Source organism: Paenibacillus terrisolis, assembly GCF_056171975.1.
Window position 1 is genome coordinate 1 of sequence record NZ_JBKFGG010000002.1, and the last position, 57,671, is coordinate 57,671.

Consider the following 57,671-nt stretch of genomic DNA (forward strand, 5'->3'; position numbering starts at 1 on the left):
GCCCCACCCACGGCTCTGCCGTAGGGGCGGGACGCGTGCCCAGCGAAGGCCCGACGGGCCCTTCGCCCTGCGCCGCAGCTGCGGCGGCAGGTTCGCCCGCCAGCGTACCGCTGCCGGCGGCGCCGGCCGGACTTGGTGAGGGCGAGCTTTGCCCCGTCCGCATGGCCGCCGCCTGCGCCTGCTCCTTTGCCCCAACCGCTGTTCCCGAATTCACCGTGAACAAGCTCGCATCGTCCTGCTGCAAAACCGCTCTCAGCTCTCCTAGCAGCGTTTGCAGCTTGGACACCAATCCGTTTGCTTCCAATTTCCCGGACGCAATATTTGCCTGAGGCAGATGATCGGCTGCTTGTTTAATCAAACCTTCGGCCTGCGAGCGGGAAAGATCAGGTTGTACGGGAGCGGTCGGCCCCCCGTTTGATGCGGAAGACGCTCCCGGGCCGGCAGTTGGTTGACCTGCCGCTTCCCCGTTCTCCATAGTTTCGGCAATCATCCCGGCCATCTTCGCGGCTTGAGCCGAGGCAGCCGGATTTCCTCCGTTCCCCTGAACGGAAACGGGAAAGCCTCCTTCATCAAACGTTCCGCCTGCTGACTGCAACCACTCACCGATCTGCACCTCCAATGAAGACAACAGTTGATGCAGCGGAGGACCAAATACCGCCTGGTGAATTCCGCCTACGACCTCAGCCGTGATCGGAAGCCCCCGGCTAAAAGCAATTCCCGCCGATTGAATCCATTCCGACAACGGAACCTCAGGGGACTTTAACGCCGAAGCCTGTAAAATCAAATTGACGTTTTCCTTGGTCAATGGAATGCCGTTACTCTGCATCAACTGAACCATTTGCCGATTCGTCGGCGTATTGTCAAGTCCCAACGTCTCCAAAGCTTTGGCTAAAGTGCCTGCTGTCAGCGGATCCGCGGGGGCTGAATTCATCGGCTTCAGAACCGTCAACCCTTCTTTGGAATCCGGCTGCACCTGGAGCAGCGTTGTTTCACCCGCACGAAGCGGGGTTTCCAAAGCTGCATGCAGCTTGACCCCCTGAACCTGAATTACGGCCTCTTGTCCGTCGTCTGAGACCGATAGCACCGTTCCCCTTACCACCTGTCCCGTTTTTAATTCCAACGATTTGGGCTCTCCAGGGCGGGAGTTTCCCATCATGGTGCGCAGCAGAGGCCCGATATTCATGAATCTCCCTCCTTTCTTCTTTTGGGTATGATATGGAAAACCCGCCGGCCGTCGGCGGCGGGTTGATCAAAACAAGGTCTGCTCCTCTACAAACAAATTACGCATAAAACTTTTGCGGTGCATGGGCGTCGGCCCCAATGCCTGAATCTGCTCGCGATGCAGCTTCGTTGCATATCCTTTATGTACCGCGATTCCATATTCAGGATATAGCGCATCCCATTCTCCCTGACAGAGACGATCCCGCGTGACCTTGGCAATAATCGACGCCGCGGCGATCGATTGGCTTGTCGCATCCCCCTTGATCACGGACAACTGAGGAATCGGTATATCCACCTTCTCCGCATCGATGAGCAGAAAATCCGGGCTATCCCGCAGTCCCTCAACAGCCTGTTTCATGGCGAGGCGGGTTGCCTGCTTGATATTTATCCGATCTATCGTGTCCGCATCAATCCTGCCGATGCCCACAGCAACAGCTTGCTCCATAATAATATCGAACAGCCGTTCACGTTTCTTGGGACTGAGCTTCTTGGAATCATCCACTTCCTCCAAAATTAACCCTTGCGGCAAAATTACCGCTGCGGCCACAACGTCTCCAAACAGGCAACCTCGGCCAACCTCGTCGATTCCAGCAATATTTTGATAGGCCAGCTGCCAATATTCTCTTTCGTATTTCAGTAAATCAACCATAACTTCTCCTTTTCCAAACAAGAGCCTAACCGTTTCAGAACTTACTATACTACGTTCGGGACGCTTTTTTAAGCATCTCTTTATCTATTATCGGTTTTTATGCCTGTTTTCTTCAGTCCCAAAACTTAACAAAAAAAACCGCCGGCCCCTTTGCCGACGGTCATTTCAATATGGGGCTTCCATGGAATACCTTCCCAGCTTTCCGGCCCGAAGCTCGCGAAGCAAAATGCCGGAAGCTTTCTCCAGATCGACGCGCCCTCCGCTCATCAGGCATCCCCGCTTACGGCCAACCGCTTCCATCACGGCGACGATCTCATCGGTGTTTTCGAAGTCAATTGGAGATTCATTCAAATCAAAACGCTCCCGGAACGAATCCCAGTAATATCGGGTTAGATATTTTACCGCAAAAAAGGCAATGTCCTCGACATTCAAGATCTCTTCCTTTATCGCTCCGGTTACGGCCAGACGATACCCGACATTCTGATCTTCAAACTTAGGCCACAAAATCCCCGGAGTGTCCAGCAGTTCCATATCCGTACCCACTTTGATCCATTGCTGTCCCTTGGTTACGCCGGGGCGGTCGCCCGTTGCGGCGATGTTCCGTCCGGCAAGACGATTGATCAGCGTGGATTTGCCCACGTTTGGAATGCCTACGATCAATGCCCGAACTGCGCGCGGATTGATGCCTTTTGCAATCTGCTTATCGATTTTTTCTTTGAGCAGCTCCTTGGCCAAAAGCGGAATTTCCTTTATCCCCTGGCCGCTGGAAGCATCCGCCTCCACGGCGATGTGCCCCTCTTCCTTAAAATAAGCGATCCACTGTCTGGTTGCTGAAGGATCCGCGAGATCCGACTTATTAAGGACGATTAAACGGGGTTTTCCTTGCAAAATCTCGTCAATCATCGGATTTCTGCTTGATAACGGAAGGCGGGCATCGAGCAGCTCTATCACCACGTCAATTAGTTTCAGCTTCTCCTGAATTTGACGACGCGCTTTGGTCATATGTCCAGGAAACCATTGTATTGTCATATTCTTTTCACCTCAAGTTCCCGACATCGTTGTGTTTCATCATTAATGCTTAATGAGCTCCAAATCCGGCAGCGGCCAAAAGACCAGATCAGCCCGGCCCACAATATCTTTATAAGGCACAAACCCAATACGGCGGCTGTCCGTACTGTTCGAGCGGTTGTCGCCCAGGACGAAGACATAACCTTCCGGAACCTTATCTTCGGTAACTTCTTCATTTGGAAAATCGGCTTCCGTGTTATAGAGCTGATTACTGTTATGCTTCACATCCACGGCGTCTTTGATGTAAGGTTCGTCCACGACTTTTCCGTTTACGGTTACCGTATCCCCTTTTACGTTTACGGTTTCCCCCGGAACGCCGATCACCCGTTTAATAAAGTCTCGGCCTTCGGAAGGAACATGGAACACGATGACTTCCCCATGCTGAGGCGGGCGGATGTCGAACAAGATCTTATTGACTATGATTCGTTCCCCGGTATGGAAATTAGGCTGCATCGAAGGTCCATCCACGATAAACGGAGCGAAGAAAAGCCAGCGAATCAGGAGAACCAGTACGACGGCAATCGCAATGGCCTTTAACCATTCGAGCGCCTCGTTTTTTTCCTTCTTGCCGGATGTCGAATTCTGCTCAGTTCCCGAATGGCCCGGTTGTTCCGGTTGCAAATGATTCTCCATGGTCGTGACCTCTCTTTATGGTTTTAATATGTAACAAACGTTACCATATATTAGTATGCAAAAATAGTAAAGGGGCTTGAATGAATACAAGCCCCTGATCGTTAATGAAATTAACGACGCACTTCTTTAATTCTCGCTGCTTTACCGCGAAGTTCACGAAGATAATACAGCTTCGCACGACGCACTTTACCACGGCGAGCCACTTCGACTTTATCGATTTTCGGGGAATGAAGCGGGAAAGTTCTTTCCACGCCTACACCGTTGGAAATTTTACGAACCGTAAAAGTTTCGCTGATTCCGCCGCCACGACGCTTAATTACAACACCTTCGAACAATTGGACACGTTCACGAGATCCCTCGATAACCTTAACGAACACTTTTAAAGTGTCACCAGGACGAAAGCTCGGAATATCTTTGCGAAGTTGTTCTTGCGTAATCGCTTGTACGATATTCATCTAGGACTCCCTCCTTCCACTCAGGTGTTCATGCCTCTTCCGGAGAAATCCCATTTGTTCTCCTTCATCATCCGCAGCGGACCACCGAATTCACAACAAACTGAATTGTACCATATTTCCCTAGGCATAGCAAGGTATATATTGATTTTTAAACCCAAGCCGATAAAATGAAACCTTTTCCAAAACGAAGCGTTAAATGGGCGAGTATGTATTCGTTCAGGACATCGCAACGAAAGACTGGAATCTTTATATGTCGGGAGGAACGGTCATAGCTGCAAATCATACCGGGCTTCGGTTTCCGTCCAAATTTCTGAACTTCAATCCGGAGAAACATACGGCTTACTTCTTCCAGCCCGGAAAAAAACAAAGGAAACGTCCTTACCGCTTTAACGATCAAATGAAGAGATAAAAAAGCCACTAATGATGATTTAGCGGCTCTTTTAACCTATGTACGCCAATGAGTCGGTTGCTCATTTCTCCGCATGATAGTTCCCGGTCGGCTGCGCCAACACCCACTCCAGCATTTCGATTTGGCTGAGTAAAATCTCGTCGTTCCGGCGCTCCAGTAATTTCTGAAGCTCGTACAGCTTGCGCTTGATTTGATCTTCCGTCCGCAATAGCATTCACCTCAAATGGTCAAAATTTTTTTGCTTATATCTTTTCTTGATAGTTTATATTATAGACTACCCGTACCCGCATCACCGCAAAAAAATTCCCCATCGCCACAGGCGCGGGGAAATAAACCCTTCATTTTGTTAAATCAAGGCGATGGCAAGCAGAGTAAACAGGCTGAGCGTCAAGATATCGCTCCCGTATCCATACGGACCATAAAAAGCCGATGTTGTCACTTCTCCGCGCGCCGATCTTCTTAAATACACGTTATTCCGGTCTACATTGACGATTGTGCCTTCATGTACCTGACCGTCTCTGGTCAAAATGCGAACTTTCCTGTTCATGCATTGCATACAATTATAATAAGCCTCCGGCATGACCGTTGTTCCCCTTCCTTTGCGTGCTACTGCATTCTATGAGAGTAGGAAACACGCGGTGTAGGCGATAGTTAGTATAAGGCAGACATCTTACACCCATTTATTCAGAAAAATCAAAGACCGCTTTCTAATGGATCGGTCCATCGGAAAGCGGTCTAAATGTAGGGTGTTTTATGGAATTCATTGCCTGAATTTTTTATAAGCTATTTTCTGTCTCCCTATTATGTAGTGAAATGCCGCAATTAATGTCAAATGGGGCAATCAGCAGTTTTTGAATATCTTTCAAATAGGTTTCAAAAAACCATTTTGTTGCTTTGCCATAATTCTCTTTGTTATCGAACTCCCAGAAAGAATAATACTTAACGCATTTTATAATCTTAGTTAATTCTCTTGGCGCTTCGCCGAGTTCGATACCATCAATAGTATAGAAACGTTTCATATACTTGATTGCCATGCATCCTTGTTGTTTCATTTGTTCTTTCGCTATCGTGTCTGCAATGGCTTCAAACTGCTCCAGTTTCTCAGGCTTTACTTGAAAAAGTTTAACTTCAGAAAATGTTTTCTGCACAAGCTTCCCTCCTCGCAAAAATAAATAATCCGCACATCAAATTCCTATTTATCTTTTTAAGAACGATTGAATTTTAGTCCATGATACCACGCTTTTCAGCATAAAAAAAAAGACATACCTTTCCCATGGCGGGAGTTATGTCTTTTCTGATCGGAGTAGCGGGATTCGAACCCACGGCCTCACCCACCCCAAGGGTGCGCGCTACCAGACTGCGCCATACCCCGACATCACCAACGACGCTTAATTGTAATAGCACAATTATAAAGTATGGACATGCTTCTCTGCAATCTTTTGCTGTAAACCGCTTCGTTAGAATTAGACTGCGGAATCGTCGTTTTTACATTGCTCTGGGCGTTAGTTACAAAAAAAAGAACGAAAAAGCTTCGTTCTTCTTTCGAATTCTATTCTACTTATCTTATTCCCGGGAAGGCTTCTTCTCTTCGTCTTTCAGCTGCTCCAGCCACTTTTGGTCCTGCGGAGTAAGCTTAAGCCCTTCCAGCAGATCCGGACGCCGCTGCCAGGTGCGGCGGAGCGCTTCTTTGCGCCGCCAATCGGCAACATTGGCATGGTGGCCGCTCAGCAAAATATCGGGCACGGTCCAGCCGCGAAAATCTACCGGCCGGGTATAATGCGGGTATTCCAACAGCCCGGTGCTAAAAGAGTCCGTCACCGCGCTGGTTTCGTTGCCAAGCACTCCCGGCAGCAGACGCGTAACGCTATCAATCACGACCATCGCCGGCAGTTCGCCGCCGGTCAGCACATAATCCCCGATGGAAATCTCATCGGTCACCAGATGCTCGCGAATCCGCTCGTCGTAACCTTCGTAATGACCGCAAATGAACACCAGATGTTCTTCTTTGGCTAATTCCTCGGCTTTTTGCTGAGTGAAGGTCTCCCCTTGCGGGCACATCAGAATCACACGCGGGCGGTTCGATGACGGAGCATGGTCTTTTTCTGCAGAGGGATGCTCCAGCGGGATTAGCCCCTCCGCTCCGCCAACTTCAAAACCAAGAAGATCCTCCACCGCGCGAAAAATCGGCTCGGGTTTAAGCACCATCCCTCCGCCTCCGCCATAAGGGGTATCATCGACGCTGCCGTGTTTATTCCCCGCATACTCCCGAAAATTAATCGCGTTCAGGGAAACAATCCCCTTTTCCTGCGCTTTTCCAAGAATGCTGCTGCCAAACACTCCAGCGAACATTTCCGGAAACAGCGTCAGCACATCCACCCGCATCTTACAACAATCCTTCCATCAGACGCACTTTAATAAGTTTAGCTTTTACGTCGACATCCAGCACGACATCGTCGATTACGGGCAGCAGCAGCTCCTTGCCGGAGGGAAGCTTAACCACCCATACATCGTTGGCGCCCGGTCGCAATATTTCTTCAACAACTCCAAGATCTTCGCCTTCGTCGCTGATCACCCGGCATCCGATGATTTCATGGAAATAGTATTCGTTTTCCGGCAACTCCACCGAATCGGCTTTGGTCACTTTCAAATCGCGGCCCTTAAACTGCTCCACTTCATTGATATTGGAGAATTCCGCAAACTTCACGATATACATCTGCTTGTAGGGCCGCGCCGCTTGTACGGTTACCTTGAGCTGCTCTCCGGTCTCCGGATGGATGATTAAAAGCTGGCTTTCCGGGGCAAACCGCACCTCCGGGAAATCCGTTTGCAACAGCACCTTCAGTTCTCCGCGAATTCCGTGCGTGTTCACGATTTTTCCTACGGACAATAAAGAATCAGACATAACAACCTCCTAGTTCTGCTCGAACGGCTTTGCTAATACAACGTCATTAGGCGCATCAAAACAGTGCATGGCAGTGCAATCAAACGTTACATTTGGCATTGCCGTTAAAATCAATAAGCTGCGCGTATAATCGATGCAATGCATCCGCTTTGGCCCATCTGCCAACGGGCACTCATCGCCAAAGACACTCACCTGATCACGGGCACTCCCCGTTCATATACACACGTAGATATTTTGCATTATGTACAACAATTTCACCTTATGAAGGTTAATTTATCCGAGAAAGTTGTAAAAAGTACAACATTTTAACCTTTTTAGCATTCGACTGGCCCATTTCAGTCCTAAATGCTGCATTTCATACAACATTTCCAGCCTTTCGAAACGGAATCGGGGCAAATTGTTGTAGGAAATGCAACAAACAATAACTCAACAGAAATTCAGCAGAAACTATGTTTCGCCAAATCTATCAAACTCCCGCTATGGGCTATGGTCGAACCAGCAACTCGAGTTAAACCGCTTCCTTCTGGCTTCAGCATGTACGAAAGCGGGTTAGGACAAACATCCTAACCCGCTTTCGTATATCTTTAAGATACGATATCCACGGTTACCCGCTTATCCATCTTAACGGCTGCCGATGTTACAACCGTGCGGAGCGCCTTGGCGATTCTGCCCTGCTTGCCGATGACTTTGCCGACATCGTCGGGATGTACGGTCAGTTCATACACAATCAGGTGATCTTTCTCCACGACCTCCACACGGACATCGTCCGGATGATCAACAAGAGCCTTCGCAATAACGCCGACTAATTGTTCCATATAAGACCCTCCGAATCAGCAATTATTTCTGCTGCTTAAGCTCATGGAATCTTTTCATAACGCCTGCTTTGCTGAGCAAATTGCGAACGGTATCGGATGCTTGCGCGCCGTCTTGAAGCCATTTCAATGCTTTTTCTTCATCGATGTTGACTACAGCAGGCTGAGCAACCGGGTTGTAAAAACCGATTTCCTCGATAAAACGACCGTCACGCGGGGAACGGGAATTCGATACCACGATGCGGTAGAAAGGAGCTTTATGAGCACCAATGCGTTTCAAACGAATACGAACTGCCACGAAATTCACCTCCTTCAAAGAATGAACCTTTCAATATTTTTTCATTCCGCCAAACGAAAACAACTCGATCAACGGAATGGAAATCTCATGCCTTTTCCGGCTTTGCCCATTTGCTTAAGCATTTTATTGCCTTTGCCTTTAGGCCCCATCATATCGGAGAACTGCTTCATCATCCGGCGCATTTCATCGAACTGCTTGATCAGCCGGTTCACATCGGCAAGCGTAGTTCCGCTGCCGGCCGCGATCCGCTTGCGGCGGTTATGGTTGATCATGTCCGGATTTTGCTTCTCCTGTTTGGTCATCGAATGCACGATCGCCTCAACCCGGCCCATCTGCTTCTCGTCGACCTTGACATCCTTCATTTGTTTCATCTTGCCCATACCGGGGATCATGTCCATGATCTGATCGATTGGACCCAGTTTCTTGACTTGATCCATCTGCTCCAGGAAATCGTCGAACGTAAATTCCGCGTTGCGCATTTTCCGTTCCATTTCCTTCGCTTTTTCCGCGTCGATGTTCGACTGGGCTTTTTCGATCAGCGACAACACGTCGCCCATGCCGAGAATCCGCGAAGCCATCCGTTCCGGATGAAACGGCTCCAGCGCGTCGATCTTCTCGCCGAGGGCCGCGAACTTAATCGGGCAGCCCGTTACGGCCTTGACCGACAAAGCCGCGCCGCCGCGGGTATCACCGTCAAGCTTGGTCAGCACCACGCCTGTCAGGGTAAGCTGCTGATTGAAGCTCTCCGCTACGTTGACGGCATCCTGACCGGTCATCGCGTCGACGACAAGCAGAACTTCATCCGGACTGGTCACTTCATGGATTTGCCGGAGCTCCTCCATCAATTCCTCGTCCACATGCAGCCGGCCCGCGGTATCGATCAGCAGATAGTCGTTGCCGTTATCCTTGGCATGCTGCAGCGCCTGCCGTGCGATCTCTACCGGGCTGTTGCCTTCCGGAAGCGTAAATACCGGCACCTTGATCTGCTCTCCGAGCACTTGCAGCTGCTTGATGGCTGCCGGACGATAAATATCCGCCGCGACCATCAGCGGACGATGGTTGCCCTTCAGCAGCAGCTTGGCCAGCTTGGCCGAAGTCGTCGTCTTACCGGCCCCTTGCAAACCCGCCATCATGACGACGGTCGGCGGCCGGTTGCTTCTCGCCAGCTTGGCTTGGCTTCCTCCCATCAACTCGGTCAGCTCTTTGTTCACGATATCGATGATGACCATGCCCGGCGTGAAGCTTTCCATCACTTCCTTGCCCACGGCCTTTTCTTTCACCTTGGCGATGAATTCCTTGACGACTTTGAAGTTAACGTCCGCTTCCAGCAGAGCGAGCCGTACCTCGCGCATCGCTTCGTTAACGTCGTCCTCGGATACCTTGCCTTTGCCGCGCAGCTTGCTGAACACGCCCTGCAGCCGGCTGGTTAATCCTTCAAATGCCATATTCCGGTCACCTCCGTTCTTGATCCTACTCTATCTATACCACACATTTTCGCAATATCATAATTGCTCCGCCTGCCGGAGCAAATCCTTAGCTGTTTCTTTATGCTTAAGCGACAGTCCGCTGTCCTCCAGGAGTTCTCCCAGCCGGGCCAGCACATCGCTCCGCTCTTCATACCGGCGCAGCAGTCCAAGCTTCTCTTCGTAAGCCTCGAGCGTGCTTTCGGCGCGTTTGATATGTTCATATACCGCCTGGCGGCTGATCTCGAATTCCGCAGCGATCTCGCCGAGCGAAAAATCATCGAGAAAGTAATATTTCAAAAACGTCTGCTGCTTTTCCGTCAGCAACGTCTCGTAGAAGTCGAATAAAAGGTTGATCCGATTCGTTTTTTCAAGCCTATTCTCCTGACTCATTTGGGCACTCCCTCCGTCAAGGAAAAACACTTTACAGCGCATCAACGTTCCTTATCATACCGAATGCGAAGTAGGATGTCAAGTTCTTTTCCTTAACATCCATGAGCCTTTGGCGGACAAGCCTCGCGAGCAAACAAAGCCGCTGGAACGGACAGTCGTCCGGCAGCGGCCTTAGGTCTGAATTTGCTTGGAAAGCATGGTTTTCTATCCGCAGCAAGTCACCAATTCGGAAGCAGGTACAGCAAAATCGCAAAGAAATGAGTCACGCTCCCGGCCAGCACGAACAGATGCCAAATCGCATGGTGGAACGGAAACCCCCGCCAAACATAAAATACCGTTCCCAGTGTATACAACAGGCCTCCGACGACGAGCAGCACAATGCCCTGGAAAGGAACGGCCGCCGTCAGCGGTCCCCAGGCGATCACGATCAGCCAGCCCATGATCAGATAGAAAAACGTCGACATAAACAGGAACCGTTTGACGAAAAACGCCTTAAACACGACACCTAGAAGGGCGATGCCCCACACCGTTCCGAACAAGCTCCAGCCGAGCGGACCGCGGATCGCCACCAGCATAAAGGGCGTATAGGTTCCCGCGATGTAAATGTAGATGGAGGAATGGTCGAAAAACTCGAACAAATCCTTGATTTTGCCCTCTCGGAAGCTGTGAACCAAAGTCGAGCACATATACAGGAGCAGCATGCTGGCTCCGTAAATGGTGAAGCTGACCACATGCCAGGCTGTGCCTTTGATGCTGGAAAAAACAATCAGCAAAACCAGTCCGGCCAAGCTCAGCAGCGCGCCGATCCCATGAGTAACCGCATTGGCTATTTCCTCTCTGCGCGGATAAGTATGTGTGTTTGCCATGCCATCGCCTCCTGAAATGTTGATCTTACCTATATCAATACGCAAACGCCGCTAGACATGTGCCTATCTTTATTCGGCAGCCGTTTCCTCGTCCTCGCGAATCAATCCGGCAAATAAGCCGTGTACGAACTGCTCGGAGTCGAACTTCTGCAAATCGTCCATTTTTTCGCCAAGCCCGACAAATTTGACCGGGAGGCTCAGCTCCTGACGGATCGCGATGACGATGCCGCCTTTGGCCGTTCCGTCAAGCTTCGTCAGCACAAGGCCGGTAACACCGCTTTTCTCTTCGAACAGCTTCGCCTGGCTGAGCGCGTTCTGACCGGTCGTGGCGTCCAGCACCATCAATACCTCATGCGGCGCGCCGGGAATTTCCCGCTGAATCACGCGGTAAATTTTGTTCAGCTCTTCCATGAGGTTCGATTTGTTCTGCAGGCGTCCCGCCGTATCGCACAGCAAAATGTCGGCGCCCCGCTGCTTGGCGGCTTGCACCGCATCGAACATCACGGCCGCCGGATCGGACCCGGCCTGCTGCTTGATCACATCGACGCCGACGCGTTTGCCCCACACCTCAAGCTGCTCGATCGCTCCCGCACGGAACGTATCCCCCGCGGCCATCAGCACCTTCTTGCCCTGCTGCTTGTAATGGTGGGCGAGCTTGCCGATCGTCGTCGTTTTGCCGACGCCATTAACACCCACGAACAAAATGACGCTGATGCCGTCCGGGTTCAGGTGCATGTCGTTGTCCTCGTCCCCGCGCAGCAGACCGGTCAACTTCTCCGAGAGGATCGGCTGCAAATCCGCCGGGTCTTCGATGCGGCGCTGTTTGACCTCCGAACGCAGATCGTCAATCAAGTTCAGCACCGTGTTAACGCCAACATCGGCTCCGATCAGGATCTCTTCCAGTTCCTCGAAGAATTCCTCGTCTATTTTCTTGCGCCGGGTAACCAGCTCCGTAACCTTTTCCACAAAGCCTTTGCGGCTTTTCTCCAATCCATCCCTAAACTGCTTGGTCACCGATTCCGTTTTGGATGCAATGCTCTCTCTCAGTTTCTTGAAGAAACTCATTTGGGGATTAACCTCCTTAAAATACTCCTACCGCACGCTGGCATAAAATAATTCAATCTCAAGCACAAATAGCGGACATTTAAGGCGCTAATTAACCGGACATGGCTGATCTTTCAATAAATCACGCCATATCTTTAAAAATAGCGCCCCTAAATATCGTTATTTACGTATATTAAAGCTGTTATTCTCATTATCGCATGACAATCCGGGACAAGCAATTTTCTGAGGGTCCGCCTGTCTCTGAAGTGGAATGTTCCGAGTTATCCCCGATAACAAGCTGCAAATGAAACAGCAGATGCTCCGGCTGGAGCGTTATGCGATTTCGACGGTATCCTCATCTTCCAGCTTGACCGATACCAGCTTGGAGACGCCGCCTTCCTCCATGGTTACGCCGTACAGCACGTCGGCTTCTTCCATCGTGCCCTTGCGGTGCGTCACCACGATAAACTGCGTTTGCTCCGAGAACTCGCGCAAGTACTGTGCAAACCGGGATACATTCGCTTCGTCCAGGGCAGCTTCGACTTCGTCAAGCACGCAGAAGGGCACCGGTTTCACCTGCAAAATCGCAAACAGCAGCGCCATAGCGGTCAACGCTCGCTCGCCGCCCGAGAGCAGCTGCAGGTTTTGCAGCTTTTTGCCCGGAGGCTGGGCGACCACGTCAATGCCGGTCTCCAAGAGGTTCTCCGGATCGATCAGAACCAGATCGGCCCGGCCCCCGCCGAACAGCTTCGTAAACACGATGACGAATTCCCGGCGGATCGCGTCGAAGGTCGTTTTGAAGCGTTTGGACATCTCTTCGTCCATTTCCCGGATAACTTGATACAACGTCGTTTTGGCTTCGACCAAATCGTCCTTTTGCTCGCTGAGGAATTGATAGCGCTCCGAGACGCGGTTGTATTCCTCGATCGCCCCGAGGTTGACCTCGCCGAGCACCGTGATCTGGCGCTTCAGCTCTCTGACGTCGGCCTGGGTTTGAGGCACATCCTCCGGCACCGCGTAGCGCTGTTTGGCCAGCTCGTAACTCAGCTCGTAGTCGTCCGAGAGCTTGCGCAAAATATTGTCCAGCTCCACGTCCAGGCGATTGGCCTGAATTTCCGTCTGCCGGAGCTGCTCTTCAACGGCTTTGAGTCCAAGCCGCTGCTCCTTGGTTTCGCTCTCGCCTTCCTCGAGCTTTTTGACAAGCACCGCACGCGAAGCGCGTTCCATTTCCAACTGCTCGCCGGTCCGCTCCTTTTTCAGCTTGAAGTCGTTCAGCTCTTCCCGCTGTTTGACGCTTTGCTGCTCATTCTGGAGCAGATCGGCTTCGATCGACTGCAAAATCTTGCGGTTTTGCTCAAGCTCCCGCTGCTGAACGCCGCTTTCCTCCTCCGAACGGCGCAGCTGCTCGCGGAGAGAGAAGCATTCCTGATCCAGCTTGCCCTCTCGGACCTTCAGCCCGGTCAGCAAGTCTTGAAGTTCTTCCTTGGCCGATTCGTTCGCCTTGCGCGCAAATTCGGCAGCGCGAATCGATTGCTGCACGGTTTGCTCGTCTTGTTCGAGCTGAACCAGACGGACTTCCGCCTCCGTTTTCGCCTTGGCCAGATCTTCCAGTTCTTTGACGTAATGGCCTTTTTCCTGTCCATAGAGTTCAAACTGCTCGGAAACATGCCGCCATTCGTGCTCGACCTGCTTCATATCTCCGGCATACGACTGTTCCTCGATTCGCTTGCCATCCCCGGATTCGCGGAGCTTGGAAAGCTCCTGCTCCGATGCGGACAGCTGCGAACGAACATCGCCCAGCCCTTTGCGGAGCTTGTCCAGCATTTCATCGCTGTCCTTGATATCCGCCGCCAGTTGATCCAGTTGGCGCTTGCGGCCCAGCAGGTTGCTGTTCTTGCGGTGTTGGCTCCCCCCGGTCATCGATCCGCCGGCATTCACCACGTCGCCTTCCAGCGTGACGATCCGGAAACGATACTGACAGCGGGCGGCCATTTTGTTCGCCCGTTCCAGGTCGCTCGCAAACACGACGTTCCCGAGCAAGCTGCCTACGATGTCGGCGTACCGTTGCTCGTATCCCACCAACTCGGCGCCGATTCCCACAAAACCTTCGGCATCCTCCATCAATCTTTTGTCGGAGGCCGAAATCTGGCGCGGGCGGATGACGTCGAGCGGCAGGAAGGTGGCGCGGCCAAGTTGCCGCTGCTTCAGAAAAGCGATGGCCTGACGGGACACGGACTCGTTTTCCATGACGATATGCTGCATAGCCGCGCCGAGCGCCGTCTCGACGGCGACTTCCAGCTTCTCCGGTACCCGGATCAGCTCGGCGACCGCGCCATGAACGCCTGCGAGGACGGATTTGCGGGCCGCTTTCAGCACTTCCTTGACGCCCAGCACAAAACCGTCAAAGTCGTCTTCCATCTCCTTCATCGTATCGCGCCGGGAAACAAGGGCTTCGCGTTTTTGCTCCCACTTGCGGATGCCGCTTTGGCTCTCTTCGACCAGCTTTTGCAAAGACTGAACCTTTTCGCTCTCCGAGATGTATTTGCCGCGCAGCTCGGCGATTTCCTTCCCAAGCTTCTCCAAAACGGCCTCGAGCTCGGTCTTCTTCCCCTTTAGGCGCTCCAGCTCTTCGCTCCACTTCACGCCCTCTTCCTCGGCGCGGGACATCCGGCGCTCCACGCCTTCTTTCTGCTGCTCGGAATAGTGGATTTCGTTGCGTGCCTGCGCCATCTGGTTAATGACGTCGAGCAGTTGGCCTTTAAGGCCCTCCTCCTGCTCCTGGCTGATGCCTCCGGTCACGCCGACGAGCTTGGCTTCCTCCGCCGACAGCTCGGTGCGCAGCTCGCTCAGCTGCTTCTCGGCCATGGCGAATTTCTCCGCCAGCTCGTTCTGCTCCCGCATGCGCTGGTCATAGCGTTCCTCGTTTACGGTCAACGACTGCTGCAGCTGATCGCGGTTTTGCGCAAGGTTTTTGGCGCGTTCCTTCAAAACCTCGCCGAAGCCTTCGGTTTTCTCGAAATTTTCGCTGTATTCGAGCAGTTGCCCTTGCAGCAGCTCGATTTGATCTTCGACCTGGCGCAGCGCCAATCGATCGGTTTCCAGCTTGGCATCATGCGCGGACACCACGGTCGACAAAGCTAGCTGCTCTTCCTGCAGCTTCAGCAGCTTCGCGTTCGCTTCGCTCCATGATTCGTGAATTTGCTCGATTTGGTGCACGTATAATGAAATCTCTTTATTTTTCAACTGCTCGCGCAGCTCTTTGTATTTGAGTGCTTTTTCCGACTGCTCCTTGAGCGGCTCGATTTGATCCTCCAGCTCGCTGACAAGGTCGTGAATCCGCAGCAGGTTTTGTTCCGTTTCGTCCAGCTTGCGTCGCGCGTCGCGTTTGCGGCTTTTGTATTTTACGATTCCTGAAGCTTCTTCGAAAATCCCGCGCCGATCTTCCGAACGCGTACTCAAAATTTCCTCGATCCGGCCCTGCCCGATGATAGAGTAAGCTTCTTTGCCGATGCCGGTGTCCATGAACAACTCGGTAATATCCTTCAGGCGGCAGGACTGTTTGTTGATCAGGTATTCGCTGTCCCCGCTGCGATGCACCCGGCGGGTTACCGTGACCTCGCTGAAATCAAGCGGAAGCGCCTGATCGCTGTTGTCCAGCGTCAGTGAGACTTCGCCGTAATTGACCGCTTTGCGCGCGTCGCTGCCGGCAAAAATGATATCCTCCATTTTGCCGCCCCGCAGGGATTTGGCGCTCTGCTCCCCCAGCACCCAGCGGATGCCGTCGGAGATATTGCTCTTGCCGCTGCCGTTAGGGCCTACCACAGCCGTAATGCCACGGACGAATTCCATTTCCGTCTTATCGGCGAAAGATTTAAATCCCGCCAGCTCTATCCGTTTCAAAAACATACGTTCAAAATCACCTCTAACGACTATTGTAACACACGGAAAGCCTTGGAGGACAGGCACGCTGCCCCTGTTCGTCCTCTCTTCAAATTCGCCGGGAGCAAGGCGTTTCCCTCCTCTATCTATTGATCGGCATCCGGGGCTCAGGAATAAAGCCGGCCGGCGTATCCGTGAAATAAAAAACGGCACTCCAACGATTGTTCGTTCGAGTGCCGTTTCGCGCTTATGAATGATACGATGCCTTCAGCAGGTTTAGAGCGACGGCAGCGGCTTGCTGCTCCGCTTCCTTCTTGGAACGGCCGGTGCCTTGCCCAAGAGAGCGTCCTTCCATCCACACTTCCGAGACGAATTCCCGTTCATGGGCCGGCCCGCGCTCTTCGACAATCCGGTACTCCAGAGTTCCCATGCCGTGATGCTGGGTCAACTCCTGGAGCTCGGTTTTATAATCGGTTGTCTGCATTTTCCCGTCTAACGTCAATTGGGAGAATACATATTGGCGAAGGAATGAAATAACGGCGTCCAGGCCTTGATCCAGGTATAACGCCCCCACAAAGGATTCAAACACGTCAGCCAGCAGCGCCGGCCGAGTTCGCCCTCCCGTTAATTCTTCACCTTTGCCCAACAGTACATACTGACCAAACTCCAGGCTTTCGGCGAATTTAACCAGTGACGGCTCACAGACGATGGCGGCGCGCAGCTTGGTCAACTCTCCTTCGGGACGGTCGGGGAACAATCGGTACAAATGCTCCGAAACCGTCAGTTCAAGAACCGCGTCGCCAAGAAATTCCAAACGTTCATTATCCTCATGCTGACTGAACCGGTGCTCGTTCACGTAGGACGCATGGGTAAAGGCCTGCTTTAAAAGCTGCTTATTTTGAAATTCCAACTGAAGCTTGTGCTGTAACTGTTTCAGATCTCCACTCAACAGACTAACCCCTTATGCCTCGAATTTCTTCAAAATGATCGTAGCGTTGTGCCCGCCAAAACCAAAGGAATTGGACATCGCCACGTTTACGTTCGCATGTCTCGCTTCATTTGGAACATAGTCCAGATCGCATTCCGGATCCGGGTGTTCCAGATTGATGGTCGGTGCAATGAGCCCGTTTTGGATCGTAAGCCCGCAGATAACCCCTTCAACGCCGCCGGCTGCGCCAAGCAGGTGACCCGTCATCGACTTCGTCGAGCTGATGGCCACCTTATAGGCGTGATCTCCAAGCGCGCGTTTGATGGCAATCGTCTCCGAACGGTCGCCGACCGGAGTGGAAGTGCCATGCGCATTAATGTAATCGATTTGATCCGGATCGATTCCGGCGCTGCGGATCGCCATTTTCATACAACGCTCCGGTCCGTTCGGATCCGGCTCGGTCATATGGTGCGCGTCGGCGCTAAGTCCGTAGCCGATCACTTCGGCGTAGATTTTAGCTCCGCGTTTTTGAGCATGCTCCAAAGATTCCAAGATCATGATTCCCGCGCCTTCCCCCATGACGAACCCGTCCCGTTCGCTATCGAAAGGACGGCTCGCCTTTTCCGGTTCGTCGTTGCGGGTCGACATCGCCCGCATTGAACAGAACCCGGCCAGGCCGGTCGGGCGGATCGTTGCTTCCGCGCCTCCGCAAATCATCACATCGGCATCGCCATGCTTAATCATCTTGAACGAATCGCCGATGGAATGAGTTCCGGTCGCGCACGCAGTCACCGTAGTCGTGTTTGGCCCTTTGGCGCCAAACAAAATCGAAACATGTCCGGAAGCCATATTCGCAATCATCATCGGGATGAAAAACGGGCTCACGCGTTTCGGACCTTTTTCAAGCAGGATGTTATGCTGATCTTCCCAGGTTCCGAGACCGCCGATCCCCGAGCCGATCATGACGCCCACGCGCTCCGGATCCGCCTGTTCGGCGATATTGGTCAAGCCGCTGTCGGCCAGCGCGTTTTTGGCGGCTGCGGCCGCGAACTGAACGAACCTGTCCATTTTACGCGCTTCCTTGCGGTCAATATAATCTTCGGGATTGAAATCCTTCACCGAAGAAGCAATTCGGGTCGGATACTCGCTGACGTCAAAAGATTCGATAACGGATACGCCGGATTTTCCCTGAACCAAGTTGTTCCAAAACGTATCCAAATCTTGACCCAGCGACGTTACGACACCCATGCCCGTTATCACTACTCTATGTTCCAAACACACTCACCTCGTATGGACTTCATGCGTTGCAATGGTGCAAACAAATTTAGTGTTCATTTGAAAAACAAGCGATAGATGAGGAGAAGTCCCGCCTGCTATAAGGAGGTACGGGACTTTGGGATGACTTTAGGTATGAGATTGTATGTAGTTTACAACTTCACCTACGGTCGTAATCTTCTCTGCATCTTCATCAGAAATTTCCAGATCGAATTCATCTTCGAGTTCCATGACCAATTCAACCACATCGAGCGAATCAGCACCAAGGTCATCTTTGAAAGAAGCCTCAAGTGTCACTTCGGCCTCATCAGCGCCGAGGCGATCCACAACAATGCGCTTTACGCGATCCAATACATCGGACATCCGGTTCACCTCCTCTTTGGTATTATACGAGAATTAAAGTCAAAATGCCATAGAAGCCGCAGGCATGAATCACATATACATGCCGCCGTCCACGTGCAGCGTTTGTCCCGTCATGTAAGACGCACCATCCGATGCCAGGAATACCGCGACTTTGGCAATCTCTTCAGGCTGTCCAAGACGGGCCAAAGGAATATCGCCAAGCAGACCCTGCCGCAGTTCTTCAGGCAATTGATCGGTCATGTCGGTCTCTATAAAACCCGGCGCGATGCAATTCACGGTGATATTCCGGGAAGCGAGCTCGCGGGCCGAAGCTTTGGTGAGACCGATAACGCCGGCTTTTGCCGCCACATAATTAGCCTGGCCGGCATTGCCAAGGACGCCGACAACCGAAGAGATATTGATAATCGAACCCGAGCGCTGCTTCATCATCGGGCGGGTGACCGCCTTGATGCCGTTAAATACGCCTTTTAGGTTCGTCTCAATGACAGCGTCGAACTCTTCTTCTTTCATGCGCATAATTAAATTATCTCTAGTAATTCCTGCGTTATTCACCAGAATATCGATCCGACCCCAAGCGTCGAGCACCGATTTAACCATGCCGTCAAATTGTTCGCTGCTGCCGACATGAGCCTTAACGGCATAAGCCTTGACGCCAAGCGCTTCAATTTCGGACACAACGCGCGCCGCGGCTTCTTCGTTGCCCGCATAATTCACGGCGACGTCGGCGCCGGCTTCGGCGAACGTAATCGCGATGGCACGGCCGATTCCGCGCGAAGCACCGGTTACTAAAGCGGTTTTACCCTCAAGCGGTTTTGCCATTGGTTCATCTCCTTTCCTAGAATAAACGGAAACGGCGGTTTATTGAAGGGCCGCGGCCGTTTGTTCCAAGCTTTCCAATCCGCTGACATTAAAAATCCGTACGGATTTGTCGATTTTCTTGATCAACCCGGCCAGCACGCTTCCGGGACCGATCTCGACAAACGTATCCACGCCCTGTGAAATCAGCCAGGATACACTGTCTTCCCAAAGCACGGGAGAATATACCTGCTCCACTAGCAGACGGGCGATGTCGGATGCGTTTTGGACCGGACGCGCCGTAACGTTGGCTACAACCGGAACGGCCGCGTCCCGAAAAGAAATACCAGCCAATTTGCCCTCAAGGCGCTCCGCCGCCGATTTCATTAGCGAGGAGTGAAACGGACCGCTGACCTCGAGCGGAATCGCCCGTTTGGCACCGATTTCCTTCACCCGGTCAACGACCTGGCTTACGCCTTCCCGGCTGCCGGAGACAACAATCTGTCCCGGACAATTCACGTTGGCCAATTCCACGAGAGCTCCGCCGGACGAAATGTCCGCGCACAACTTCGCCAGCGCTTCGCGTTCGCCGCCAAGCACGGCCGCCATCGCGCCTTGCCCGCCGGGAACGGCTTGCTCCATAAATTCGCCGCGTGCCCGCACCGTAGCCACCGCATCCTCAAACGAAAGGACACCGGCCGCGGTCAAAGCGCTGTATTCCCCAAGACTATGCCCGGCAACGAAATCCGGATAGAAACCTTTGGAGCCCAAAGCTTCAAACAGCGCGATGCTTGTCGTCAGCAGCGCCGGCTGCGTATTAGCGGTTTGCTTAAGTTCGGTGTCCGGCCCTTCGAAAATCAGCCGGGTCAGCGAGAAGCCCAGCTTCTCGTCGGCAAGATCGAACAACTTGCGCGATTCGGGCAGGGCATCATATATATCCTTACCCATTCCCACGCTTTGGGAACCCTGTCCCGGAAAAACGAACGCCAATTTACCCATCGTGTGCACTCCCTATCCTTGAAACTGTATGCCTCTATCGCTTACCAGACAAGCACGGACGCGCCCCAGGTCAGCCCTCCGCCGAAGCCGACCAAAAGGACGGTGTCGCCTTCTTTGATTCGGCCTTCCTCCGCAGCTTCAACGAGCGCAAGCGGAATGGATGCGGCGGACGTATTCGCGTATTTGTCTACGTTAATGACGCACTTCTCTTCCGGCAAATCCAGCCGCTGCATAGCGGATTGAATGATGCGGATATTGGCTTGATGCGGCACGAACAGATCGATATCTTCTTTGCCTTTGCCTGCTTTGCGCAGTACCTCTTCGGTAGCCGTGCCCATCACCCGGACGGCAAATTTAAACACTTCGCGGCCGTTCATGTAAATGTAATGTTTGCGGCCTTGGACGGTTTCTTCCGAAGCAGGCAGGCGAGAACCGCCCGCTTCCAGCTTGAGCAGACTGCCTCCCGAGCCCTCCGCGCCAAGATCGAACGACAGGAAGCCGCGGCCTTCGCCTACTTCGCCGAGCACAACAGCTCCGGCGCCGTCGCCAAACAGCACGCAGGTGTTGCGGTCCGTATAATCCGTAATGCGGGACAGGGTATCCGCACCGATGACTAAAGCGTTTTTGTACATCCCCGTTTGCAAAAAGCCGTTCGCCGCAGCCATGCTGTAAACAAAACCCGAGCAGGCGGCGGACAAATCGAAGGCAGCCGCTTTTTTGGCGCCAAGCTTATCCTGTAAAATGCAGGCCGTGGACGGGAAAGCCGTATCCGGCGTAATTGTGGCCACGATAATCAGCTCAAGCTCCTCCACGGTGATTCCGGCGGATGCAAGCGCCCGCACGGCGGCCTCATACGCCAAATCGGAGGTTGCTTGCTCAGGCGCCGCGATATGCCGCTCCCGAATGCCTGTCCGCGAAACGATCCATTCATCGTTAGTCTCCACTATCTTTTCCAAATCGGCATTCGTCAACACTTTCTCCGGAACGTATTTGCCTGTACCAATGATCCCTATCGAACGAAATTTCTCCACTCTAGTCACTCACTTCCCGCTGATTTCCTGTGATATGCTCTCCGTCAAACGGCTTTGCAGAGCGGTTCGGGCTTGCCGCACCGCATTTTTGATCGCTCCTCCGTCGGAAGAGCCATGTCCTTTGACTACAAGGCCGCCAAGCCCCAGCAGCGGAGCTCCGCCGTGCTCCTTGTAGTCCAGCGTATTTTTCAAGCTGCGCAGCGAAGGCATAAGTACAGCGGCTGCCAGCTTGTTTTTCCATGATTTCGTAAATTCTTGCTTCAGCATCGAAAACATCGTGCCGGCCGTACCTTCCAGCGCTTTCAGCAAAATATTGCCGGCAAAGCCGTCGCAAACCAGCACGTCGCAGGCTCCGCTTAAAACATCGCGGGCTTCGACGTTGCCCACAAAGGAAATCGGAAGCTGCTCCAGCAGAGGATAAGCGGCTTTCGTCAATTCGTTGCCCTTCATCGCTTCCGTCCCGACATTCAAAAGACCAACTCGAGGCTTGGCCACGCCATGCACTTTCTCCCGGTATATGCTGCCCATCAGCGCATATTGGGCCAGATGTTCGGGTTTGGCGTCCATGTTCGCCCCAAGATCAAGCGCCAATACCCCGCGGCCGTCCACGGTCGGAATCATCGGCGCCAGCGCCGGCCGCTCGATGCCCGGCATCCGCCCGACGACCAGCAGTCCGGTTGTCATCAAGGCCCCGGTGTTGCCCGCGGAAATCATCGCTTGAGCTTCCCCGTCATGCACAAGGCGTCCCGCCACCACCATGGAGGCGTCTTTCTTGCGGCGTACGGCCCTCACCGGCTCGTCCTCGGCATCAATGATTTCTCCGGCATGATGAATCTGCAGATTGGCCGGAGCGCCTTCCAGCATCGGCTTCAGTACATCCTGATTGCCGACCAGAATGATCTCGGTATCGCTCCACTCCTTGGCCGCGGCCAGGGCGCCTTCCACCGTGCTCTTGGGTGCAAAATCCCCGCCCATCGCATCAATGGCGATTCTCATGATGACTTCCCCCTTCATGGTTCTCATCCCCCGTAGACCGGTAGATGACAAAGTTTCCTTGGAACACCATTTCCTCACCGACATACGTAAAAACTTCCACTTTCGCTTTGCCTTTGCCGGAAGTCGGACGGACGTACGCTTTCGCGATGCATTTTTCACCTAAGTGAACCGACCGGATAAAACGGATGTCCGCGGAAAAGGTCAAGGCGATTTCGTCATTGATCACGGCAACGGCCAGAGAGTTCGCCTGGGCAAACACATGATGCCCCCGGGCAATGCCGGTACGGGAGAAGACATGTTCTTCCCGGATTTCAAAAATCGAGATCCCGCTTTTGTCGAGCTGCAGATCGACGACCTCACCGATCACCTCATGCAGCGGCAAAGAGCGTACCTGGTCGTAGGAACGTTCCGCCATCAGCTTCATCCGTTCCCGAAGCTCGGGAATGCCCAGCTCCATCCGGTCGAGACGGATCGTCTGAATGCTGACCTTAAGCTGCCGGGTCAATTCCTGGTCGGTAACGAACGGATTTTCTTCAATCATTTTGACGAGCTGCTGTTGCCTCGCCCGTTTGGGCAATCGTTCGATGGGTCTCACCCCCTGGAGAGCAAATGGTATAGTCCGATGTATCGTCTGATAAGCTTTAAGCTATACAAATTGGACCAAAGACTGAATACGTATAACGGCAGCCGTGTGAAATATTCTTTCGATCGCTGTTGTTCCCGGATTTCTTTGATTTATTAAATTCAAACGGAGTAGAAATCCGGTCACAAAGGCGAACGCTTCGCTTCTGCCAGAACATTTCACACTTTTGCCAAGTTACTTTTTCAACGGTTCAATTTATATATTTATGTAATTCGATCGGCCCTTCAGCTTCTCGAACCCGGTTGGTTTGTCAAACAACGCCTCTTTTTTAGAACCTGGTACTAAAACAGTATAAAGCATCGCGCCTTAAAAAGAAAGAAAAAAAGCTGTCATAAGTCCGTAAAACCCGCTGCAGACGGAGATGTTGTTCACATTTAAGGACTTCGGAACCAGCGTGAAGGCAGCACTTCCCTGTATCCGGGCAAAAAAAATAGCACCCCACCGAAATGAAGTACTACTTTGAGTTTCGAGTTTCAGCCATTCAAGCTTATTGGTTGATGATTTCTCTTGATTTGTATGTTCCGCAAACTTTGCATACGTGGTGAGCAAGCTTCAATTCTCCGCATTGTTCACATTTTACCATGCCCGGCACAGCCAATTTGAAATGCGTGCGGCGTTTGTCGCGGCGCGTTTTGGACGTTCTCCGTTGAGGTACTGCCATGGTTCCCACCTCCTTATTCGAGTCAACCCTACCAAGCGGTATTTTTGTTTACTTCATCAATCTTGCTTTTTGAAAAAATCACCGAGCGCTGCGAGACGCGGATCGATCGCTTCCGTATTGCAGCCGCATTCCCGTTCGTTCAGATCGGTTCCGCACACGGGGCAAAGCCCTTTGCAGGAATCCTGGCACACGACGGCAAAAGGCAGATTCAGCAGCAGCGTTTCTTCGACATAAGGGATCAAATCCACCCGGTCTTCGGAAACAACATGCAACTCCTCATCTTCATCCTGCGCTAACAGCTCCGACTCAGGATCGTCGCTTTGTTTGAAGCTTTCTGCAAATTCGGCCGAAACCATGTGTTTCAGCGGCTTAAGACATCTGGAGCAAGACATGTCCAGCTCTACCGTAAGTTTCCCGCTTACATCCACAACGCCGCCTTCGGCTGAAGCAGCCTGGAGGTCGACCTGAAGCGGTCCGATTCCGGTAATGTCCTTCCGTCCTTTAACGACATGACTCACATCCAGAGCTTGGGAAATCTCCAGCGGCCCTTCGGATGAGGCTATCTGACGAAAATTAAAAAACATCCACATCACTCCAAACAAACAAAAATTATTATACCGATTTTAAGTAAGTTTTGTCAACATCAAAGCCTTGACTTCACACTCAAAGTTCTCAAGCAAATTTAGCTTCTTCCAAGGCTTCATGATATATTCTTTATTAAACCCTGTTTTCACCCATTGAAAAAGGAGAATGATCGGAATTGAACATTGTTGGACTCGTCGTCGAATACAATCCGCTGCATAACGGACATGCCTACCATTTCGCCGAGGCAAAGCGGCTATCTGGCGCGGACGCGGCCGTCGCCGTCATGAGCGGCAATTTCCTGCAGCGCGGCGAGCCGGCGCTGGTCGACAAATGGGCCCGTGCGGAAATGGCGCTGCGCCTCGGCGTAGACCTCGTGCTGGAGCTGCCGGTCGCCTATGCGGTGCAGCCCGCCGAGTGGTTCGCGCGCGGCGCGGTGGCTCTGCTCGAAGCGACAGGTGTAGTCACGCACCTGTGCTTCGGCAGCGAAGCGGGCTCGCTCGCGGAGCTCGCGCCGCTGGCCGGGCGGCTCGCCGATGAGTCCGGCGAGCTGAAAGCCGCGATCGCCGCGGAGCTTGCGACCGGCGCGAGCTACCCGGCCGCGTACGCCGCCGCGGCCGCACGCACGCTGGCCGCCCGCAATGGCGGCGCGGGCGAAGCAGAAGCCGCCGCAGCGCGCGCGATTCTGGAGCAGCCCAACAACAGTTTGGGGCTGCATTACCTCATCGCGCTGCGGCGGCTTCACAGCGGCATCCGGCCGCTCACGGTGCGGCGGCGGGCCGCCGGGTACCGCGACGCGCAGCCGCGGGACGCGCGGATCGCCAGCGCGACCGCGGTGCGCGGGCTGCTCGCGGGCGGCGGGCTCGCGGCGGCGGAGCCGTACGTGCCGCCGTTCGCGGCGGAGATTCTCGCCCGCGAATATGCCGCGGGACGCGGGCCGGTCACGTGGGAGAGCTTCGCGATGCCCTTGTTCCACCGGCTGCTGAGCGCTTCGCCGCAGCAGCTGGCGGATAGTCATGAAATGACCGAAGGATTGGAATACCGGATCAAAAAAATGCTTCCCGAGCTTGACCGTCCTTCCGTCGCCGAACTGCTGCAGCGTTTAAAAACAAAACGTTACACGCATACCAAGCTCCAGCGGCTGCTGCTTCATGTTTTGCTTGGGCACGGCCCGGCCGAGTTATCGCCGGAAGCGTTGTCCGCCGGACCGGGATATTTGCGCGTGCTCGGCTTCAGCGAAACGGGAAGGGAGCTGTTGAGAACCATGAGGAAAACAGCCTCTCTTCCGGTTGTAACCAGAGCGGCCGAGCTATCGCATCCGCAGCTTGAGCTCGATATCCGGGCGTCCTCAGTATACGTCAACGCCATGCCTAGCCAGGACGCCTCGTTGTGGTTCAGGGATTACCGGCAGCCGCCTATCAGGCTTTAGGCTGCAGCGTATCCAGGTATTTCAGCGCGTCGTCCACCTTTTTGACAGGCACCAGCTTCATCTTTGAGCCAATCTCCTCGGCTTTGGCTTTAGCGTCCTTATAGTTCTCCTCCGGCACGAAAAATATTTCCGCCTTTTCCCGGTTGGAAGCGACGATTTTGAACTGCACGCCGCCGATCGGGCCAACGGTCCCGTCCTCTGCCATCGTGCCGGTGCCGGCGATGCGATAGCCTTTGCTGAGATCTCCCGGGGTCAATTGATTGTAGATTTCCAGCGTAAACATCAGTCCGGCCGAAGGACCGCCGATATTGGTTTTCGCAAAATTGACCTCGACGTTTTTGTCTTTCGGCTGAACCTTAAGCACTTCTCCTACGGTAACTCCCATGCCCGCCTTATGCGCCCCTTCGGCATCGACTATATCGACAAGCTCGACCTGCTCGTCGATCGTTTTCCCCCCGCGTTCCAGTTGGACTTCAACTTGATCCCCCGGTTTTTTGTCCTTTAATAGGGCAGACAAATTCTCGAATTTGGTTACCGGTTTCCCGGTGACCTGACGAATGATATCTCCGGATTGAAAGTTTCCTTTCGGCATGCTCGTTTTGGATAAGCCTACGATAAACACGTATTGGGACACCACGTCATAGGGCACCCCCGCTTTTTTGTACGCCGACATGATCGCACTCGATTGTGAAGTGCTCATGTAATATTGCTGCTGGGTCTCGTACTCCGCCTCGTTGCGGTCCGGCTCTTTTTTCACGATCTCGGCCTGCTTATTGAATTTGGACGTAAACAGCAGCCATACGTTGGCGTAGCTCACCGAGACCGTCGTCAGCATAAACGTCCCTTTTTCCTCCGGATCTCCCGACTTGATGCTGACCATCGGCTTGATTTCCTCCGCCGTGCCCGGCTGATTAATCATGTAAGGCGTGGACATAAACACAACCACATAAACAACAATGGCAAGCGTCAAAACGTATAATCCCGCTTTTACGGCGGCTGATCTCGACTTTTTCATCCTGCATCCTCCTTCGAGCGGCCAAGTAACCATGGTCTGTGAATTCCGTACTTCGCATAAGCATGTACTACATGTATTACGATTTCGTATTCCATCTATCCAAGAAGAAGGTGTATGTGCTTGAATCAAAAAAATATAGCCAAAGGCAGCTTATCCGCCACCGTTCTCTTTGGCATAGCCGCCTTCTTGCTAGTCGTCTGCATCGTATATGCGCCGGGGGAAGCCTTCAAGGCTTCCGGACAGGGACTGGCCATTTGGTGGAAAATCGTGTTCCCGGCCCTGCTCCCCTTTCTTGTGCTGTCGGAGATCCTGCTAGCAAGCGGATTCGCGCAGGGTATCGGAACCCTCATCGAACCGTTTAGCCGCAGGCTGCTAGGACTGCCCGGTTCATTCGGCTGGGTCCTGCCGCTCGGAATGACCGCAGGCTTCCCGGCCGCCGCCAACGCCGCGGCATCCTTGTACAAGCAAGGAAAAGTCTCCGCTGCGGAAGCGGAGCGCATGGCTGCCGCCGCTCATTTTGCCAGCCCGATGCTGCTGGTCGTCGTGATCGGAGCCGGTTTTTTGAACCATCCCGATTTCGGACTTCTCCTGCTCGGGATTCACTGGATTTCAGGCCTTGCCGCCGGAATCACTATGCACTTCGGTTTCTCCTCTAGCGGTAACAAATCCGCATCTTCCGGCAAACAAGAATCTTCCCGGCTGCGTACGGCTTTTCGCCGCATGGAGCAAGCCCGAGAGGAAGACGGCCGGAGTTTCGGCAAATTGCTTGGCGACTCCGTTGCCGTAAGCGTGCAGACGCTTATGATAACCGGTGGTTATATTCTTATTTTTGCCGTCATGATTCATGTCATTTTTTCTTTGCTGCCCGGAGCGGTCAGGGAGCTTCCGTTAGCCGGTCTTTTTGAAGTTCATCTCGGAACGTACGCCCTTTCGCAGTCCACACTGCCGTCGTCCTTTGTCGCTGCGCTGCTTGGCGCCGCTTTGGGATGGAGCGGTCTCTGCGCTTATTTGCAGGTTCGGGCCATTTTGAGGCCTGCCGGGATCAAAGAGCGTTTTTTTCTCGTTTACCGTCTGCTTCATGGCGTGTACGCTTATGTAATCACGCTGCTTGTGTGGAAACCGGCCTTGAGATGGCTGCCCCAAGCCCTGCCTACCTACGCCGGGAACGAACGGGTCGCTGCCTGGAACCCATCGGCAGGCTCAATTATGCCGAACTGGCGGCAAACCATCGGCGTGCTGGAATGGCAATTTTGGATGCTCGGAATGTTGACGCTTGGTTTTCTGTTGCTGGCGCTGATTTGGAGACAACGTCGCGAAAACTAATGACGCATTATGGCTGAAGCTTTTTTCCCCCGGGAAGATGGCTGTATTTGTGCTTAAGCGCCCTTTCCACTTCCGCGGGAACCAAATCGCTGACGTCTCCGTGAAAGCTGGCGATTTCCTTGACGACGCTGGAGCTCAAATACGAATATTTGGGATTGGTCATCATGAAAATGGTTTCGACCTCGCTGTTCAGCTTGTGATTCGTCGAGGCGAGCTGCAGCTCATATTCAAAATCGGTGACCGAACGAATTCCCCGGACGATCACATGCGCTTGTTTGTAATCCATATAATTGACCAACAAATCGCGGAAGCTGTCAATTTCCACATTGGGCAGATGTGCAGTAACTTCAGTCAGCAGCTCTTTTCGTTCATCCACCGTAAAAAGCGGGCTTTTGCTCAAATTGTTAAGCACCGCCACAATCAGTTTGTCAAACTGGCGGGAAGCCCGCTGAATGATATCCATATGTCCCTTGGTTACCGGATCGAAGCTGCCCGGATATACCGCGATGCGCGGCCTTCTTAGCTGTTCGTTCATGTTGTTTGTTCCTCCTCTTTCGTCTTTCCTGGGAGCAAAGCGGTCTCGGGTTCATACGCATAAATCGATACGGCCGTTTCGCCGTATTCCGCTTTGCGTTTTTGCGTGAAACTCCCGAAGCGGTCAGGATACTCGTAGGAGGACTCATATTCCAAAACAATGGTCGCCCCGGGCTCCAGCAGCTTAAGCTCGTCCATTTGCGACATCAGCTTATCCCCATGCTTCAACCGGTAAGGCGGATCCAGGAACACCAGATCAAAAGAAGCCTCGCGTTTGGCCAGCGCTTTTAACGCCCGTTCCGCATCGTTCTTGTATACTTCGGCTCGGCCCTCAACACTGGCGGCCTTAAGATTGGCCCGAACCGTTTCAATACTCTTGTACTCCATGTCGATAAACACCGCTTTTTCCATGCCGCGGCTGAGCGCCTCGATGCCAAGGCCCCCCGTGCCGGCAAACAAATCAAGGACCGACCCGCCGTCGAAATAGGGGCCGATCATGCTGAACATGGCTTCCTTGACCTTGTCGGTCGTCGGCCTTGTCCCCATGCCGGGCACCGCCTTCAGACTCCTGCCCCGAGCGCTTCCCGATATGACTCTCATATTTGTTTCACACCCTTATAAATTGCCTTACTAAAATTCCTGTCGATATCGTACCACAATCCCGGGAAGATTGAAAAATATCGATAACATTTTTTAACACTCCATGTATATTTCGGCCTCGCCCGGACAAACTTGAGATATCGACATCACCAAATGTCGTAGACAACCGCGGAGAAGACTTACGTTTCCCCATAAGCTCTTCGTCCGGTTTCTCCTCTCCCATGATGGGCGTCCCGCGAGGGGCGCCCGGACAAAAGCTCTTGTAGCCAGCAATTCTACGAGGGCTTTTGTCCTTTTTTTGTGTGTTGGGTACCAAATCTTTTTTCCTTTCTCATCAAGTAATCAGAAACCCTTGCCCTACAATTTATTCTTTGCATAGAGCCAGTTATAATAACCCGCATGCTTAATTTCATCTGTCATTATTTCAAAAATCCAATCCCGGTACTCTGGCTGTATGTTCAGGTAAATCGTTCTGTACTTTTCAAATGCGCCAAGTTCCCCTAATATTGCTTTCTCTAAACCTGCAAGATAGGTAGGTGGCAAGGCTTCTAATTGCTCTTTCGATTCAACTGGTTCTTGGCCAGTAAGTTGCACATATAGATTCCTAAACATTCGACGATGTTTTCTCTCGTCATCTCGAATCCTTCCGATTATTTCCTTTTCCTGTTCGGAAGGTGCTTCCTTAATCAAAAAATCATAAAACATTTCATCATTACGTTCGCCTTCAATAGATTGCGTGATAAGTTTAATGACCATATCATTTCGATAATAATAATTTCTGTTATTAAAGCTGGTATACGTATAAGGATAGAAGTTCATGAAGAATGTACACTCCTCTTCTATATTTGATTCGCCCAAATGTAAAGTATTCACCTTAATGGGCTGTTGTTACCATATAGTTAACCAGCTTGGCCATATCTTATGGACAATGGAACTGGACCCGAAATTCTGCAATGTCCGCAATAATCCAGACCATGGGATTAGCAAGTACAGCCTCACTATTATCCTCTTGCATACGATTAATGCACCGGAGTTGAAATCCTTCCGCCCCCTTCACTTTTATTTTAATTAGCTATATAATCCTTATATTGTTTATGTTCAATTGAATAGCAGGTTTTCTAGGGTTCCGCAGTTGAATTTGACTGGTCAGGTCCGAGAGAAAACGCACGGTAATTACCGTGTACACGGAGGGATAAAAGCCCGGGAGGAACATCTAAAAAGATGTTCTTCCCGGGCTTTGCTTCATTGTACAGAGAAACTAACCGGACAAAGGAGAGTGTGCAAGATGAACAAACACTGGCTATTGGTAATGATTGCGGCGATATTTGAAGTTCTGTGGGTAGCAGGACTAAAACATGCTGATATTTGGTTCGAATGGGTCGCAACCATCATAGCTATTTTGATCAGTTTCGGGGGATTGATTTATGCAGGGAGACATTTGCCTACCAGCACTGCTTATGCGGTCTTTGTAGGATTGGGAACAACGGGTACTTCAATGACGGAAATGATCTTGTTCGATGTTCCATTTAGCTGGGGGAAAATAGGGTTAATCGTCACATTATTGATAGGGATCTTCGGTCTTAAACTCGTTACAAAAAGCTCTGAAGATCCTAAGGAGCGAGGTGAGATGTTGTGAGTTGGTTCGTTTTAATTTTTGCCGGCCTTTTCGAAGTTGTTGGCGTTATGGGCATAAATTGGGTTAATCGACGCCTTTCGCTTCGTTCCGCCATCATTATGGCAGGCGGATTTATCGCCAGCTTTGGACTTCTGTCGATAGCCATGAAGGAAATACCCATGGGAACTGCATACGCCACCTGGACAGGGATCGGAACTGCCGGCGGAGCCATAATGGGCATGCTTTTTTATGGAGAATCCAAGAATATAATCCGTTTATTTTTTATCTTGCTGATTATTGTATCAGTGATGGGGCTGAAACTGATCAATTAATGATGCGCACCAGGATAAGCAAAATAGCCAACGCAAAAAGAACCTGCAATTGCACATGCAGGCTCTCTCTATGGTTGTCTAAATTTTTGATGCTTGGGAGCCAAACGTCAGTTCACTGTATAGTGTGTCGCCGGTCCTCATGGATGATAGCTCGTATGTCTCGCAAAGGCGAAAGTCCAAACAGCCGTTTATATTCACGGCTAAACTGCGTTAAGCTTTGGTAACCGACCCTTAGCGCCGTTTCCGTTACATGGACGCCGTCAAGCAGCAGGATGCGCGCTTCCTGAAGCCGAAGCCGCTTCTGGTACTGCAAGGGAGCCATGGCGGTCACTTCTTTGAATTTATAATGCAGATTCGAAACGCTCATATTCCCCAGTTCGGCCAATTCCTCGATGGTAATAGATTTGTCGAAGTTAATCGTAATCCAGTCGATCACTTTGCTGATTCCGGCAGCTTCCTGGTGCAGCAGCATGTTTTTATAAAAAATCGCCCCCCTTTCACCGTCCAACAAGCGGTAAATGATTTCCCGTTTCACGGCTGGAGCGAGATAGTTGGCCGCCCGGACGTCGGAGGACAACCGCAGGAGCCTTTCAACGCCTTCAAGCACATTCACATCGGGTTCCCCGACAAAGATGCACGATTGCAAACCCGGCTCCTTGCGGGGAACCAGATCGGCTTCCAAGGCGACGGCAGCCACTTCTCCCGGTGTCAGGTCAATCTGCACTGCCATATAAGGAGAGTCGGCGGTAGCTTCCGTCACCTGTCCGTTTACCGGTATATCCACGCTTGCAGCCAGAAGATCTCCCGCTCCGGATTCAAATACTTTTGTGCCAATCTGCAGTTTCTTCTTTCCCTGTAAAACGATGCATAAGGAAGGTCTGAGAACTCCATGAGTCAGCAATATAGGTTGGCTTTCTTTTATAATCGTCAGAAAAGGGATTGGCGTCCGATGAACCCTCTCCGAGAAAGGCGTTTGCAAGCTTAGGTCCAGCATCCGGTTAAGGATTTCTTTGACATCTGCCTGAATGTTGTTCATTTTCTTTGTCCTTTTCCTGTTTAATTTTAAATCTCAGGCAATATTTAAACACGGGATAGGCGGAAAAGCAATGCTGTCCGCTTTTGCCATATCCCCCCGACCTGCCATGGCTCATAATCCGTACATTCAGGATAATTAGGCAAAAAATCCATAGGAATGAACTTTCGATCCGAACAATCTCAAGATTATAATACTATTTGTCCGGGAGAAAACAAACAGTGTTTGAACGATTGCTTATTACCCGCAGACTACATTACTGTTCAAGAACAAGGAGGCTAAGCCATATGAAGTACAAACAGCTCGGCAATACAGGATTACTGGTTTCCCAGCTTGCTTTGGGCACAATGACCTTTAGCAAGGGAGAGGGCATCCATAAAGTAGTTGGTTCCGTGGGGCAACAGGAAGCCGATCAAATGGTGAAAAAGAGTGTCGATATCGGCATTAATTTATTCGATACTGCCGATGTTTACGGCGATGGCGAAAGCGAAATCACGCTGGGACAATCGTTTCGCAACCTGGGGATTGCGCGGAAGGATGTTGTAATAGCCAGTAAAGTATACATGCGGGTCGGACAGGGCCGAAACGATGTGGGAGCTTCAAGAGGCCATATCATGGACGCTGTGGACGCCAGCTTGAAGCGGCTGAATACGGACTATATCGACCTTTATCAAATCCACGGCAGCGATTTCCTGACTCCGGTCGAAGAAACCTTGCGGGCACTGGATGATCTGGTTGCGCAAGGCAAGGTTCGGTACATCGGCGTATCCAACTGGCAGGCCTGGAAGATCGCCGATGCCCTCGGTATTTCGGAACGTAAAAATATGGCCCGTTTTGAAACGCTGCAGGCTTATTATTCTCTCGCAGGCCGGGATTTGGAACGTGAACTGGGACCGCTGCTGGAAGCGAAGAAAATGGGCCTGCTGATCTGGAGTCCGCTTGCGGCCGGTCTTCTGTCAGGCCGTTACGACCGTCACAATCAGAAAGCGGAAGATTCGCGCCGGACGGCATCCGATTTTCCGATTGTGGACAAGGAGCGCGCCTGGAACATTATCGACACCCTTAAACCGATAGCTGAAGCGCATGGAACAAATGTGGCGAGTGTCGCATTGGCGTGGCTGCTCACCAGACCCGTAGTCACCTCCGTGCTGATTGGAGCGAAGCGGATGGATCAGCTTGAGGCTAATTTGGCTGCCGCGGATCTGGAGCTGACCGCTGACGAAATTCAGCGTCTCGATGAAGTAAGTACTCTTCCGCCCGAATATCCGGGATGGATGGTTGAATTCCAAAAACACGGCCGCTTGGAACCTTCCCCGCTTCGGCTGGATTAATCGTTCGAACGCAATTCATACCTTAAAAATATACAGAAAAAAGAAACCGTTCTTTTGTAAAATGGATGCCAACCAACCATTTACGAAAGCAACGGTTTCTTGCTGTTAGTTCAAACAAGTTTTAATCTTTCATCAAATAAATCCGTACTCCCCAAGCTCCAATCTCTATCTGCGCATCCTTCTTTAACTCTGTCTCCGATAAAAGCTCCACCGCATCCCCATGCGGATTGTTTAAGGACACCGCGGCATCGGAGTAATTGAAATAATACCGGATGGTTTTGCCATCCTGATTGATTCCCGATTTTACGACGACCGGAAAAGCAAGCTCTTGGTCTTTTCCCCAAAGCCCCGCCCCTTGAGCGGCCGCTTTAAGCACGCTTTTCACGACGGATGAATCCGCCATGCAGCCGATATATGTTGCCGTTCCCAGGCCAAAGCGGTTGCGGGTAATCGCCGCGTATTCGCCCCATGCAGGATGATCGTAGCGGTACAGCACTTCCGCCGTAGTCGGGGTAATCAGCTCCATCCAGGACTCTATGAGGCCTTCCTCCGCCCCGACGCTCTCGCTCACCCGCTTCAATCCGGTCTCGTGGGGCGAGACGAACATGCTGTACTCGATGCCGCAAGCTTCGCCGATGATTCCCGGCTGCGTGATGTGCCGCACTTTTACGATTTCATCGGCGAAGCCGCTTTTGAAGGAATACACGACGTGTCCGCCTTGCCGGACATAAGCGTTCAGCCGCTCCAAAGCGACATCCGGGGCCGCGTACAATGCCGGAACAACGATCAAGCTGTATTGAGATAAATCCTCATAGGAAGGCGGGATAAAGTCACATTCGAGATTCATCCGGTACAGTTCGTCGTACAGCCATCGGACTACATCGTTGTACTTCCGGCCATCCGGCAGCTTGAACCACTCCATCGCCGTCAATGACTCATTGCTGATCATGACGGCGATTTTGTTCTCTTTTCGCAGACCCGCCAACTGTTCGCTTAAGACATGAAAGTCCCTTCCAATCGTTTTGGCTTCAAGAAAGACCGGATTGGGTTTGAAATCATGGCTAAGCAGCCCTTTCCAATACGTTTCGATGGAATTGTGGATCGAATGCCAATGCCAGTAAGCGACCATATTGGCGCCGGAAGCCAGGTGGCTGAAAGCCTGCAGTCTTAGCTGCCCCGGGTACGGCGTCCAATGCGAAAAGCCTTGGGCCTGCGTCTCCATAACCAGATAATTGCCGCGCTTTAAAGAGCGAGCCAGATCCCCGCCGAACGAGATCTCCGCCCCCGTCAGCTCATGCTGGCCAGGGTGATAAATATCGACGCCGGCGATATCGAAAGCCCGAGCCGCGGCAAAATGGTCCACCGACGGCTGCACGCCATACGAATAACCGCGGAAATCCAAATCAAAATTTTGCGTGACGAATTGTCCCGGCTGCTTGTATTCATTGATCAGCTCCACCTGCCAAGCCAGAAAATCCGTGACCAGCTCCCGCTGAAACTTAGCGAATTCTGCCCCCAGGCTCCCGTTGATGGTGCCCACCATCGAAGGGAAGTCCTCCCAGCTGTCGATCCGGTTGCTCCAGTAATCCAGCCCGAATCTGGCGTTAATCACGTCCAGCGAGCGGTACTTCTCCCTCATATACTTGACGAACCGGAGCTGTACGTTTTCCCCGGCAGTGTCGTAATGCTTTGTTTCATTATCCGCCTGGTACCCGATAACCGCAGGATGCTTGCAGACATGTCCGATCAGTCTGCGAATGATCCGCTCCGCGTGGAACAGATAGACCGGGTTTGTGATATCCATAATCTGTCTGGCTCCATAATGCCCGGCCCCTTTGGCGGTGACGGCCAAAATCCCGGGATGCTCTTTCACCAGCCAGGTCGGAACGGCGTAAGTTGGTGTTCCCACGATCACTTCGATTCCGGCGTTATGCATCGCGTCAAGCACCCGGTCCACCGAAGTGAAGTCGAAGACGCCGTTTTGCGGCTCGTGGGTGCTCCAGGTTGACTCGGCAATGCGGACGACGTTGATCCCCGCTTCTTGCATCATCGCGATGTCTTCATACAGCCGCTCGCAGGGCATATATTCGTCGTAATAAGCGACTCCGTATCTTAGCTTGGCCATGGGCACAGCTCCTTTCAAGGACTAGCCTTTGATGGCCCCTTCGGCAATGCCTTCCATAATGAACTTCTGGAAAAACGAGTAAATCACGATAACCGGCAGCGCCGTCAGGACGAGAGCCGCCAGAATCAGCGACCATTCCTTGTTATATTCGCCGAACAGCGTGTTCGTGGACAGAATCAACGTATATTTGGTCGCGTCGGCGAGCATCAAGAGCGGCAGCAGGAAGTCGTTCCAAATCCACAAAAAGTCCAAAATCGCGATCGTCACCGTAATCGGCAGCAACAGCGGGAAAATAATGCGGAAAAACGTTTGGAATTCCCCGCAGCCGTCGATTTTGGCCGCCTCCTCCAGTTCGCGCGGGACGGACTTAACGAAACCGTGGTACAAAAAGATCGCCATGTTGACGCCGATGCCGACATAAATAACCGCCAGACCGTAGGTGCTTCCGCTGACGTGCAGAGCGTTGGCCATCCGGGTCAGCGGGATCATGATGGAGTGAAAAGGCACCAGCATCGAAGAAATAAACAGGAAGAAAATCAGTCCGCTCAGCTTTCCGCCCGTCCGCGATAGTTTGTAGCCCGCAAGCGCGGAGCAAAAGACGATTCCCGCGATCCCGATGATCGAGACAATGATGGAGTTCAGCATGCTGTGAAACAGATTGATTTTGTCAAAGGCCTGGGTGTAGTTTTCAAAATGCAGCTTGGTGGGCAGCGACGTAAAGGAGGCAAACATTTCGCCCTGCGTCTTCACCGAATTGATCAGAGCCAGATAAATCGGAAAAAAAGAGAAGATGGCGCCGACGCACAGAAACAGCGTGATGAACAGAGATGACGGTCTTTTGAGTCTCATGCTTCCACCTCTTTTTTCTTCATGATGCTGATCTCAATAAAGGTGAAGAGTAAAATAAATGCGAACAAAATCACCGATTTGGCGCTGGCATAGCCATAGCGGAAGTTGTTCGAAAAGGCCTCTTCGTAAATGTTCATCGTAATGACCTGGGTGCTGCGTCCCGGTCCGCCGCCGGTAAGGCCGTAAACGACCTCGAACACTTTGAAAGCGCCGTTCAGCGTCAGAAAGAAACAAATGGTCAAGGCATGCGTGATCATGGGAAGCGTCACTTTGCGGAACGTTTGAAAAGGCGTCGCGCCGTCGATTACGGCCGCTTCCTTCAGGCTTTCGGGAACGCCCTGCAGCGCGGCCAGATAAATGATCATCATATACCCGACGCCATTCCACAGCGCCACTGTCAGGATCGAGAAAAAGGAAACATGCGGATCGCCGATCCACAGCTGATTAAGGAAATGAAGCGACGTCTTTTCGGCCAATTGCGGCAGCACCTGGGAGAACACAAACGTCCACATGAAGGCGCTGATGATCGTACTGATCATATTCGGCATGAAGAAGATCGTGCGGAAAAATCCCTTGGTTCTTGTTCTGGTTTCAATGAAAACGGCCAGCACGAGCGCAAACAGATTTTGCAGCACAACCATGAACAGCACGTATTTCAGCGTAAACAGCAAGGAATGTATGAAATCCGGGTCTTGCGTCAGCGCTTCAACGAAGTTCCCCAATCCGATGAATGAATAGTCCCGATTGAGTCCGTTCCAGTCCGTGAAGCTGTAGAACATCCCGCCAAATGTAGGAATCAGCAAAAAGATGGCGTAAAAGATAAACGCGGGCGCAATGAAAGCAAACAGGGAGATATATTTTTTGTAGCTCTTGGTAGGCACAGTATTCGCCCCTCTCCGATATTTTTATATAGGTAAAGCGGGATGGAAAAGAAGGGGCTCCCTCTCCTTCCATCCCGCCATATAAGCTATTACTGATTGACTTTATTAAACGATTTCCACGCCTTGTCGAGCGCTTTGATCACGTCGTCCTGCGACATTTGGCCCGCATAATAAGCCTGCAGCCCTTTCCCGATTTCGTCTTTGACGATTTGCGGAATGACCGGATCTTGGAAGGACTTGCCTTCTTTCACGTAAACCGTGGCGTCGTCGATCCAAGGATAGCTCTTGAAGGTATGAACCGTAGCTACCGGATTGAATTTCAGCGCTTGGAAGAAATCATTGGAATCTTTGTCGTCCAGCACGTAATTCAGGAAATCAAGCGCGACTTCTTTGTTTTTGCTGGTCGGAGATACGGCCAGGGACGTGGATGCGCTCAGGTCGATCAACGCTTGGCTCGGATCTTCGCTGATCGGAAGCGGAGCTACGCCGAATTCGAAATTCGGATCGGATTTCAAAATCGTATCCGCATACCATGGCCCTTGCAGCCACATGGCCGCTTTCCCGGAAGCAAAGGCTGCCGCGCCGTCGTCGCCGCCCACTTCGGTCGCTCTTGGCGTACCGTTCTCATTGATCAAGTCAAAGATATCGAAAATGGCCGATTTCATTTCGCTGAAGGAACCCTCGTCCTTGTTCATGCGATCGATAAAGTCCGGCGTCTTGGTCTGCACCATTTCGCCGACCGCCAGCGGAAGCACGAGCTGAGGAATCCAAGACTCTTTGTAAGCGAGTTCAAAAGGAGTGATGTTGTTCGCCTTCAGTTTCTCGATCACGGCTTTCATTTCGGTCAAGGTCGTTGGCGGGGTGATTCCGAGGTCCGTGAACATTTTTTTGTTGTACAGATACCCCCAAGACAATGTTTCGAGCGGCAGTGCTACGATTTTCCCGTCGGTGGTTGTCACCATCGGCTTGACGCTGTCAAGCAGCTTGCCCGTAAACGGCTGGCTGGTCAGATCTTCCAGATAACCGGCTTTGTAAAATGAAGGAATGTCGTTGACCGCGTGAATGGAGAAAATATCGGGCGCGTCGTTGGATGCCAGCCGAGTCTTCAAAATTTGCGCTGCCGTATCCGAGGTTGGCATTTCAAGCTGAACGGAAACATCGATGTTTTTCTCCGCCTTTTCTTTAGCTGTAAAAGCGGCAATGTACTTGTCGAATTGCTCCTTGAAACGCGGAATCCCGATGAAGATTTTCAGCTTGGCGCTTGTGGCCTTTTCGCTGTTCGCTCCGCTATTTGCCGCCGCGTTGCCGTTTGCGGAGTTACTGCCGTTGCCGCCATTTCCGCCGCCGCAGCCGCCCAGAAGCATCGTCGTGGCGAGAACTGCACAAAGCACGCCTTTCGTCGTTTTTCTCATCTCGTTAAGACCTCCCAATGTGTAGGTAATGTTTACGTTTTCATTTTAACCGGATCGTGAAAGCGTTTAATTGGACGGAATTACCCTCTTGCATTGGATATTTTTAAACCTGCCCTTGTCTTCTCATTTCGCCTGGAGCCATACCGTAATGCTTCTTGAATACCCGGTGAAAATAGGCCACATCCTCGTAGCCGGTCAGCTCCGCCACCGTCTTGATGGGAATTTCCTCTTCCATGAGCCATTGCTTCGCTTTTTCCATACGGAGCTGCAAAATGTAATCCGTAATGTTAAATCCGTATTCCTGCTTAAACGCTTTGCTCAAATACTCTTTGCTTACGAAAAATATTCTGGCCAGGTTCTCCAGCGTCACAACCTCCGAGAAATGGCTGTCTATATACCGTCTGACTCCATCCAGATTCAGTTTGTTTTTGAATTTTCGCTGCTCGATCAACTGGTGCAAATGTTCCAGATACAGCCCGATCAGAAAGGCCGCCACATTCCTGCAAGATGTCAAACTCTCCTGGTTCAGCTCAAAACTCAGCGTTTCGGACTCCAGCGCATTGTCGGCCAGGAGCTCCTTCAGAAGCAGCAGCATTTCCTGTGCAACCTGCCATAACACGCTTTGCGAAAGTCTGCCGCCCAGCTCCAATTCCTCTCCCATTTCCTGCAGAGCGTCAAACACACCCTCCACATTCAATTCGTTAAAAAGAACCCGGAGCCGCTGCTTATAAGGGGACAGAAAATAGGAGACATCGATATCGAGAGAAAGCGATCCTGCTTCCCTCGAGGTTTCCAGCAGTTCTTTCTTGCAGCGGCTCAAAACCGCGTTCAGTTCCTCCAGACCCACGGGCTTCAGCAAATAATCCACCGCCCCGTAACGGATGGCATTCTGGGCGTATTTGAAGTCATCGTAACCGCTGACGACTACAATTTTGATCCCGGGGAAACGGGCATGCAAATGGTCCATCAGCATGACGCCGTCCGTCCCGGGCATCCTCATATCGGTAATCACGATTTCCGGAGACAACAACTCCGTAAGGCGCAATGCTTCCACGCCATCTTCCGCCTCTCCGACAATCTCCATCCCCTGTTCTTCCCATAAGCCAAAGGTCCGCAAAATATCGCGGTTCCAGCTTTCATCGTCCACCAGCAGTACTTTAATCAAGGTAATCACCGTCCCTTTCAAGCGGAATTCTGAGCGTCACCGTCGTGCCTTGTCCGAACCGGCTGTCCACGCTTAGCCCGTACCGTTCACCGAAATGCATTTGAATCCGGGAAGCCACATTATGAAGGCCAATTCGGCCGCCGCGAGTCCATAAACCTTCGGCCGGGTCGTTCAGCTGTCTGCGCAGCTCCTCCAGCCTGCTCTCGTCCATCCCGATTCCGTTGTCGCGAATGCTGATGACCACATCGTTATCCACGCGTGTAATTTTAACCGTCAGCTCCCATGGACCCGACTTCGGCTCCAGCCCGTGGGAAAAAGCGTTTTCCACGATCGGCTGAAGGCTTAACTTCGGAATGGCGCTGTTCAAAGCTTCTTCATCCACCTCGGTGTTAAAATGAAGCCGGGAAGCAAAACGTTGCTTCTGAATTTGCATGTAATTGTTCATATGGTTGAGCTCCGCATGCAGCGGCGCCACATCTTCAGGCTCCCGGATAATGTAGCGGAACATATCGCTCAGCGACCTGATCACCTCGTAGATTTCTTCGGGATTGCGCTTGAACAGCATGCTCCCGATCATTTGCAGCGTATTTTGCAGGAAATGCGGGTTAATTTGCGCTTGCAGCGCTTTCAGCTCGGCGCTTTTCTTATCCAGTCCGATAATATATTCCGTTTTAATATGCTCCCTGATGCGGTGGGACATTTGATAGAGCTTCGTTTCCAGAAAACCGATTTCGTCCATGCGGCTGCTGATCTGAACCTCCCGTTCCTTCATGAGCTCAAACCCTTTGATGGAGCGGGCCACCGTCACGATCGGCGCTGCCAGCCGCCAAGCCAAAATAGCCGCGACAAGAATCGCAACAATGACCGAAACCGAGCCCACAATCAGCCCGAAGTTCATGGTGGCAAGCGCGCTTTGATTAATGAAACTGTTCGGGACGACCGTGATCAGCTTTAGACCAACGGGATCTATCGTGCTGTAGAACACATACTCATGATCGGAGCGAAAATAACCTTCCGCATCGGTTGTGCCGGCAACCCGCTTTAGCGTCTCTGCAGACGGCGCCTGCCCCCAAGGCTGATACAGCACCGCCCCGTCGGGTCCGGCGATAAACACCGTTTGTACGTTTCCGCGTCCAAGCAGCTTCAAAGTCTGATCCAGCACACCCCAGCGGATTTCCAGCGAGACCCCGCCGAGTTTCTCCCGATCCTCAAAGCGGTTGATGCTGCGGACGAGCTGAAACTTGCTTTTGTCACTGCCGTCAGCCAGGATCATGAAGTCTTTGTTTTGATCCAGCAGCTGTTTATACGGGGCCGGAACATCTCCAGGGGATTTGAGATCATTCTGCGAAGCGTTGACCGTAAACAACTTGTTGGATTCCTTCAGATACAGCTCTACGCCGATGACCTGGTTGCCTGCGGAATAAAACAGGTTGAGCAGCATGTCGATGATATTTTTTTGCGCGGAGAATTGACTGGACAGGCTGGTCTCTCCCGCATTTGCCAGATAATCGCTCAAATTGGGATTGATCAGCACCGTGTAGATCAGGTTGTTAAGCCGGGAGAATTCGTCTCCCACATAAACCGACGTCCATTTCATATTGGAGAGATTCGTCCGGATGACCTCAGCCTCCATGGATCTGCGACTGTTCTCCGCAGCGAGAGCCGTAATCGTGACAATCGGAACAACCGCCAAAATAATCATGGCAAGGATCAGTTTATTGCGGATACTGCGCCGGAAAGGCCCCGTAAGCTTCTTCATCCATTTGGCAATCATTGTTGTTCAAGCCCCCCGCTCGATCTTTTTGTATTGGATGAGTCGTATAAAAAACAAACGCCCCGCGATATATATCGAGACGTAGTTTCGGATTGGCCCAAAGAATCGAAATGATTACGCTTTCATTATAGGGTAGAACCGCATTCGTTCAATTGGACAAAATGGTACTTGGGAATTGGATTATTTTAATCTGCAAAAAAAGAATGGGTAATAATTATTATTTTTTCGGCAAATTTGTCGAAAACACCATCTTCATGTAGTATTTTATCGGAATATGTCGTATTCGCCAAGGAATTATCCTTATACAATCATAAACACCCGTCAAACGGGTGGTTTGCTCTAAGGCACTAAGGGTATATGGCCGGCCCGCGCCTAAAGGCCTCTAGAGCGCAGATGATCCTTTTAAACATATTTCACGTGAGAATTCTCGTTAGAAGCCGCGCTCAACTTTTATTGGTTCTCGATTAACCGGAAAATTCCCATCTGGAGCTCGAAGTTAACTTATTTACGATCTAATAACGGGAAAAGCTCCTACTAATTTAAGCAAAATGAGGAATTACGACGATTTAACTGGAAAAGCTCCTACTAATTTCGGCAAACGAGGGAGTCTGTGGCCAAAATCGATGATTTAGCTGGAGGATTTCCAGTTAATGTTCGTTCAGATTCAATATGGGCCCAATTAACAGGAGGATTTCCAGTTAGTGTGGTTTCGTCGTTGAAAAGTGGCATGAAGAGTCTATTTGGAGTTGATGAGGTGCTAGTCATTAACCCCACGCTTCGCGTGCTCAACTGGCTGAAGCCATTAACAAAAATGCTGCCCAAACCCTTATCAGGTTCCGGCAGCATATCGTTATCATTCCTTCATTTCCCCTGCTTCGTAAAAAGTCCCCTCCGGTGCATGACCGTAATCAAGCGGTAAAAATCAAGGCTTCCCTGTTCGGGGTTGTTGATCAGCGGAGCGGCCTGATCATAGTTGACCGCTGCCGCAACCGCCTCTTTGGCCCATTCCGGAATACCGGTCTGCTCCATCTTCTCCAGCCTGGCGATTCGGTCCGCTTGCTTCTGCACCATTTCCAGCAAAGCGTCGAACTGCGTCTTCTCTTCGGCTGTCATCGGCTCATCCCCTCCCAACTCGTCAAATCGGTATAGGTCGTAGCTGTCCATCAGGCTGATCAGCTTGTTCGCGTAATTCGGATCGGTGGCATAACCGGCTGCCGCCGCGGCACGGGCCGCTGCCTGTCCCGTCAGGTGGAGAACCCCGGCATAACGGGAGCTGAGCAAAAGTACGGTATGATCTCTGACGGATTCGGCCCAGGAGTTGTATTTGCGAAAAGCCGCGTTTACTTTGACTGGCTTTCCGCCCCGGTATTCGGTTGTGGGCATCGTGATGCTCCCCGCCGGTCCCGAGCCTTTTATGCCGAACAAATTGTTGGCTTGAAGCGTAAGTCCGCTGTTCCCCCAGTCGGATTCGAGCGCTGCTTGCGCAATGGTCAAGGATGCCGCAACGCCGCTTTCCAGCCAGCCGTTTACGGCGGAAGGCGCTATTTTGGCGATAAAGTCATTCCTGTTCATCCCGCCACCTCCACTATATTTAATGAAGCGGCGATATCATCGGCTTGTGCGACACGTCCCAAATTTCTATTCCAGAATTTGTTCGGGATTGGCGGCTTTTTCGATTTTGCTCGTGGTCCGTCCTTCGCTTCCGAGATAAGTTTTATCTATCGGCTTCAAATGGTCGTCAAGCGTATACACGAGCGGAGTTCCGGTAGGAATATTGACGTCGACGATTTCTTCTCTGCTCAGGCCTTCGAGATATTTGATCAAAGCTCTTAGACTATTGCCGTGCGCCGCGATGATGACTTTTTTGCCGGCCTTGATCTGCGGAGTGATTTCGTTTTCCCAGTAGTCTTCAACCCGCACGATGGTTTCCTTCAGGCTTTCGGTCAAAGGAATAAATTGATCCGGCAAGTCCCGGTACTTGATGTCGTTGCGCGGATATCTCTCGTCGTCCGGTGTCAGCGCGGGAGGAAGCACATCATAGCTTCTGCGCCATAGCATGACTTGATCATCGCCGTATTGCTTGGCGGTTGTTTCTTTGCTCAATCCCTGAAGGGCGCCGTAATGCCGCTCGTTCAGCTGCCAGGTTTTGTGAACCGGAATCCAGAGCAGATTCATTTCGTCAAGGATGTAGTCCAAGGTTTTGATCGCCCGTTTAAGATAAGATGTGAAGGCAATATCAAATTCGAATTTCTCCTCTTTGAGCATTTGCCCGGCTTCCTTCGCCTCGCGCACCCCTTTTTCCGACAAATCCACGTCCGTCCAGCCCGTAAACAGGTTGGATTTGTTCCAATCGCTTTCCCCATGTCTGACCAACACCAATTTGTACATGATTTCTGCTCCTTTCCCTTCTAAAATCTCAACATTTCATCTTCATTATACGACTTCAATATCAACTTTTCACATTCGTTTCACCCCTCGCGAATCCATGCATACCGTTCCAGCGCGAGGGCAATATAACCTTTGGCGCTGCCAATACCAACCTATCTTAGAGGAGGATTACAATTCAAATGCACATGAACGTCAGTCCGCAAATCCGTGAAATCGAACAATTGATGCAGCAGTTGGAACAACAAACCCGTCAAGCTTCGACGACTTATCAACAGCTGATGCAGCAGGAGCAGCAAAACGCCATGCAGCTTGAGGAATTGGCCCAACGCGAGCGCAGAGCCGCCCAAACGATTCAGTCCGCGCTCCAAGGGCATCAGACGTGTATGCAGCAATACCAACGCGTTTGTCAATTGACCGGACAAATCGAAAGCATCCTTCATTCCATGACTCCGGCTCAGGGATATATGCAGCCCGGAATCGGTCAAGGCTCTTACACCATGCCAAACTATGGCGCAGGATCCGGCTTCAGTCAAAGCGGCTACGGATCGTCAGGCATGAGCTCTTCGGGCATGGGATCTTCCAGCATCAGCGCTTCCGGCGGCATGGGTTCGTCAATGTCCAGCTCTTCCGGCATGGGCTCCCCGATTTCCGGAATGTCGGGTTCCTCCGGATACAGTCAAAACAATCCGGGCACCCATTTGAGAAGCTATCAGTAAAATCGGGAGGGCTATTGCGGCCGGTATGGTCAGACCATCCAAAAACGCTCATTCTTCGAAGCTGTCCTGATGCGGGCGGCTTCTTTTAATGTCGCCTTTGAAGGGCTGTGGTATAATTGGGAATAATTATAATCAGGTGGAGGACGTCCATGACTAAGCTTATGCTATTTTTCTTTTTATCTTGGCTGCTCGGAAACCCGTTTATCGCCATCCTGGTATTGCTTGTCATCTTCTATTTTATCGATCGGCGATTTATCGGAATATTCCCCAGCATCGGCAAACCCTTCCGCCGTACCCGCCGCATTTCGCGGCTTCGTCAGCAGCTCAGTGTCAATCACTTCGACACCTCCTCCAAGCGGGAACTTGCGGGACTGCTTTTGGAGAAAAAGCGCTATAAGGAAGCGTATGACCTGCTTCAAGAAGCCAAGGATTCTTCAGAATCCTCGGCCGAGTTTTGGGACGATCTGGGCCGCGCTTCCCTTGGTCTTGGACGGACCGAAGAGGGTGTGGAGCAAATTCTTCACGCGCTTGAGCTCAATGAACGCGTAAGATACGGACAGCCTTATTTGCATTTGTCCTCCGCCCTACGCGAACGGGATCCGCAAAAAGCGCTGGAGTATGCGGCCAAATTCGGCCAAATTCAGTCTTCCTCCAGCGAAGCTTATTATTTGCTCGGCAGCCTCTATCTCTCCCTCGGGCGCAAAGAAGAAGCAAAACAAGCTTTTAATGAATCTATAGCCGTTTACCGCAGCTTGCCTAAATACAAGAAACGGCATGAACGGGGATGGGCGCTGCGAAGCTGGTTCCGCAGAGGCGCTTAATGCCAGTACCCATCCGGACGTCAAAAAACCGCCTGCCTGCTCACGTTGCAATGAGCAAGGCCGGCGGTTTTTTTGTATGTGTCTATATAAGTTCAAGAAAAGAAAGTAACCTGGCAAAAGGGTGAGATGTTCTGGCAGAAGCTAAAAGCTTTCTGCAAGAAAGCTGCATCGAAAGCATAGGCTTCGTTCGCCTTTGTGACCGGATTTCTGCTCCATTCGAATTGAGTAAATCAAAGAAATCCGGGCACAACAGCGATCGAAAGAACATTTCACACGGCTGCCCCCATACGTCCAATCATAAGTTCAACTTATATATAGCCAAATCATTAAATATTAATCCGATTCGATATTGCGACGATGGAACGGCCACCAGTTTCCTTGCCCGAACATTTTGACCATGACCGGAATCAGGAACGGAAGCACCACGACAGCGTAGAGCGCAAGGCCCGACAATACGAGCGTGGCAATTTGCAGCATGGACATGACGCCGGAAGGATACATGGAAGCCATGGTTCCGCCTAGTATGATTGCCGCCGACAAAATCACCGTTCCCATATTGCGCATCGAATGCAAAATCGAGTCTCCGACATCCCATTCTTTATTTTCGTTAAACCGGTCCATCAGGAAGATACTGTAGTCGACGCCAAGCGCAACCAGAAGGACAAAGCCGAAGAACGGCGTCGCCCAGCTTACGCCGGAATAGTGGAAAATATCCACGAACACCCACTCGGTGAACCCGAGGGAAGCGTAGAACGTGAGCACCAAAGACAATATAATGTAAACCGGCATCACAAGGGAGCGAAGCAGCAGGACCAGGATGATGAAGATCCCGGCCAGCATCAGCACTACCGTTTTGGTGTAGTCCTCCCCAGAAATCGTTTTGAGATCATTGAACGTACTTGAAACGCCCCCTACGGCAATATCGGCGTTTTCCAGCTTCGTGCCTTTTACCGCAGCGTGGACGGCGTTCAGCACGGGATCGACGTCGTCGATCGCCTGGCGCCCGTACGGGTTGCTGGTGAACACGACATCCATTTTCATGATTTTGCGGTCTTGGGATAAATAAGTATCAAAAACCTGTGCCATTTGCGTATTTTCCATCGCTTCCCGCGGCACGTACCAGCCGTCAAGGCCGTTGTTCGAAGCGCCAACCTCCGTCAAATAATCCTTGGCGCTATCCAAACCGCCGGATACCTGGGTCAGACCGTCTACGCTTTGATTAAGCCCGTCGGTCAACTGCGAGATTTGTCCGGAGAAATCGCTGAAGCCCGTCTGAATTTGCTCCTGGCCATTTTGAATTTGTCCCAGCCCCGTGACGACGTCCGGAATTTTCCCCACGATCTGTCCTTGACCGTCGGCAGCTTGATCCAGTCCTGCCTCAAGCTTCGCGAGGCCCGCGATGATTTGCTCAAGCCCGCCGGCCAGCTGTTTGCTGCCGCCGGCCGCTTTGGCATACCCATCATTCGCTTGCTTCAGACCTGCGGCGGCTTTCCCCAGGTTTTCTTCCACCTGCTGAAGCCCGGCCGCCATTTGAGCCATGCCTTGGCCCGTTTGCGCTACAGTGCCGCGGATGGTTAAATAATCCTGATCCGCTGCCAGTTCAGGGAATTTCCCTTCCAGGCTGTTAAACCGGGCCTGGAGCCCGGTAAGCCCCTGCGAAGCCCCGCTCAGCTGCTCGCCGATTTGGGCGATCCCGCCGCCAAGCGAGGAAACTCCCTCTCCGATCTGCTGATACGATTTGAGCAGCTGATCATGCGCGCCGGCCAAATCCTCGGCGCTTTTCTTCGCCTGCTGAAGTCCCGCTTTCAACTGTCCGGCGCCTATGGAACCGTCGCGGATTCCCTTTTCGATGGCCGACAAGCCGCCGGAAAGCTCGCTGATTCCGTCTTTCAGTTTGCCGGTGCCCTCAACCAGCTTGCCCGTGCTGTCAGCCGCTTCTTTCAGCTTCGGTTCGTTGGCGGTCAGAGAGCCGCTGGCCAGAGCCAAACCGCTAGAAATTTTGCTGAGTCCCTCATTGCCTTGGCCAAGACCGTCGCCAACCGTCTTCACCTGGCTGCTGAGCTCGAAATCCTTGATCACTTCGCCGGTTGGCCGGCTCATGCTGCGGACGCCGGCTACACCGTCGACCTCAGACACCTTCCGGCTGATCACCTCGGCTAGTGCCATATAGTCCGCACTGTCCATTTTTTCGTCGTTTTTGATCACGATGGTAGATGGAAGAGCTTCCCCGGGATCAAAGCTGTCCGCGATAATGTTGTAGGCTTTTACGGATTCGTATTGATCGCCGATTTCTTCCATGCTGTTGAACGATACGTTGCCGCTGTACGAAACCAGGAACGGCACCGTTACGGCCGCTACGATCAGCAGCGCCGCCCAAGGACGTTTCAGGGAGAATGAACCGATCGCGCCCCAGAACCGGTTCTCCTTATGCTCCAGTGAGCCGCGGGTCGGCCAGAACAATCTTTTGCCCAGAACCGCCATAAAAAACGGCACGACGGTCAGCAGCGCCACCAGCATGACGGCGATTCCCACGGCAACCGCTACCGCGGATCGGTACAGCATAAACTGCGACAAGCCAATTGTCGAAAAGCCGACCAGCACGGCGAGGCCGGAGAAGAACACCGTTTTGCCCGCTTTGCGGTAGGTCTGAACAATCGCTTCCCAAGTGTCGTCCGTCTGCTGCAATTCCTCTTTAAATCGGCTGATAAGCAGGATACAGTAGTCGGTTCCGATCCCGAACATGACGGCCACCATAAAAATCTGTGTATACGTCGAAATCGGGAAATTCACTGAGTCGACCAGAAAAGCCACGATCGACTGCGATACCAAATAACTGAGCCCCACGGTCAGCAGCGGAATAAAGGGCGCCACCAGCGAACGGAACACGACGAACAAGATGAGGAGAATAAAAATGACCGTGAAGTATTCCGACTTCTCCAGCCCTTGCTCCGAGCTGACGACCATATCTTCATTAATTTGCTGCTGCCCGGTCAAGTAATGACCGACCTGAATCGAATCGAGCTGATGATGAATATCCGCTTCGATGCTCTTCAGCTCTTTGCCGCCCTCCTGAACCGCCAGTGAGGTCAGAATCGTTTTTCCGTCCTTGGAGATCATTTTGTCCGCCGCTTCCGGCGTGGAGAAAGGATCGGTAATCGAGGCGATGCCAATCGCGGACATATTGTCCCGCAGTGCCGAGACCGCCTGTTCCACTTCATTTTTCTTGTCTTCGGTAATTCCCTTGTCGTCATGAAAGACGAGCGCGATTTGAGTCTCTTTTTTTCCGCCTTTCATATCCGCGACTTCCGCCAAAATTTTCGATGCCTCGGAAGAGGAATAGCCGTCCGGGACGGAAAGATCCCCTTTCTCCCGCACCAAGTTACCCATGGGTGGTGCCGTAACCAACAGTATGGCCGCAATTGCGATCCATAAGAGCAAGATTCCCCACCTTGCCTTCAGGATGAATCTCATTTCCCCGAGCCTCCCTCTGAAATTAATCTGGCCAGCTTCTCAAAAGCGTTGATAAATCCCTCGATTTCATCTTCCTCAAAATGCACCATATAGGTCGACACGACCTTCATGATCTGCTGCTGCGCTTTATGGTAATCGGCTTCCCCGCGCTCCGTAAACGACAAATAGACGACCCGCCGGTCGCCTTCGTCCCGGGCGCGCTGCAGAATTCCCTTGTCCACAAGCCTCGTGATCATTGCGGTGATGGAGCTTTTACCCACGACAAAAGCCTCCGCGAGCTCCGTTGAAGTGCATTTCCCTTGACCTGCGATATAATCCAAAATCTGAAACTGCTCCATCGTCATGTCATCCGTAATAATCTCTTGAATTTCGCCCCTCAGCCGTTTCGAGACAACAAAGAAAGCTTCCATATACCGTTCTATCAATCGCTTGGGCTCATTATCCCCCACGTATCTCCCCCTCCTTTGCCTTGTCCATATAGTTCTACAATAAAACAGTTCGACAATGAAACTATATGTCATCAACCGCCCAAAGTCAAATTTGTGTTGAAAATGCATAATCACCTTATGAAAATTTGCAAAAAGGGATTGAATAAACCTGGCACGCCGTGTTAATATGTGGAAAATAAACGGAAGGGCTTCTAGGGATCCGGCTCCGAAAGGATGGCGAACCAAGCGAAGCCGGTACGGCTTTACCGCCGCGCTACACCGTAAGGATTAAAAGACCTTCGGAAAGTTCCGCCTGCTTAGGCGAAACGGACCGGGGTCTTTTTTGCTTTAGCGGGATAAAACAGAAAAGGGGGGAACACCCAATGCCATCAATTCATGTTGAGCAGTTGAGAAAGGATTTTCGACTAAAGAAAAAAGGGGAGGGTATGGCCGGCAGCTTCAGATCGCTGCTTCGGCCCGAGTACGTGGAGAAAACCGCGGTCGAGGACATCTCTTTCTCCGTAAGTCAGGGAGAAACACTCGCCTTCCTGGGTCCCAACGGCGCAGGAAAATCCACCACCATCAAAATGCTGACGGGGATTCTGCACCCTACATCGGGACGCGCCGAAGTGCTTGGTTGTTGTCCCTGGACCGATCGCACCAAATTATCCTATCATGTCGGCTCGGTATTCGGGCAAAAGTCGCAGCTCTGGTACCATCTGCCGCCGATCGACACCTTCGAGCTGATGAGCCGGATTTACGAGCTGCGCCGCGGCGACTATCTTCGAAGGCGGGATGATCTGATCGAACAATTTGAGCTTGGCCCGTATTTGAACACACCGGTTCGCAAGCTATCTCTCGGCGAACGCATGCGCTGCGAGATTGCCGCCTCATTGCTGCATCGGCCGCAGGTGCTGTTTCTCGACGAACCTACGATCGGGCTTGACATGGTCGTCAAACAGCGAATTCGTGAGCTGATTCTGGAGATGAACCGCGGCGAAGGCACAACGATTTTCTTGACCTCCCACGACGCCGGAGATATCGAAAAGCTCTGCGACCGGGCTATTGTCATCAATTACGGCCGGATGATTTTTGATGATCGGGTAGACGTGATGAAGCGGCAGTTTCTGACGGCCAAGACCGTTAGGCTTGTGCTGGAAGACCTGCCGGGCGGCTTTGTTCTTCCCGGAGTGAACCTCCTTGAGCAAAGCGGAACCAAGCTGACCTTATCCGTCGATACGGAGTTCACTTCAATCGAATCGGTATTAACGGCCATTATGGCAAAACACCATGTACTGGACGTGACCGTAGAGGATCCGCCGATGGAGGAGATCATCACCCGGATGTACGAGAGCGGCGATCAATTGGCTGCCTCTGGAAAGGAGCCTGATGCCGTATGATCTCTTTAAGCAAGCCGGCCAAATACGTCTTTATCGGCAAAATCACGCTGAGGAACCAGCTCGCCTACATCGCGGATTTTCTTGTTCGCTCCCTCTTTTTGCTGCTGGTCATTTATATCTTCCTCCAGCTCTGGCTTACAACGTTTCACGGGGAAGGAGCGGACATCATCGCGGGCTACAGCTTCAAGCAGATCATGTGGTACCTCATCATTACCGAATCGATGGTGCTCGCTTCCCCCAGCCTCTGCACCCGCATCGAGGAGGAGGTCAAAAGCGGAGACGTCGCCTTCAAGCTCGTTCGCCCGGTGAATTTCATCGCATTCCATTATGTCGAATATCTCAGTGAAACGGCGATCCGTTTTATCGTTAATCTTGCGCTTGGCTTGATTCTGGGGCTGCTGCTCATCGGCGCTCCTCCGGCCGGACCCGGAGTTTGGTGGCTTCCGATCGTCGCCTGGGGAGGATTTACGGTGGATTTTCTGCTCAATATGGGGCTTGCGTTGAGCTCATTTTGGGTAGAGGAAACGCGGGGTCTCGAATTCGTGTACAACAAGATTCTGTTTACGATCGGCGGGATGCTGATGCCTTTGGAGCTGTTCCCCGAAACTTTGCAGCAAATCGGACGGTTCCTCCCCTTTCAGACGATTTTGTATTTTCCCGCCAGAACGGCCGTAGCCTTCAATGCTGAGCGGATTCCGGGAATGCTTGCGACGCAGTGGCTATGGATTGCTGTTCTGTCCCTGCTGATCCGGGTAATCTACAGGAAAGGAGTGAGCAAACTGAATGTCAACGGCGGATAATTTTATTGATAAAGGGATTAGTGAATATAACGAGCCGGGCAAGCTCAGACGCCTTTTGCGGTTTGTTTGGCAAAGCTGGAAGTTGAACTTCGCGGGGGCCATGGAATTTCGGATGAGTTTCCTGCTGACGGTCGGGACGATGATTATCAACAATATCGTTTGGATTGTATTCTGGGGACTTTACTTTCAGCGCTTCCCGGTCGTCAATGGTTGGGAGCTGCGGGACGTAATGATGCTGTGGGCCGTTGCCGCCGGGGGATTTGGCTTAATGGCGGTGCTGTTCGGCAATTCCACCCGCATCGCCAATCTTATTGCCACCGGTCAGCTTGATATTTATCTGGCGCAGCCCAAGCCCGTTTTGCTGAACGTCCTGGTCAGCCGGATGTCGGTCAGCGCGATCGGCGATATTTTGTTCGCTCTCATGCTGTACGCCATATTCGGCGACAGAACATTGCTTGGCTTGGTCAAATTCGGTTTGGCTCTGCTGATGGTCACCTTAATCCACATCTTTTTTACCGTGATCGCAAGCTCCCTTGCTTTCTGGTTCGGCAATACGGAGGGTCTCAGCTTCCAGCTCTTTAACGCGCTGATGACGTTTTCCACGTATCCGACCGGCATTTTCAAAGGCTTGGGGAAAATCGTGCTGTTCACCGTCATTCCCGCCGGTTTTATCAGCTACCTGCCAATCGGGCTGCTGCGGAAGGTGGATGCCCCTTTTATGGCCGGGGCGGCGGGGGTAACGGCTCTGCTGTGCATCATTGGCGTTTTCCTGTTTTATCGGGGACTGCGGCGTTATTCCTCGGGCAACAAAATCGGGCTTAGAAGCTGAGGCGTTCGCGTCCGCCTTCTGGCCGGGCAAAGAGGGTGTCCCCAGGTCATTTATGATGGCTTGGGGACACCCTCTAAAACTGACCACAATACAATAAAACAAAGCGGAATAGGGCGGAGGCCCTCTGCCGAATGCGCTAGATCGACTTCGAGGTTTCGCGTCGGAGTCAGAATAAGTCAGCGCGATTCAGCGCGATTCAGAGCAAAAAGGGGATGATGTTCCAGTTACGGCGTCCCTCAAAAATCGCCTCCCGCCGCATTCCCACGCACGTGAAATAGCGATCATTTATGGCCTTATTTTCAAAAGAGAGTCCTCATTCTGAAGAAATAGCATCATTTTATGGCCTTATTTCTTCAGAAGCGTTCCTTTTCCCCCCGATTTTGAACGTTTGGCCGAAAATAGGGCCCTTTTGCGCCGCTATTTCCGGGAAAACACGATCTCGGAGGGAAATAAGGCCCTTTTAGGCCCCTATTCGAGAAATCGCGCCGGTCACCGCCGTTTATGGTCATTCCGGACCGGGACGAGGATGAAAAATACCCCCTTGCGGCGCCCGACCTTTTCCCTTTTCAGTCAAGTCAGTGGTTCGTTCGCCGCATGAGCCAATTTACTTTCGGGACTGCATCTGCAAAGGTATGCTCAAACGTTCAATCTTCCGAAGGTTCTTCGACAATATACTCGCAGCGGAATTTTTCAGGGCCGCCGGGAACTTCGCTAAATCCCGTAATGCGAAAACCGATACTGCGGAAAAACTGCGCCCCCTCTTCGTCGGTAACGGCCAAGATCAGGTCCGGATGCGCGTGTCCCAAGGCATTTAGCACCAAAGTTCGCCCGTAATCCTTCAAACGGTGTTCGGGGGCCACGGCCAGATGAATAATCTCAAGTACCCGGGACGCTCCTTCATCCATCCGGCAGCCGATCAATCCGACGATTTCATCTTCCTCAAAGAATCCGTGCAGTTCGGAGCCTTCCTCCGACGCATACATCCGAACGGCTTCATCCAAGGCTTCCGGTTCAAAATACACCGCATATTCCAGCAGCTCGCTAACGGCGGTTTCGCCCGCCCGTGCATTTATTTGTTCGAACATGGGACCTCCGTCACTTCCGTGCGGCCGTCTTCGTAACCGACAATGACCATATTCGCGATCCCGACAAACAAACCGTGTTCCACGACACCTGCCAGAGCCTTCAATTCGTCGCTCAGCTTGGACGGCGATTCAATTTGGCCAAAGGCCGCATCGACGATATAATTGCCGTTGTCCGTCATGTACAATTCTTCGCCCCGCATGCGGAGCTCAAAAGGAACATCATAGCGGCTTTGCAGCTGTCTCAGCGTCCATTCGTAGCAAAAAGGAACGATCTCGATCGGCAGCTTGAATTTTCCCAATTGGGAAACCATTTTGCCGCTATCTGCGATCACGATAAACTTGTCGCTCTGCAGGGCAACCAGTTTCTCGCGAAGCAAAGCTCCGCCCCCGCCTTTAATGAGGGATAGCTGCGGATCCACTTCGTCCGCTCCGTCAATCGCTACATCAAGACGATCAATCTCGGATGCCGGAACCACGGGAATATTGTATTTTAACGCGAGCTCTTCCGAAGCCTTAGATGTCGCAATCGCCCGGATGCGAAGCCCGTCCTTTACCATTTCTCCGATCTTTTCGATCGCGTAATAGGCGGTTGAACCGGTTCCGAGCCCAACCGTCATTCCGTCCTTCACCCATTCGGCGGCGCGATATCCTGCAGCCTGCTTTGCATTCATGTTTGACCCCTCCAGATATTAGTGCTGCGATGTTTACATGGGAAATCCAAGCATTATCATATCAAAAAAGACGAAACAAGAGAACAGCGGGTTCAAAGGCAAACCTGCTGTTCTCTTGCGAAATCGCTTATATCGTGATGTTAACCTTGCCGAATTGGCTTCGGAATCCGGGAGGTCCCCTCTATATCGGAATCGGGTTTGACCATGAGCAGCAGCAAAACGACTGCTACAAGCGACACGCCCGCAATTCCGAAAAACAAAGTCATATGCCCTGCTTTGAGCAGAAGGGATATCACGGGCGGTCCCAGCGAGACGCCGACAAACCGCATACTGCTGTAGATGGAAGTGATCGTTCCGCGCATCTCTTTGTCGATGCCTTCCGTAATCAGCGCGTCCGAACTGGGCAGAACGATCCCGATTCCCGCGCCGCATACAATCAGACAGGCAATGACGAAGTAGATGTTATCGAAAAATCCGATCCCGAACAACGCCGCCGTCGACAGCACCAGGCCGGCCACGCCGCACCATTTCATTAATTTTTTGTTTTTGCCGATTTTTTTACCGGTGAAATAGGAACAAAGACATAGAGCGGCAAGCGGGACGGCCAGCACCAGCCCCTTGACGATGCCGTGCAGGCCATGCTTGTCCTCAAGCTGATCCGATAAATAAAATAAAACGCCAAACAACAAAAACATACAGATGCCGCCGATCGCAAAAATTGCGCTTAGCCAACGCTTCTTCTCCTTAAAAACCTTCCATGTGCTCTGCCAAAACTCCGGAAGCGGCTTCGCTTGGCTTTTGCGGTCCGGTTCTTTGACCAAAAACAAGACAAGCAGCAGCGAAACCAGGCACAATACGGGAATGGACAAAAACGGGATATACCAGATCCACGCACCCAATAGCGCCCCCAAAATCGGGCTGAGCACCTTGCCGAACGTATTCGAGGTCTCGATGATTCCCAAGTTCCGGCTCACTTCCTCTTCGCTCTCGAACATGTCGCCGACCAGCGGCAGCACGATCGGGAAGGCTCCCGCCGCACCGATCCCCTGCAGGAAGCGTCCGCCAAGAATAATCCAATATACCGTCATTCCGTTTGCCAGCCAATCCGCAACTCCCGACAAGGCCCCGCCGATCCCGGCGATAATAAGGCTGGGGACGATAATCGTCTTTCTTCCGTATTTGTCCGATAAATATCCGGCAATCGGAATCAGCAGAATGGCGACGAGTGCATATACCGTAATCAGCATACTCACTTTAAAGGATGAAATCCGCAGTTCCCGGGCAATTTGGGGCAGGATCGGAATCAGCATGGAATTGCCGAGCGTCATGATGAGCGGAATGGACGCAAGCGCGGCCAGATCGCCTTTTTTGCTGTCCATGTCTATCATGGCCACCTTTCCCTAACATGTGCATTAACCCGGTTAGTGTCGGCCAAATCGGCAAAATTATTCCCCGGAGCATCGTTAGTTAGAGGGAGACATAGGTTGACGGATCGGTCTCTTGTATAAAACGGCTGGGCTCTCCGAGCGCATAAATGCGCAGCAGGTGCATCGCTCTTGTGCATGCCGTATAGAACAGCTTGCGCTCCGCTTCCCGCGTATAGGCCGCATTGGAACCGTCATAGATCAGTACGGCGTCGAATTCGACCCCTTTGGCCAAGTAAGCCGGAATAATATGAATTCCTTTTTCGAAGGATAAGGTCGTTTTTTTGATCAGCTTGACCGGGAAAAATGCTTGCAGCGCTTCAAACGCCTCCAGACTTTCCGCAGCCGTCTTGCAAATGATCGCAATCGACTCGAAGCCCTCCGATCGCAGCGCTTCGACATCTGGTTGCAGCCGGTCATGGATCTCCATGCGATCGCTTGCGATTCTAAGCTCCGGTTTGGCTCCCGAACGGTTGAAAGGTACAATTGCATCGCCCCCGGGGATCATCCCCTTGGTAAATTCCACGATTTCACGGGTAGAACGATAGCTCTGTTTCAAGGTAATCAGCTCGCTCTCCTGCGCTCCATAGAGGTCGCTGAGGACTGTCGATTGCTGAAGAACCGAAGCGTGAGCGTAGATCGCCTGATTCAGATCTCCCAGCGCCGTCATTCTCGCCCGGGGAAACAGCCTTTTCAAAAAGAAGAGCTGGAAAGGAGAATAATCCTGAGCTTCGTCAATGATGACGTGGCGGATCGAAGTGTTGGAATGGAAGCCCAGCAGCAATTCCTTTAAATACAGAAACGGAGTGATATCCTCATAAAACAGCTCCCCATCCCCAATTTTACGCAGGGTTTGCAGGCTGATTCCTTCCCAATGCTCGGGCAATTTCCCTCCGCTGACTTCCCGCATTAAATCCTGATTTTCAAACAGCTGCAAATACATCTTCGTCACATGGACGAAACGCAGGGATTTCACCCATTTGCGCAGCGGTTTAAGCCGGTCGCTGACCACCATTTTGGCCAAAATCGTCCGCTCGTCGTCATAATCGCTAAACGAGAACGGATCGCCGCTCCCCTTTTGTTTGCGCCGCATGCGCTGATAAGCGCGTTGGTATTCCTCCGTATCGAGAAGCTGGATTTGTTCCTCTACCCAAGGCAGCTCCAGTTCGCCCTTGCCGAAATGCGCCAGTTCCTTCAGCAGCCAATCCTTAAGCAGTTCGCAGCGGTTGGCCAGCCGAATCGCCGGATCAAAAGCGTAAAACTTCTCGGCTATCGCTTCCGCACTCACGACTTCTCTGCCCTGAAAGCGCAGCGGCTTGAACATCATTCCGCGTTTTTCCAACAGCTCTTTATAATGCTCGACGGCTTCCAGATACGAGGTGGACGATTTATAACGGATTCCGCCGATGCGGGTTTGGTACTCCTCGTCTTCTTCGGCAGAAAGCACATATTCGATCTGAATGAACGGATCTTCCAGTTGAAAATCCCGGCCAAGCCGATGCTCCAAATATTCCTGGAATGTCGTTTGCTGCATGTTTTCCTCGCCAAGCTCCGGCAGCACGGTGGACACGTAGCTGTTGAACATCGGGTTCGGGGAAAACAGAATCATTTGATCCGCCTTCAAAATATCGCGGTGCTTGTAGAGCAAGTAGGCTACCCGCTGCAGAGCCGCGGAAGTTTTGCCGCTGCCCGCCGCCCCCTGCACAATCAGCATCCGGCTCCGGTCATCCCGAATGATCCGGTTTTGCTCGCTTTGGATCGTAGCCACGATGCTCTTCATCTGGGCGTCCGAGCTTCGGCTGAGCACCTGCTGCAGCAGCTCGTCACCGATCGTGACGCCGGTGTCGAACATCAA

General features: G+C 52.0%; 56 protein-coding genes, 1 tRNA gene, 1 pseudogene and 1 riboswitch (1 of these 59 running past the window's edge). Of the genes and pseudogenes, 11 read left to right on the forward strand and 47 right to left on the reverse strand.

What is annotated here, in order from left to right; genetic code table 11:
• From ACI48K_RS02640 to rplS, 5 genes and pseudogenes are all read right to left on the reverse strand, one after another.
• Positions 1-1,183 (reverse strand): annotated as a pseudogene (locus tag ACI48K_RS02640) (flagellar hook-length control protein FliK); the annotation flags it as partial.
• A gap of 66 nt (positions 1,184-1,249) precedes the next feature.
• On the reverse strand, positions 1,250-1,870 hold the full coding sequence (locus ACI48K_RS02645) for a ribonuclease HII (protein WP_475026051.1): 621 nt from the start codon (positions 1,868-1,870) through the stop codon (positions 1,250-1,252).
• 165 nt (positions 1,871-2,035) lie between these two features.
• A complete protein-coding gene (gene ylqF / locus ACI48K_RS02650) occupies positions 2,036-2,899 on the reverse strand; it encodes a ribosome biogenesis GTPase YlqF (RefSeq protein WP_475026052.1) in 864 nt (287 codons plus the stop codon).
• A gap of 42 nt (positions 2,900-2,941) precedes the next feature.
• A complete protein-coding gene (gene lepB, locus ACI48K_RS02655; protein ID WP_475026053.1) occupies positions 2,942-3,571 on the reverse strand; it encodes a signal peptidase I in 630 nt (209 codons plus the stop codon).
• A 110-nt stretch (positions 3,572-3,681) separates the two neighbouring features.
• Positions 3,682-4,026 carry a 50S ribosomal protein L19 gene (rplS, locus tag ACI48K_RS02660; protein ID WP_475026054.1) on the reverse strand — a complete coding sequence of 115 codons (345 nt, stop codon included), beginning with the start codon at positions 4,024-4,026 and terminating at the stop codon, positions 3,682-3,684.
• A gap of 196 nt (positions 4,027-4,222) precedes the next feature.
• Between rplS and ACI48K_RS02665 the strand changes: the two genes are divergently transcribed.
• Complete coding sequence (locus tag ACI48K_RS02665; protein WP_475026055.1) at positions 4,223-4,435, forward strand: hypothetical protein; 213 nt, start codon at positions 4,223-4,225, stop codon at positions 4,433-4,435.
• Between the two features lie 61 nt (positions 4,436-4,496).
• Here the strand turns inward: ACI48K_RS02665 and ACI48K_RS02670 are convergent, their stop codons facing one another.
• The 23 genes from ACI48K_RS02670 to ACI48K_RS02780 all read right to left on the reverse strand — a co-directional run bounded on the left by ACI48K_RS02670 (position 4,497) and on the right by ACI48K_RS02780 (position 24,367).
• A complete protein-coding gene (locus ACI48K_RS02670) occupies positions 4,497-4,643 on the reverse strand; it encodes a hypothetical protein (protein WP_475026056.1) in 147 nt (48 codons plus the stop codon).
• Between the two features lie 138 nt (positions 4,644-4,781).
• Positions 4,782-5,015 (reverse strand): hypothetical protein, encoded by a 234-nt coding sequence (locus tag ACI48K_RS02675; protein ID WP_475026057.1) that lies wholly within the window; start codon positions 5,013-5,015, stop codon positions 4,782-4,784.
• Positions 5,016-5,211: 196 nt separating this feature from the next.
• Positions 5,212-5,583: a hypothetical protein gene (locus ACI48K_RS02680; protein WP_475026058.1), complete on the reverse strand. Its 372-nt coding sequence runs from the start codon at positions 5,581-5,583 to the stop codon at positions 5,212-5,214.
• A gap of 150 nt (positions 5,584-5,733) precedes the next feature.
• Positions 5,734-5,807 (reverse strand) — tRNA-Pro (locus ACI48K_RS02685).
• Positions 5,808-5,998: 191 nt separating this feature from the next.
• On the reverse strand, positions 5,999-6,817 hold the full coding sequence (gene trmD, locus ACI48K_RS02690) for a tRNA (guanosine(37)-N1)-methyltransferase TrmD (RefSeq protein ID WP_475026059.1): 819 nt from the start codon (positions 6,815-6,817) through the stop codon (positions 5,999-6,001).
• Position 6,818: 1 nt separating this feature from the next.
• Complete coding sequence (gene rimM, locus ACI48K_RS02695; protein WP_475026060.1) at positions 6,819-7,337, reverse strand: ribosome maturation factor RimM; 519 nt, start codon at positions 7,335-7,337, stop codon at positions 6,819-6,821.
• Positions 7,338-7,921: 584 nt separating this feature from the next.
• Positions 7,922-8,152, reverse strand: a complete 231-nt coding sequence (locus ACI48K_RS02700; protein ID WP_475026061.1) for a KH domain-containing protein — start codon at positions 8,150-8,152, stop codon at positions 7,922-7,924.
• 22 nt (positions 8,153-8,174) lie between these two features.
• Positions 8,175-8,447 (reverse strand): 30S ribosomal protein S16, encoded by a 273-nt coding sequence (gene rpsP / locus ACI48K_RS02705; RefSeq protein WP_475026062.1) that lies wholly within the window; start codon positions 8,445-8,447, stop codon positions 8,175-8,177.
• 68 nt (positions 8,448-8,515) lie between these two features.
• Complete coding sequence (ffh, locus tag ACI48K_RS02710; RefSeq protein WP_475026063.1) at positions 8,516-9,892, reverse strand: signal recognition particle protein; 1,377 nt, start codon at positions 9,890-9,892, stop codon at positions 8,516-8,518.
• Between the two features lie 57 nt (positions 9,893-9,949).
• The gene (locus tag ACI48K_RS02715; protein ID WP_475026064.1) at positions 9,950-10,303 is read right to left on the reverse strand and encodes a putative DNA-binding protein; all 354 of its coding nucleotides are present in this window, start codon (positions 10,301-10,303) and stop codon (positions 9,950-9,952) included.
• 218 nt (positions 10,304-10,521) lie between these two features.
• Positions 10,522-11,169, reverse strand: a complete 648-nt coding sequence (trhA, locus tag ACI48K_RS02720; protein ID WP_475026065.1) for a PAQR family membrane homeostasis protein TrhA — start codon at positions 11,167-11,169, stop codon at positions 10,522-10,524.
• A 69-nt stretch (positions 11,170-11,238) separates the two neighbouring features.
• Positions 11,239-12,234 carry a signal recognition particle-docking protein FtsY gene (ftsY, locus tag ACI48K_RS02725; RefSeq protein ID WP_475026066.1) on the reverse strand — a complete coding sequence of 332 codons (996 nt, stop codon included), beginning with the start codon at positions 12,232-12,234 and terminating at the stop codon, positions 11,239-11,241.
• Between the two features lie 312 nt (positions 12,235-12,546).
• The gene (smc, locus tag ACI48K_RS02730; RefSeq protein WP_475026067.1) at positions 12,547-16,119 is read right to left on the reverse strand and encodes a chromosome segregation protein SMC; all 3,573 of its coding nucleotides are present in this window, start codon (positions 16,117-16,119) and stop codon (positions 12,547-12,549) included.
• A 220-nt stretch (positions 16,120-16,339) separates the two neighbouring features.
• The gene (gene rnc / locus ACI48K_RS02735) at positions 16,340-17,041 is read right to left on the reverse strand and encodes a ribonuclease III (RefSeq protein ID WP_475026068.1); all 702 of its coding nucleotides are present in this window, start codon (positions 17,039-17,041) and stop codon (positions 16,340-16,342) included.
• Between the two features lie 12 nt (positions 17,042-17,053).
• Positions 17,054-18,295 (reverse strand): beta-ketoacyl-ACP synthase II, encoded by a 1,242-nt coding sequence (gene fabF, locus ACI48K_RS02740; protein WP_475026069.1) that lies wholly within the window; start codon positions 18,293-18,295, stop codon positions 17,054-17,056.
• Positions 18,296-18,424: 129 nt separating this feature from the next.
• The gene (gene acpP / locus ACI48K_RS02745) at positions 18,425-18,658 is read right to left on the reverse strand and encodes an acyl carrier protein (RefSeq protein ID WP_018750834.1); all 234 of its coding nucleotides are present in this window, start codon (positions 18,656-18,658) and stop codon (positions 18,425-18,427) included.
• A 69-nt stretch (positions 18,659-18,727) separates the two neighbouring features.
• Entirely contained in the window at positions 18,728-19,477 is a 750-nt protein-coding gene (gene fabG / locus ACI48K_RS02750; RefSeq protein ID WP_475026070.1) for a 3-oxoacyl-[acyl-carrier-protein] reductase, read from the reverse strand.
• A 39-nt stretch (positions 19,478-19,516) separates the two neighbouring features.
• Positions 19,517-20,452: an ACP S-malonyltransferase gene (gene fabD, locus ACI48K_RS02755; RefSeq protein ID WP_475026071.1), complete on the reverse strand. Its 936-nt coding sequence runs from the start codon at positions 20,450-20,452 to the stop codon at positions 19,517-19,519.
• 41 nt (positions 20,453-20,493) lie between these two features.
• Positions 20,494-21,492 (reverse strand): beta-ketoacyl-ACP synthase III, encoded by a 999-nt coding sequence (locus tag ACI48K_RS02760; protein ID WP_475026072.1) that lies wholly within the window; start codon positions 21,490-21,492, stop codon positions 20,494-20,496.
• On the reverse strand, positions 21,493-22,479 hold the full coding sequence (gene plsX, locus ACI48K_RS02765; protein WP_475026073.1) for a phosphate acyltransferase PlsX: 987 nt from the start codon (positions 22,477-22,479) through the stop codon (positions 21,493-21,495). It lies immediately after the preceding gene.
• The gene (gene fapR / locus ACI48K_RS02770; RefSeq protein ID WP_475026188.1) at positions 22,463-23,056 is read right to left on the reverse strand and encodes a transcription factor FapR; all 594 of its coding nucleotides are present in this window, start codon (positions 23,054-23,056) and stop codon (positions 22,463-22,465) included. Before fapR ends, plsX begins: the two co-directional genes overlap by 17 nt.
• 553 nt (positions 23,057-23,609) lie before the next feature.
• On the reverse strand, positions 23,610-23,783 hold the full coding sequence (rpmF, locus tag ACI48K_RS02775; protein ID WP_018750828.1) for a 50S ribosomal protein L32: 174 nt from the start codon (positions 23,781-23,783) through the stop codon (positions 23,610-23,612).
• Positions 23,784-23,839: 56 nt separating this feature from the next.
• The gene (locus tag ACI48K_RS02780) at positions 23,840-24,367 is read right to left on the reverse strand and encodes a YceD family protein (protein WP_475026074.1); all 528 of its coding nucleotides are present in this window, start codon (positions 24,365-24,367) and stop codon (positions 23,840-23,842) included.
• A gap of 176 nt (positions 24,368-24,543) precedes the next feature.
• Here ACI48K_RS02780 and ACI48K_RS02785 point away from each other — a divergent pair, with 176 nt between their 5' ends.
• Positions 24,544-25,794 carry a nucleotidyltransferase gene (locus ACI48K_RS02785; RefSeq protein ID WP_475026075.1) on the forward strand — a complete coding sequence of 417 codons (1,251 nt, stop codon included), beginning with the start codon at positions 24,544-24,546 and terminating at the stop codon, positions 25,792-25,794.
• Here the strand turns inward: ACI48K_RS02785 and ACI48K_RS02790 are convergent.
• Positions 25,784-26,809 (reverse strand): SepM family pheromone-processing serine protease, encoded by a 1,026-nt coding sequence (locus ACI48K_RS02790; protein WP_475026076.1) that lies wholly within the window; start codon positions 26,807-26,809, stop codon positions 25,784-25,786. The two genes, ACI48K_RS02785 and ACI48K_RS02790, sit on opposite strands and share 11 nt — an antisense overlap.
• Before the next feature lie 114 nt (positions 26,810-26,923).
• Between ACI48K_RS02790 and ACI48K_RS02795 the strand changes: the two genes are divergently transcribed.
• Positions 26,924-28,132 carry a nucleoside recognition domain-containing protein gene (locus ACI48K_RS02795; RefSeq protein WP_475026077.1) on the forward strand — a complete coding sequence of 403 codons (1,209 nt, stop codon included), beginning with the start codon at positions 26,924-26,926 and terminating at the stop codon, positions 28,130-28,132.
• A 7-nt stretch (positions 28,133-28,139) separates the two neighbouring features.
• Here ACI48K_RS02795 and coaD read toward each other — a convergent pair whose 3' ends face one another.
• The 3 genes from coaD to ACI48K_RS02810 form a co-directional block, all read right to left on the reverse strand.
• The gene (gene coaD / locus ACI48K_RS02800; RefSeq protein WP_475026078.1) at positions 28,140-28,667 is read right to left on the reverse strand and encodes a pantetheine-phosphate adenylyltransferase; all 528 of its coding nucleotides are present in this window, start codon (positions 28,665-28,667) and stop codon (positions 28,140-28,142) included.
• Positions 28,664-29,266, reverse strand: coding sequence for a 16S rRNA (guanine(966)-N(2))-methyltransferase RsmD (gene rsmD, locus ACI48K_RS02805; protein ID WP_475026079.1), 603 nt, complete (start codon positions 29,264-29,266; stop codon positions 28,664-28,666). The genes coaD and rsmD overlap by 4 nt, the downstream gene beginning before the upstream one ends.
• A gap of 357 nt (positions 29,267-29,623) precedes the next feature.
• Positions 29,624-30,085, reverse strand: coding sequence for a ferritin-like domain-containing protein (locus ACI48K_RS02810; protein WP_475026080.1), 462 nt, complete (start codon positions 30,083-30,085; stop codon positions 29,624-29,626).
• Positions 30,086-30,373: 288 nt separating this feature from the next.
• Positions 30,374-30,475: riboswitch (guanidine-I (ykkC/yxkD leader) on the forward strand.
• Positions 30,476-30,551: 76 nt separating this feature from the next.
• On the opposite strand from ACI48K_RS02810, the gene ACI48K_RS02815 reads away from it, so the two are divergent.
• Positions 30,552-30,902: a DMT family transporter gene (locus ACI48K_RS02815; protein ID WP_475026081.1), complete on the forward strand. Its 351-nt coding sequence runs from the start codon at positions 30,552-30,554 to the stop codon at positions 30,900-30,902.
• On the forward strand, positions 30,899-31,213 hold the full coding sequence (locus tag ACI48K_RS02820; RefSeq protein ID WP_475026082.1) for a DMT family transporter: 315 nt from the start codon (positions 30,899-30,901) through the stop codon (positions 31,211-31,213). The genes ACI48K_RS02815 and ACI48K_RS02820 overlap by 4 nt, the downstream gene beginning before the upstream one ends.
• Positions 31,214-31,325: 112 nt before the next feature.
• Here ACI48K_RS02820 and ACI48K_RS02825 read toward each other — a convergent pair whose 3' ends face one another.
• Positions 31,326-32,249, reverse strand: a complete 924-nt coding sequence (locus tag ACI48K_RS02825; protein WP_475026083.1) for an AraC family transcriptional regulator — start codon at positions 32,247-32,249, stop codon at positions 31,326-31,328.
• A gap of 284 nt (positions 32,250-32,533) precedes the next feature.
• Here ACI48K_RS02825 and ACI48K_RS02830 point away from each other — a divergent pair, with 284 nt between their 5' ends.
• Positions 32,534-33,577: an aldo/keto reductase gene (locus ACI48K_RS02830; RefSeq protein WP_475026084.1), complete on the forward strand. Its 1,044-nt coding sequence runs from the start codon at positions 32,534-32,536 to the stop codon at positions 33,575-33,577.
• A 121-nt stretch (positions 33,578-33,698) separates the two neighbouring features.
• On the opposite strand, the gene ACI48K_RS02835 is transcribed toward ACI48K_RS02830, so the two are convergent.
• The 8 genes from ACI48K_RS02835 to gpmA all read right to left on the reverse strand — a co-directional run bounded on the left by ACI48K_RS02835 (position 33,699) and on the right by gpmA (position 44,171).
• Entirely contained in the window at positions 33,699-35,702 is a 2,004-nt protein-coding gene (locus ACI48K_RS02835; RefSeq protein ID WP_475026085.1) for a beta-galactosidase, read from the reverse strand.
• A gap of 21 nt (positions 35,703-35,723) precedes the next feature.
• Positions 35,724-36,551: a carbohydrate ABC transporter permease gene (locus tag ACI48K_RS02840; RefSeq protein WP_475026086.1), complete on the reverse strand. Its 828-nt coding sequence runs from the start codon at positions 36,549-36,551 to the stop codon at positions 35,724-35,726.
• Positions 36,548-37,432, reverse strand: coding sequence for a carbohydrate ABC transporter permease (locus tag ACI48K_RS02845; RefSeq protein ID WP_475026087.1), 885 nt, complete (start codon positions 37,430-37,432; stop codon positions 36,548-36,550). Before ACI48K_RS02845 ends, ACI48K_RS02840 begins: the two co-directional genes overlap by 4 nt.
• Before the next feature lie 89 nt (positions 37,433-37,521).
• On the reverse strand, positions 37,522-38,844 hold the full coding sequence (locus ACI48K_RS02850) for an ABC transporter substrate-binding protein (protein WP_475026088.1): 1,323 nt from the start codon (positions 38,842-38,844) through the stop codon (positions 37,522-37,524).
• A gap of 103 nt (positions 38,845-38,947) precedes the next feature.
• Positions 38,948-40,009 (reverse strand): response regulator, encoded by a 1,062-nt coding sequence (locus ACI48K_RS02855; RefSeq protein ID WP_475026089.1) that lies wholly within the window; start codon positions 40,007-40,009, stop codon positions 38,948-38,950.
• Positions 40,002-41,783 carry a sensor histidine kinase gene (locus ACI48K_RS02860; RefSeq protein WP_475026090.1) on the reverse strand — a complete coding sequence of 594 codons (1,782 nt, stop codon included), beginning with the start codon at positions 41,781-41,783 and terminating at the stop codon, positions 40,002-40,004. The genes ACI48K_RS02855 and ACI48K_RS02860 overlap by 8 nt, the downstream gene beginning before the upstream one ends.
• A gap of 861 nt (positions 41,784-42,644) precedes the next feature.
• Positions 42,645-43,355, reverse strand: a complete 711-nt coding sequence (locus ACI48K_RS02865; protein WP_475026091.1) for a glycoside hydrolase family 73 protein — start codon at positions 43,353-43,355, stop codon at positions 42,645-42,647.
• A gap of 66 nt (positions 43,356-43,421) precedes the next feature.
• Entirely contained in the window at positions 43,422-44,171 is a 750-nt protein-coding gene (gene gpmA / locus ACI48K_RS02870) for a 2,3-diphosphoglycerate-dependent phosphoglycerate mutase (protein WP_475026092.1), read from the reverse strand.
• Positions 44,172-44,350: 179 nt separating this feature from the next.
• Between gpmA and ACI48K_RS02875 the strand changes: the two genes are divergently transcribed.
• Both ACI48K_RS02875 and ACI48K_RS02880 read left to right on the forward strand, forming a co-directional pair.
• Positions 44,351-44,887, forward strand: coding sequence for a hypothetical protein (locus tag ACI48K_RS02875; protein WP_475026093.1), 537 nt, complete (start codon positions 44,351-44,353; stop codon positions 44,885-44,887).
• Between the two features lie 149 nt (positions 44,888-45,036).
• Positions 45,037-45,708 carry a tetratricopeptide repeat protein gene (locus ACI48K_RS02880; RefSeq protein ID WP_475026094.1) on the forward strand — a complete coding sequence of 224 codons (672 nt, stop codon included), beginning with the start codon at positions 45,037-45,039 and terminating at the stop codon, positions 45,706-45,708.
• A 333-nt stretch (positions 45,709-46,041) separates the two neighbouring features.
• On the opposite strand, the gene ACI48K_RS02885 is transcribed toward ACI48K_RS02880, so the two are convergent.
• Entirely contained in the window at positions 46,042-49,179 is a 3,138-nt protein-coding gene (locus ACI48K_RS02885) for an MMPL family transporter (protein ID WP_475026095.1), read from the reverse strand.
• The gene (locus ACI48K_RS02890) at positions 49,176-49,628 is read right to left on the reverse strand and encodes a MarR family winged helix-turn-helix transcriptional regulator (protein ID WP_475026096.1); all 453 of its coding nucleotides are present in this window, start codon (positions 49,626-49,628) and stop codon (positions 49,176-49,178) included. Before ACI48K_RS02890 ends, ACI48K_RS02885 begins: the two co-directional genes overlap by 4 nt.
• 362 nt (positions 49,629-49,990) lie before the next feature.
• Between ACI48K_RS02890 and ACI48K_RS02895 the strand changes: the two genes are divergently transcribed.
• The 3 genes from ACI48K_RS02895 to ACI48K_RS02905 are packed head-to-tail and all read left to right on the forward strand — an operon-like array spanning position 49,991 to position 52,636.
• The gene (locus ACI48K_RS02895) at positions 49,991-51,007 is read left to right on the forward strand and encodes an ABC transporter ATP-binding protein (RefSeq protein WP_475026097.1); all 1,017 of its coding nucleotides are present in this window, start codon (positions 49,991-49,993) and stop codon (positions 51,005-51,007) included.
• Positions 51,004-51,807, forward strand: coding sequence for an ABC transporter permease (locus tag ACI48K_RS02900; RefSeq protein ID WP_475026098.1), 804 nt, complete (start codon positions 51,004-51,006; stop codon positions 51,805-51,807). The genes ACI48K_RS02895 and ACI48K_RS02900 overlap by 4 nt, the downstream gene beginning before the upstream one ends.
• A complete protein-coding gene (locus ACI48K_RS02905) occupies positions 51,791-52,636 on the forward strand; it encodes an ABC transporter permease (RefSeq protein WP_475026099.1) in 846 nt (281 codons plus the stop codon). Before ACI48K_RS02900 ends, ACI48K_RS02905 begins: the two co-directional genes overlap by 17 nt.
• A 644-nt stretch (positions 52,637-53,280) precedes the next feature.
• Here the strand turns inward: ACI48K_RS02905 and ACI48K_RS02910 are convergent.
• From ACI48K_RS02910 to helD, 4 genes are all read right to left on the reverse strand, one after another.
• The gene (locus tag ACI48K_RS02910) at positions 53,281-53,721 is read right to left on the reverse strand and encodes a GNAT family N-acetyltransferase (protein ID WP_475026100.1); all 441 of its coding nucleotides are present in this window, start codon (positions 53,719-53,721) and stop codon (positions 53,281-53,283) included.
• Positions 53,706-54,392, reverse strand: a complete 687-nt coding sequence (rpiA, locus tag ACI48K_RS02915) for a ribose-5-phosphate isomerase RpiA (protein ID WP_475026101.1) — start codon at positions 54,390-54,392, stop codon at positions 53,706-53,708. Before rpiA ends, ACI48K_RS02910 begins: the two co-directional genes overlap by 16 nt.
• Before the next feature lie 140 nt (positions 54,393-54,532).
• Entirely contained in the window at positions 54,533-55,771 is a 1,239-nt protein-coding gene (locus tag ACI48K_RS02920) for an MFS transporter (RefSeq protein WP_475026102.1), read from the reverse strand.
• Between the two features lie 88 nt (positions 55,772-55,859).
• Positions 55,860-57,671: the 3' portion of an RNA polymerase recycling motor HelD gene (helD, locus tag ACI48K_RS02925; RefSeq protein WP_475026103.1), read on the reverse strand. It continues 537 nt past the right edge of the window; the window shows 1,812 of its 2,349 coding nt (coding positions 538-2,349); its start codon lies beyond the right edge, outside the window — the gene reads right to left on this strand; it ends in the stop codon at positions 55,860-55,862.

Coding starts and splice junctions, on each gene's coding strand:
- ACI48K_RS02645 (WP_475026051.1), bottom strand. CDS start 1,870: ATGGTTGATTTACTGAAATACGAAAGAGAATATTGGCAGCTGGCCTAT.
- ylqF (WP_475026052.1), bottom strand. CDS start 2,899: ATGACAATACAATGGTTTCCTGGACATATGACCAAAGCGCGTCGTCAA.
- lepB (WP_475026053.1), bottom strand. CDS start 3,571: ATGGAGAATCATTTGCAACCGGAACAACCGGGCCATTCGGGAACTGAG.
- rplS (WP_475026054.1), bottom strand. CDS start 4,026: ATGAATATCGTACAAGCGATTACGCAAGAACAACTTCGCAAAGATATT.
- ACI48K_RS02665 (WP_475026055.1), top strand. CDS start 4,223: ATGGGCGAGTATGTATTCGTTCAGGACATCGCAACGAAAGACTGGAAT.
- ACI48K_RS02675 (WP_475026057.1), bottom strand. CDS start 5,015: ATGCCGGAGGCTTATTATAATTGTATGCAATGCATGAACAGGAAAGTT.
- trmD (WP_475026059.1), bottom strand. CDS start 6,817: ATGCGGGTGGATGTGCTGACGCTGTTTCCGGAAATGTTCGCTGGAGTG.
- rimM (WP_475026060.1), bottom strand. CDS start 7,337: ATGTCTGATTCTTTATTGTCCGTAGGAAAAATCGTGAACACGCACGGA.
- ACI48K_RS02700 (WP_475026061.1), bottom strand. CDS start 8,152: ATGGAACAATTAGTCGGCGTTATTGCGAAGGCTCTTGTTGATCATCCG.
- ffh (WP_475026063.1), bottom strand. CDS start 9,892: ATGGCATTTGAAGGATTAACCAGCCGGCTGCAGGGCGTGTTCAGCAAG.
- ACI48K_RS02715 (WP_475026064.1), bottom strand. CDS start 10,303: ATGAGTCAGGAGAATAGGCTTGAAAAAACGAATCGGATCAACCTTTTA.
- trhA (WP_475026065.1), bottom strand. CDS start 11,169: ATGGCAAACACACATACTTATCCGCGCAGAGAGGAAATAGCCAATGCG.
- ftsY (WP_475026066.1), bottom strand. CDS start 12,234: ATGAGTTTCTTCAAGAAACTGAGAGAGAGCATTGCATCCAAAACGGAA.
- smc (WP_475026067.1), bottom strand. CDS start 16,119: ATGTTTTTGAAACGGATAGAGCTGGCGGGATTTAAATCTTTCGCCGAT.
- acpP (WP_018750834.1), bottom strand. CDS start 18,658: ATGTCCGATGTATTGGATCGCGTAAAGCGCATTGTTGTGGATCGCCTC.
- fabG (WP_475026070.1), bottom strand. CDS start 19,477: ATGGCAAAACCGCTTGAGGGTAAAACCGCTTTAGTAACCGGTGCTTCG.
- fabD (WP_475026071.1), bottom strand. CDS start 20,452: ATGGGTAAATTGGCGTTCGTTTTTCCGGGACAGGGTTCCCAAAGCGTG.
- plsX (WP_475026073.1), bottom strand. CDS start 22,479: ATGAGAATCGCCATTGATGCGATGGGCGGGGATTTTGCACCCAAGAGC.
- rpmF (WP_018750828.1), bottom strand. CDS start 23,783: ATGGCAGTACCTCAACGGAGAACGTCCAAAACGCGCCGCGACAAACGC.
- ACI48K_RS02780 (WP_475026074.1), bottom strand. CDS start 24,367: ATGTTTTTTAATTTTCGTCAGATAGCCTCATCCGAAGGGCCGCTGGAG.
- ACI48K_RS02790 (WP_475026076.1), bottom strand. CDS start 26,809: ATGAAAAAGTCGAGATCAGCCGCCGTAAAAGCGGGATTATACGTTTTG.
- ACI48K_RS02795 (WP_475026077.1), top strand. CDS start 26,924: ATGTGCTTGAATCAAAAAAATATAGCCAAAGGCAGCTTATCCGCCACC.
- coaD (WP_475026078.1), bottom strand. CDS start 28,667: ATGAACGAACAGCTAAGAAGGCCGCGCATCGCGGTATATCCGGGCAGC.
- rsmD (WP_475026079.1), bottom strand. CDS start 29,266: ATGAGAGTCATATCGGGAAGCGCTCGGGGCAGGAGTCTGAAGGCGGTG.
- ACI48K_RS02810 (WP_475026080.1), bottom strand. CDS start 30,085: ATGAACTTCTATCCTTATACGTATACCAGCTTTAATAACAGAAATTAT.
- ACI48K_RS02815 (WP_475026081.1), top strand. CDS start 30,552: ATGAACAAACACTGGCTATTGGTAATGATTGCGGCGATATTTGAAGTT.
- ACI48K_RS02825 (WP_475026083.1), bottom strand. CDS start 32,249: ATGAACAACATTCAGGCAGATGTCAAAGAAATCCTTAACCGGATGCTG.
- ACI48K_RS02830 (WP_475026084.1), top strand. CDS start 32,534: ATGAAGTACAAACAGCTCGGCAATACAGGATTACTGGTTTCCCAGCTT.
- ACI48K_RS02835 (WP_475026085.1), bottom strand. CDS start 35,702: ATGGCCAAGCTAAGATACGGAGTCGCTTATTACGACGAATATATGCCC.
- ACI48K_RS02840 (WP_475026086.1), bottom strand. CDS start 36,551: ATGAGACTCAAAAGACCGTCATCTCTGTTCATCACGCTGTTTCTGTGC.
- ACI48K_RS02850 (WP_475026088.1), bottom strand. CDS start 38,844: ATGAGAAAAACGACGAAAGGCGTGCTTTGTGCAGTTCTCGCCACGACG.
- ACI48K_RS02860 (WP_475026090.1), bottom strand. CDS start 41,783: ATGATTGCCAAATGGATGAAGAAGCTTACGGGGCCTTTCCGGCGCAGT.
- ACI48K_RS02865 (WP_475026091.1), bottom strand. CDS start 43,355: ATGAACAGGAATGACTTTATCGCCAAAATAGCGCCTTCCGCCGTAAAC.
- gpmA (WP_475026092.1), bottom strand. CDS start 44,171: ATGTACAAATTGGTGTTGGTCAGACATGGGGAAAGCGATTGGAACAAA.
- ACI48K_RS02875 (WP_475026093.1), top strand. CDS start 44,351: ATGCACATGAACGTCAGTCCGCAAATCCGTGAAATCGAACAATTGATG.
- ACI48K_RS02880 (WP_475026094.1), top strand. CDS start 45,037: ATGACTAAGCTTATGCTATTTTTCTTTTTATCTTGGCTGCTCGGAAAC.
- ACI48K_RS02885 (WP_475026095.1), bottom strand. CDS start 49,179: ATGAGATTCATCCTGAAGGCAAGGTGGGGAATCTTGCTCTTATGGATC.
- ACI48K_RS02895 (WP_475026097.1), top strand. CDS start 49,991: ATGCCATCAATTCATGTTGAGCAGTTGAGAAAGGATTTTCGACTAAAG.
- ACI48K_RS02900 (WP_475026098.1), top strand. CDS start 51,004: ATGATCTCTTTAAGCAAGCCGGCCAAATACGTCTTTATCGGCAAAATC.
- ACI48K_RS02905 (WP_475026099.1), top strand. CDS start 51,791: ATGTCAACGGCGGATAATTTTATTGATAAAGGGATTAGTGAATATAAC.
- ACI48K_RS02910 (WP_475026100.1), bottom strand. CDS start 53,721: ATGTTCGAACAAATAAATGCACGGGCGGGCGAAACCGCCGTTAGCGAG.
- rpiA (WP_475026101.1), bottom strand. CDS start 54,392: ATGAATGCAAAGCAGGCTGCAGGATATCGCGCCGCCGAATGGGTGAAG.
- ACI48K_RS02920 (WP_475026102.1), bottom strand. CDS start 55,771: ATGGACAGCAAAAAAGGCGATCTGGCCGCGCTTGCGTCCATTCCGCTC.